This is a genomic window from Antarctobacter heliothermus, from assembly GCF_900188425.1.
Lineage (GTDB): Bacteria > Pseudomonadota > Alphaproteobacteria > Rhodobacterales > Rhodobacteraceae > Antarctobacter > Antarctobacter heliothermus.
The window spans coordinates 55,197-109,934 of sequence record NZ_FZON01000010.1; the positions used below are offsets into that span (position 1 = coordinate 55,197).

Below are 54,738 nucleotides of genomic sequence, written 5' to 3' on the forward strand. Positions count from 1 at the left end.
AACGACACCATCGTGCGCCTGTTGCCGACCGTTCAGGCGATCGATACCACCAACAGCATTGCCAACTGATGCGGAGGGAAGGCTGATTGTTTCGTTCGGTTCTCGTCGTTTGTGTCGGCAATATCTGCCGTTCGCCCGTGGGTGAACGCCTTCTGTCGGCGCGACTGCGCAACTGCGGATCTTCGATTTCGGTGTCTTCCGCAGGGATTGGAGCTTTGGTCGGGCACTGTGCCGATGAAACCGCCGCCGCAGTTGCGGCCGAGCATGGCGTCGATCTCGACGGGCATGTCGCGCAGCAATTCAGCCGCGAACTCGGGCTCGATCACGACCTGATCCTGACCATGGAGCCCGGGCATCGGCGCGAGATCATTAAGGTGGCACCCGACCTGTCAGGACGCGTCATGCTTTTCGACCATTGGCAGGGCGGCAAGGGCATTGCAGATCCCTATCGACGCTCGCGGCAGTTCCATGAGGAAGTCTTTTCCCTGATCGACACGGCGGGTTCGGCCTGGGCGGCAAAGCTGGCGCCTGCGGCAAAGGGATGAAGCGATGGATGGCAAACCTGTTCACGATGTATCGCTTCGCAGCGCGGACGACCCGAACAGGGGGCGGACGAACATGACACAACCTGCGGTGCTCGACGACGACGAGGTCGACCTCGGCCAGCTTGTCGTGACCCTCTGGAAGGGCAAAGTCCTGATCGCGCTGACAACGGCGATCGGGATAGCTGCTGGTGCCTTCATAATCGCCAACACCAATCCGACCTTTCAGGCCGATGCGCTGTTGCAGCTTGAGGAAAAGACCGGCTCTCTGGCGCTGCCGAGCAGCCTGAACGCGATGGTGGGCAACGACGACCCGCGCAGCGTGACCGAGATAGAGATTTTGCGCTCTCGCATGGTTCTCGGGCAAGCCGTCGCGGACCAGAACCTGGACTGGCGCGTTTCGCCGGACATGGCCCCTGTCATAGGCACAATGCTGTCGCGCTATCGCTTTTCGGTCATTGACACTGTGATCCCGGATCACTTTATCCGTCCCGGAGAGCGCATCGCTCTCGATCACCTGGTCGTTCCACCCGCATGGTTGAACCGCGAAATCGAACTGGTTGTCCTGAGCGATCAGTCCTATAGGCTGGCTTTGCCTGACGGGCTCCAGATTGACGGGGCGGTGGGCCAGCAGGCCACGCTCGCTGAAACCGGGTTTTCGCTGACGCTTGCGTCAATCGACGCACCGCCTGGACGCCGTTTCACAATCCAGCAAGTTGACGAGATTCGAGCGATCACTTCGCTCAGAGAACGTCTCGGCATCAGCGAACGTGGGCGAGCGTCCGGTATACTTGAAGTTCGTCTTTCCGGCGAAGATCGTCTTGGAAACGCACGGGCACTGAACGCGGTCATCCAAGCCTATCTGCGCCAGAATATTTCCCGCAGTGCTGCCGAGGCCGAAAGCAGCCTCACCTTTATCCGCGAGCAGTTGCCGCAAGCCGAACGCAACCTGCGCGAGGCCGAGGCCGAGCTGAATGCCTTTCGCCAGCAGCAGGTCTCTGTTGACCTTTCGCTGGAGACCCAGACGATTCTGGGGCAGGTCACCCGGATCGAGGGGGAACTGGCCGAATTGCAGCGGAGCGAGGATGAATTGCGCCAGCGCTATACTCCCGCCCATCCAACCTACAGGGCATTGCTGGATGACCGGCAGCGACTCGAAGCTCGGCTGGCCGAGTTGCGCGAGCAGGTCGGCGCCCTTCCCGAGACACAGCGCCAGATCCTGAACTTGACGCGGGGCGTGGAACTGGCGCAGGGGATCTACACCGAATTGCTGACCCGCGCGCAGGAAGTCGAGGTTCTGCGCGCCAGCACCATCGGCAATGTCCGCATCGTCGATGCCGCAGCGGCCGGGCCGATGCCAATCGCGCCCCGCAAGGCGTTGATCTTGGCGCTGGCGATGGTGCTCGGGGGGATGGTCGGGATCGCGCTGGTGCTGATCCGCAACTGGATGCGCAAGGGCGTGCAGGACGGCTCTGAACTGGAAAAGCTGGGCCTGCCCGTTTTCGCCACCATAAATTACAACAAGGCCGCCGACACTGATGGCAAGCGCCAGGGCAAGCTGCCGATCCTCGCCCTCGAACAGACGGCGGACCTGACAATCGAGGCGCTGCGCTCGCTGCGCACCAGCCTGCATTTCGGCATGCTGGACGCGCGCACGCCGACACTCTGCGTCACCTCGGCACACCCCGAGGCCGGGAAGTCGTTCCTTGCGTTGAACCTTGCTGTCGTCGCCGCGCAGTCCGGGCAGCGCGTCTGCCTGATCGACGCCGACCTGCGGCGTGGACAACTGCGCAGATTTTTTGACGTCCCCCGCAACCACCCCGGGCTGGCCGAGGTCCTTGCCGGCGATTTGCTCGCCGATCAGGCCGTGATCCAGGGGCCGGTCGAGAATCTGTGCTTCCTGCCGACCGGCCGCTATCCGCCCAATCCGTCGGAGATGCTCATGCGGGAAGAGTTCTCACGCCTTGTCGACTGGTGCGGGCAGAATTTCGATCTGGCCATTTTCGACACGCCCCCCGCGCTCGCTGTGACCGACCCTGTTATCGTGGCGCGCAACACCGGAGCCACGATCTTCGTCGCGCGACATGACGTTACGCATCTGGGTGAGGTCGAGGCGACGATCAAGACCTTCTCGGCGGCTGGCCTGCGCCTATCCGGCGCGGTCTTGAACGGGTTCGACCCAAGAAAGGCGCGCGGGCGGTATGGGTATGGGTATCGTTATGATTACAAGCAGAGAAAGCAATAGGTTGTCATGCATTTGTGCGAAAAAACGCGCCTGCCGCGCGGTTGTTTGAAGTCGGCGTCCGACCTTGCATAGCTTTGGTCCGCTTCCGCCACTCAGTCAGGCCCTGAAAGACATCGACCGGGTTTTCGGCCTGACCCGTGTTCTAAAAAAGAGTTCTGAAACAACAATCGACGGCTACTATGCCGCCTCGGCACGTGGATATCACTGGGTCCATTCAAGGGACGGCTGCATGCACGTGGCGCTCAGCGCCGGGCCCGAGTTCCGAGAAGTGGATTATCTCACGCAGGTTGCCTTCGTCGCGGATCTTATCCACGAAACCGGTGCGAGACGGGTTCTTGAACTTGGCTGCGGGCTGGGCTTCAACATTCTCGAACTGGCGCGTCTGTGTCCGCAGGTCGAGATTGTGGGGACTGATTTGCTTGAACGGCACGTTCGCAAGGCTTCGGCGCGGTTACGGCGACACGCCAATGTTTCGGTCCTTGTGGGCAGTCACGACCGGCTTCCCGCCGAAATCGGTACGTTCGACATCATCTTCGCGGTCGAAACCTTGTGCTATGCGTCCGACAGGCCAGCCGTCGCAGCCTCCATCGCGCAGGTGCTCGCGCCAGGTGGCTTGCTGGTGATCTTCGACGCCGAGCGTGCGTCCAATTTCTCGTCGCTCTCCCGCGACACGCAGCTGGCCGCGATGCTCTACGAGGCCGTGACAGTGGTCGAGGACGGCTTCGGAGCCGCCGATGCGTGGGCGGACGCCTATAAGTCGGCCAGGCTGATGACCCAGCGGATCGAGGACATGTCACATGCGACAATCCCCGGATTGCGCAGGCTCTACCGCTATGGGGCTCGTTATTTTTCGGACCCGGCAGTCCGTGCGACCACTGCACTCCTGCCTTGGGCATTGAAAACCAATGCCGTCGGTGCCTTGCTCGGCGCCTATCTTATGGAGGGGGATTTCGAGGGTGGAGACGGCAGCACAAGTCCAGCGCTTCGTTATCGTCTGCGCGTCTGTAGCAAACAGCGATCCCGCTGAGGCGCTTGCCGGATGGCGTTCACCGCTGCCTGTGCATGTATCAGAATCGAAACGAGTCGCGCCATCGGGCAGGCAGGGAATCCTCGCAACAGACACTCTCTTGTTCTGGTTGCATGGATTTAGCGAATTGACGAATAGGCTCACCGCTGCTCCCAAGGCCGTACCTTCGGAATCGCCGCCGTTACCTCGACCTCTCGCAACATCCCGCCCGCGATCAGCCCATCCCGCACCCAGTCCAGCGCGGCCCACCAGTCGTCATAGGCTTGGCGGGCGGATTCGATCTGCTGTGATGTCGGGGTGAATGTGACGGGGCAGGCGCGGACCTCGACGATGCGCCATTTGCCTTTGATTTGCGCACGGGCGGTGCCCACTACGACACTTACAGCGCGATCACCATGCCGATTCCGCTTGATGTCTGCCGGCACGCAGCGTGGCACGGCCCCTGGCATCCAGTCTGGCGTCAGCCCGGCGCGGGCCAGTTCGGCGACCCGGATCGCCATGCGCTTGCCGCCCAAGGTGTCGGGCATGCCCGCGACGGTCGCGGCGATGACCTCGGCGTCCGCGTGCACATAGCCACCCATCTTGTATTGGCCGCCGTCGATCTTGCACCCAAGTATGGCGCGCTGCAGCAGGACGTATTCGAGCCCAAAGCCGAAGCCTTCCTCGGCTACGCCCTTCGGTAGGGGCAGTTCCAACTGAGCCTTCTCGACCCCGAAGGCCCATTCCAGCGCCGCCTGCACGCCCAGCGCGCGTTTGATGCGGGTGCCGCCCGGGGCGATCTTTCTTTGCATCGTCATTCGGGCCAACCTTCAAACAGCATCAACTGGGCCGGGGATTGGGCCTCGCCCGATGGCCGCCAGATCCACGGGCCCGAGGCCGTGGGCAGCTGCGAGAGTGCGCCACGCATGTGCTGCTGCCAGTGGATGAACTCCGTTGCCGAGCAGGCGCAGAGCGCGTGCCCGATAGGCCAGCCCATCAGCCATCCGACAAAGAGCGGGTTCAGCCGCCGCCGTGCCCGGGCTTTCAGGGTCCGCCGCGAGACGACCCGCCCATGCGAGGCAATCATCGAAGCCCACAGCGGGCGCGAGATCGGGGCATGCATCGAGGGCCGCACGCCAGGCGTGGTGGTCGCTGGGGCCGGGCGGGTGAAGCCCTGCTCCGCCCGGTAATGCAGGATATCCATCCGGGACTTGCCATCGGTGCGGGTGATGCTGGCCTCGCTCGACCCCTTCCAGTTCTGTGCGGCCGGGGTCGGCCATTGTGCCGCCTGCGCGGGCAAGGGCGGGGTGCCGCCCGAGCCATAACTCTGGCCCGGCCCACCCTTCGCGCCATCGGTGGCTTTCGGCGTCGACCAGTTCCTGATGCCCAGCGCCAGCGCTTCCGCCTTCCGGGTGAAATCGCTGTTGCCAGCCGGGTTGTAGCTGGACGTGCCGGGATGTAGGCTCATCGGTGTGGGCCAGGATGAAGATCCGCAGCCGCTGGTGCGGCGCGCCAATTTCTGCCGCGCTGAACAGGCCCGCCGCAGGCGTGTAGCCCATGTCCCAAAGCTCTCGCAGCACGGTCTCAAGGCCGAGGGTGACGTGACCGGGCACGTTCTCGAGGAAGACCCACTCGGGCGCGCACTCTCGGATAACCCGGGCGACCTCTGGCCAGAGGTGGCGCGGGTCGTCTGCCCCGCCGCGTTTGCCCGCGGCGCTGAAGGGCTGGCAGGGATATCCTGCGAGGACGATGTCGAAGGCTCCGAGGAATGGCCTGGCGTCGAATGAACGCAGGTCGTCCCAGATTGGCGCAAGTGCAAAATACCCGGCGCGCTGGGCGGCGATGAGGACAGCGCGGGGCCAGTCCTCCCATTCGACGAAGACGCGGGTGTGATAGCCGGGCTCGGCGAGCATGAGGCCCAGATCAAGGCCTCCGCCGCCTGCGCAGAGGGACAATCCGTGCCGGGGACGAAGCACCATGCCATTCACAGCACCCCTCGCTGGCGCAACCGGTCTGTGGTCACCAGTCCCCGCGCCAGCATCGCCCCGCACATGGCGTTGCTGATCATGCTCGGGGGCAGAAACTTGTCCGAGTTGACGATGTCCGCATAGAATTTTGCCAGTTCATCCGGGTTAAGCACCGGCTTGACTTGGGGCTTGCGGCTGCGCTTGGCGTTGCGACCAATGCCACTTGCGGCAGCTTGCGCATCGCGCTGGGCCGCGCGTTCCATGAGCCGATCGAGCGCCTTGGGGCCATCGGGCGGATTGGGATGATCGGCCCGGCTCTCGGTCGCCACCTCGATGATACGATCTTCGGTCAGCCCGAGATCATCGATCCAGCGCTGGACGTGCAGCTTGGCGGGCCAGCCCTGCCACCAGGCGGGCAGCTTGGCGTTGGCAGCGAAGCCAAGTGCTGTGAGCAGCTCTGCAAAATAATCATCCGAAACTTTCGCGCGTGCGTCCTCTTCCTCCTTTACAGGTTTACTTAAGGGTTCTCTTACAAGGTTAGTCTCCGGATTCCGGAGATGGCTTTGGGCAAAATCCGGAGATGGGATTGGCGAAAACCCGGAGATGGCCCCATGTCCGGAATCCGGAGTTGGGTTGTCGTCATGTTCTTTCTCCGTTCCCGAAATCCCGTCTCCGGTTTCCGGAGTTGGCTCTTGTGGGAATCCTTCCTCGAACCCCAGGATGTAGCGGGTGGCCTGACGCTTGTGGGTGCGGGGGGCATGCACGCGGACGCGGTGGATCAGACGCAATTCCTCGAGTTTGGCCAGATGCGCGTTCAGCGCCGAGATCGACATTTCTGCATCGTCGGCCAGCCGCGCCTGTGTCGGGAAGCAGCCGAAATCCGGGTTGTGCCGGTCGCAGAGGAACCAGAGCACGATCTTGGTGGCGGGTTTCAGCCCGCGTTGCTGGATGGCCCAGACTGTTGCCTTGTGGCTCATGGCGCGACCCTCCGCACCGTAAGCTGCGCGCGGCTGGTGAAGCCGTTGTCCGCCAGCGCGCCCAGCGCGTCGTCGAGTGAGCGCACCAGCGCCCAGCCAAACCCCTGCGCAAGGACCGCGTCGCGAAACGCCTCCTGATCTGGGCTCAGCCGCCCCTTGAGCGACTTCAGCTCCAGGAACAGAACGCGGCTGTCGCAAAGTATCACTAGGTCCGCAAAGCCCGGATGAACGCCCATGCCCACCAGGATAGCCTGGCGCTTTGCACCGCGCGGGCCCGGCTCGGTCACCTCATTTGCGCAATGGTGGATGATGGCAGTTTTTGGCAGCGCGAACTTCAGCGCGGTGACCACGCTTCGCTGCAGATCGGACTCGGGGGTGCTGCGGCGCTTCATTGGTGCACCTCGGGATCGGGCCGGTGACGCCCAGCGCGGCCGGGCGATTTGGCGTCAATGACCACGAGCAGGATCCGCGCGTCTTCGCGCTCCGTCGGCGTCTCGCCGTGCTGGACCAGCACATTGCAGGCCAGCCGCAGCAGGTGGTCGGAATGGTTCACAACATCGGCCACGACGATGCGCGCCTCGCGTAAACGTTCGTCGATCCAGTCCTTGCGCACTTGGTTGCATTGAGTGGAGTGGGGACGGTGGCGGAACAGGTTCATTTCCGTCCCCGGTTCGTTTGCACAGCGCGCGCCGCGGCCGCGGCATGGCCTTGCTCCTGCGCCAGCAGCCACGCTCGCACAGTCTCCCGACGGTAGAGCACCTTGCGCCCAACCCGCGTCCGGGCAGGGCCAATGCGCCGCGCGTCCCAGCGTCCAAGTGTTTCCGTGGTCAGGTTAAGCTCTGCTGCCAGTTCGGTGCGGGTCATCCAGTCCGACAGTATTGGCCTGACGTTGTCGTCATCCAATCTGTCGGCTAATTCGAGGTCAGACATCTGCATCTCCTTGCGAAACCCGGGGTTTGTCCCCAGGCCTGCGAAGAAAGCAGACGCAACCCACCGGAATTTAGGAATAAACCGGAATAAATAGCCGGATGAATATTCCGGGTGACTTAACTCAATGAGTTATGCGATTTCCGAGGTGGGCCAGCCGTGGCTGGGCACGGCGCACGAAAGGGAATCGCTCAGGAGCATCGACCACATTCCGACACATATGCTTACCAACAATGGATCGAGCTCGCGTTTTGGCCGCCTGCACTGTGTTGAATTGCAGCTCGAGTGATTGGCACATGGATCGAGGCTTAGCCAAGCACATTGATCGCGCGATGCGATAGTTCGCAGTGATTTATTCTACCCAAGGACGATTGTGTGCGTCCGATCTGGAGGTTGTACCTCGAGCCATCACGCACTGCACAAGAGTTACTAACCGCAGCGTGGAGCAAAGCGGTTCGATCAAATTCGGGATTGGGCCGGTATCGCATGGCGCGAACCGGCGCGCAGATCCCGCGATGCTTTGACTTGCCGAGCGCATCGGCGTCGCGGAACACGAGGAAACTGATATGCCAAAAATATCGAAGGCATTTTTCTATCTGACCGAACTACCGTCTCGCTGGGGGCGCAGCCTCTCCGAGATAGGAGGCTGGGCGCTTGCTGGCCGTTTGAACCTGATGGTGCCTATCTCGCCGGTGAAATACGGCGATCAGACGCTCACTGGGATCGTTCACGTCCCCGCTGAGGATGTCGCGCGATTGTTTCAACCAGATAATCCAGCTCACTATGCATGCGCAGTCTTGCGCTTCATACCGGGAGACGCGCTTGCGCCGATTCACGTGACGGAGCCCTCAGGTGGCATCGAGCTCCGACTGGGCGATTTGCTGCTCGATGCTGAAGAGATCAGTGAATTTGAGCAGGTCAACGATCTGCTGAGCATCGGAAGGCGCAAGGCACAGATCAAGGCTGGCCAGGGCCGTCCGGCTGTTTACGAATGGGAGGACATGCTGGTGGATGTGGTGATCGATCTTGTAGCGAAAGGGTTGCCACCAAGGCAGGAAGATTTCGTCCAGCTGATCCTCGATTGGTTCACCGAAAACAGCGCGGACGGCAAGGTCCCGGACGTCAGCACGGCGCGGAAACGCTGTGCACGGATCTGGTGGCGCCTACAGGATCGGCTCTGATTAATCCCACAGAGGGCTGCGGTCATGCAGTCCTCGACTCTTCATCGCGGGAATGCACAAGTTTTGGCCCGGCACCAATGATGCTGGCGACGGCGTTGACGCCTTCCCTCAACGGCGAATCCATCAGATGGGCATAGCGCTGGGTCGTGGTCATCTGGGTATGCCCCAGAAGCCGACCAATCATTTCTAGCGAGGCGCCGCCGCTCACCAAGAGCGACGCAAAGGTATGACGCAGATCATGGATGCGCACCCCTTCGATTTCGGCTTCCTTCTGCATCTTGAGCCAGAACCGGCGGATTTCCTTTACCGGTTGGCCCGGCGTGTCGCCCGAAAACAGCCAGGGACAACCTTTGGGGACTATCAGCCGCTGTTGCCGAACGAGCTGCGCGACCTCGGCGGAAATCGGGATGCGGTGTATTTTGCGCTGCTTTGTCGTTGCGGCGGGCTTGGACCAGCTGCCAAATTCCAGATTGAAATCCTCGAACCGTGCCGTGCGCACCTCACCCACACGTGCGCCGGTGAGCATGCACATGCGAATCACTGCCGCACCACGCTGGTCTTGTGCGCGCTCCAGTGCTTCTGCGAGACGCTTGATCTCTTTAAGGCTGAGGAACCGCTCACGGCTATTTTCTGGCCGCTCGTAGAATTTCTGTGCCGGGTTGTCGCTGCGCATTTCCCACTCAATCGCAAGATTGAACATCTTGCGCAGCACCTGCCCGAGTCGATTGGCGCGAATGGGCGTCGATTTTACACCTTGCAGCTTGCGCGCTCGATTGTTCGGCTTCTTCTTGTGCGGGCGCGCCCGACCCTTGGCGACTTCGTTGAGCAGCAGCGCGACATCCTGTTTCGTAACTTCCGTCACGAGCTTCGTTCCCCAGGCGGGCTCCACCATCTTGCGCATCATCGACGTGTGGTCGGCCTGCGAGCGTGGTGCCAGACGTGGCAGATGTTCCACAATATAGCGATCAATCAAGTCGCACACCGTGGGCGACGTCCGCTGCAGATCACGCGCGGTATGGGGGTCGATCCCTGCATCAACCTGTCGTCTCAGTTCTTTCGCCCGATCGCGCGCGGCAACGACTGTCCACTCTGGCCACGGGCCGATGCGATAGCGCCGCTGCCGCCCGTTGATCCGGTAGTCCATCGTGAAGGCGCGGCTGCCCGAACGATAAATACGGATCGCGAAGCCTGCTATTTCATTGTCGAAAATCAGATAGTCGCGCCCGGGCTTTGGTGTCGCATCCCGAACGGTTTTCTCATTCAATTTCAATCGACTGCTCATGCGAGCTCCTGTCTTGGACCTGACATAAGGCGTAGAATCGCGCCTCAATCAAGTTCAAGCACGGCGGCTGCTCCGGAATTCAGGAACATACCGGAATAAATGTGGCAAGGATTATTCCGGATGGAGTGTCATCGACCCGGCCTGCTTGGGCGCAGCCTGAAACGTTGCACAGTTCCTCCCCAAGGCCGTAGAGGGCGAGGATGTCGTTAGGGCGAGAAGCGGAAGAGGGTAGCGTCCGAGGACGTGGTGTAATTTCATCGGCGCGGCCGGTGTAGAGTGAGGTGGCCATCGAGGTGTATGATTGAGGTGGAGTTTCGACGCTTCAACCACGAACCACACGGAGACCCCGATGACCAAGACCAACATGGACCTGTCCGAGCTCATGGCCAAGCACGATCAGGGCGATTTACTGCGCAGCATTGCTGAGGCAGTCCTACAACTGATGATGGAGGCCGATGTCGATGGCTTGATCGGTGCCGGACGGCACGAGCGTGCTGAGCAACGCACGACTTGGCGGAACGGTCATCGCGACCGGTCCCTCGAAACCCGGCTCGGGACTTTGAACCTGAAGGTGCCCAAGCTGCGGCAGGGCAGCTACTTTCCGGGCTTTCTCGAAGCCCGCAAGACCTCTGAGCAGGCCCTTGTGGCCGTGATACAGGAGGCGTGGATCAGCGGCGTCTCGACCCGCAAGGTCGACGATCTGGTGCAGGCGATGGGGCTGAGCGGCATTTCCAAGAGCACCGTCTCGAAGCTGTGCAAAGACATTGATGAACGGGTCGGCGAGTTTCTGAACCGACCGCTCAAGGGCGACTGGCCCTATGTCTGGCTTGATGCCACCTATCTCAAGCAGCGCCAGGGAGGCCGCATAGTATCAGTCGCGGCCATAATAGCCGTAGCCGCCAACACAGAAGGCCGCAGGGAGATCATCGGACTGGGGATCGGCCCCTCGGAGGCAGAGACGTTCTGGACGGGCTTTCTGAGGTCGCTCAAGGCTCGTGGTCTCGACGGAGTAAAGCTTGTGATCAGCGACGCGCATACTGGCTTGAAAGGGGCGATCTCACGGGTCTTCGAGGCAACATGGCAGCGGTGCCGCGTTCACTGGATGCGCAACGCCCTGGCCCATGTCTCGAAGGGCCAGCACACGGTCGTGGCCGCCGCGATCCGCCAGGCTTTCGAGCAGCCGGACCGCATTCACGCCGCAGAAACCTGGCATCGCGTGGCGGATCAGGTGCGCTCCCGCTGGCCCAAGCTCGCCGATCTCATGGACGCCAGCGAGCATGATGTGCTGGCCTACATGTCCTTCCCGCGCCAGCACCGCACCAAGTTGCACAGCACCAACCCGATCGAGCGCCTCAACAAGGAGGTCAAACGCCGCGCTGATGTGGTTGGGATCTTCCCGAACGAAGCGTCGATCATGCGCCTGATCGGAGCGGTCCTCTTCGAGCAGAATGACGAATGGCAGACCTCCAGCCGCTACATGATGGTCGAGGCATTCGCCCAGATCGACAAGGAGGAGATCGACCCACTTCTCAGCATAACCACGAAAGCCGCCTGATCATGCCCTCAGGCCATCTCGCAATTTACACCACCTTGACGGACGTGACCGCGAAGAGCGCGGTGTGTGACAGACAGTTTGCCACTTGTCCCAATCCGATTATCGTGATCATCATCGGTCGAGTTTACGTCAGCAATACGTCAACCAACGTATCACATGCCATTACCTGCCGGTGCCGCCTTAACACCGCGAAACACGATGAATGTCGTGAGCCGGATCGGCGTAATTTCAAAGGCTTGTGGCTAAGTGCTTGAAAATAAAATAGTAATTGGAAACAAGGGGTTGTGGCTCATAACCTGAAGGTCGTAGGTTCAAATCCTACCCCCGCAACCAAACTTTCTACAAGATACCAAACACTTGGGCCGCCCTCTGGGCGGCTTTTGTGTTTTTGGTCACTCATAATGTCCGAATTGGGCGCTCACTGTGCTCCCGCTGACCGAACCATTCGTTCCAATCCTGCGCGGCCTACAAGATCGACCCGGCCGCGCGACTGCTCGATCCAGCCGCGTCGATGGAATTCTGCCAGGGTGCGCGAAATCACCTCTCGTGCCGTGCCTAGCTCGGTGGCTAGAAAGGAATGTGTCGCATGAACCACGCCGGTGTCATCCGCGAGGTCCAATAGCCGGGAGGCCAATCGGACGTCCATTTTCTGGAACACGATGTCGTCGACCAAGGTAAAGAGATCGGTTATCCGGCGGGAGTAGGCGGTAAAGACGAACTCCCGAAACACCTTGGAGCGGGCAACCAGGTTGTCGAAGGTTGCGCGGGGTATGACCACTGCGGTCACATCCGTTTCGGCAATCCCGTCTGCCGAGTATTCCTCGAAGGCGAGCATGCAGGCCGTCGTCAATACGCAGCTTTCGCCGGCATGAACGCGATAGAGAAAGACCTCGCGCCCGGTTTCTGACCGTTGCTGAACCCGGACGGAGCCATCCAGCAGCAGCAGCAAGTTGTCTGCGGACTGACCGGGCGCAAAGACCTGCGTGCCGGCCGGAACACTTGCGATCTGGCTACCTCTCGCCAATTCCGCCCGAATGTCCGCAGGGAGCCGTTTCAGGCCCTCGAAACGGTCGATCCAGCTTTCGTCCTTGACCATCTTGTCCACTCCAATCACCCCGCGGTTCCCGACGCGGCAAATGCCCGCCGCGCCGGAAAAGATCAGGTCACAGGGACCTGGTCGAGAAATACCAGTCCTTGGTTTTATAGCCTTCGCCCATGCGCGTCTCGGCTTCAACCGTGGTTTGAGGGGTGGGCACGATCACGTCCTCTCCGGGGTGCCAGTTTTCCGGTGTTGCCACCTTGTACATCTCGGAGGTCTGGAGCGCCTGCACCAGCCGCAGGAATTCATCGACCGAACGGCCGTTGGTCATCGGATAGTAGACCATGGCCCGCAGCACGCCATCGGGGTCGATCACAAAGGTTGCGCGCACTGCCTGGGTGTCCGATGCACCGGGTTGCACCATGCCGTAGGCCTGCGCCACCTTCATGTCGAGGTCGGCGATGATCGGGAAATTGATGTCGACGCCGAAATTCTCCTTGATCGAACGGACCCAGGCGATGTGGGCATAGTGGCTGTCGATCGACAGGCCCAAGAGGTTTGTGTCCAGTTTGGCGAAGTCGTCTGCGCGATTGGCAAATGCGGTGAATTCGGTCGTGCAGACCGGGGTGAAATCTGCCGGGTGCGAGAATAGGATCAGCCATTTGCCGCGATAGTCGGCCAGCGACTTGGTGCCGTGGGTTGTCAGCGCGGTGAAATCCGGCGCGGGTTCATTCAGGCGGGGCAGGGCGATGGCAGGGGTCTGGATTGGGTCGTGGGCGCTCATCTCAAGTCTCCTTGTTTGTGATGAGATAGAGATGCGTCTTTGGTCCTTATAATTGAAATTGATTGATTGATCTTTTGTCATTCAGTAGATCAATCACGAGATGACCACAGTCCGCCAGCTTCGCTTTCTTGCCGCCCTTGCAGACACGCAAAATTTCTCGCGTGCGGCTGAGGCTTGTCATGTCACGCAGCCGACCTTGTCGAGCGGGCTCAAGGAGTTGGAGGCACGGCTGGGCGTGCAGGTGGCCGAACGCAGCAAGCATTCAGTCCTGATGACCCCGGTGGGCATCGAATTGGCAGAGCGCGCGCGCGACATCCTTGCCCGAGTGCAGGATTTCGAGGACCGGGCCGCGCGTGAGGCCACTGCCGGTGCAACGCAGTTGCGTTTGGGCAGCATCCCGACGGTCGGCCCCTTCCTGATGCCGCGGGCCATGCCGCTGCTGCGCGCGGCCTTTCCCGAAATGGCGCTTTATCTGCGCGAGGAACTGACGGATTCGTTGATTGCCGGACTGGTCAGCGGACGGCTGGACCTGATCCTGATCGCCCGACCCTACGATCTGCCACCTCAGGTGGTGTCGGAAGAACTGTTCAGTGACGGCTACCGGCTGGCGACCCCCATGACCCACCCGCTGGCCAATCAGGAGACGGTGTCGGGGGAGGATCTCGCCGAACGGCCTTTGCTGCTACTGGAGCGCGGGCATTGCCTGCAACGCCATGCATTGTCGAGTTTTCCCGCTGTTCGGCTGGATGAAGATCAGAGCTTTGCCGCGACCTCGCTGCCGACGTTGATTGCGATGGTGGAAGAGGGACTTGGGATCACGCTGCTGCCGCAACTTGCGCTCGATGCGGGCGCCACGCGGGGACATCAGGTGCAATTGACAGATCTTCCGCAGGCCTGTCCACGGCAGGTGGGTCTGGCTTGGCGTCGGTCGTCGGCGCAGGCGGGTCTCTTTCGTGCGGTCGCAAGGGAGTTGCGCCGGGCGCGACAGGGACTGGAAGACGCTGCCACGGTGTGACCGCGCGGCGATGTGCTCAGGTGCAACGGGCGGTCGTCGTCTCCAGTTGGGGCACACGCGGCGTCTTTGTCAGGGTTGAGCCCGCCCTTTGCCGGGGACAACCAATCTGCGCAGCACACGGCGCACGAAGGGCGCGACCATCAGGACAGTCGGAAAGGCGAGAGCCCATGACGACAGCCAGGCGGACAGCCAGCTCCAGATGAATCCCGGAACAAGCCCGGTCGCCAGGACCGTCGAAAGACCCGAGATCAAGAAGGACATGAAACACGACAACAGCAAGCCAAAGGCGATGTGCTCAAACCGTGGCGGAATGAAGGGGCGCATGGGGGACTCTTGGACTATGGGGCAGGCCGCGCCAGTGGGCGGGGCCTGTCGTTATGAATGGGTTGATCGGAAAACGCTCCACCCGGGCTGACAGCGGGGCGCTTTTGGTCTGCATTGGCTTTGGCTCGTGCCCGCGTCAGACGTCGGTTTCGTCGCCGAACGAAATCAGCTTGGCGCTGTAGGTTTTCTCTCCCAGACGTTCGATCAGGTCGAGTTGCAGTTCCAGCCAGCCCTTGTGGCCTTCTTCGTCCAGCACGATCTTTTCGAATAGAGTACGGGTGCCGATGTCGCCCAGCTCGGCCGCGTGCATGGCCGCCTTGGAATAGTAGGCAATGGCCTCTTCCTCATCCGCGAGGTCGCCCTTGAACATGGCGGGCAGCGTCTCGGCTGCGGCGGGTGTCTTGTCAAAGCCCAGCTCTGGTTTGGCCTTGAGGAACATCAGCCGTTCCATGAACAGGTCGGAATGGCCCAGTTCCTCGGTCATTTCCTCGCGCATCTGGGCGGCCAGTTTTGTCAGGCCCCAGTCCTCAAGCGTATGCGCATGAAGCTGGTACTGATGCGCTGCGGTCATTTCCATTTTCACGGCACGTTGCAGGTATTCGATGAGCTTTTCGTTGGACATGGTCGGTCTCCTATTGCGTTGGCCATCAGGCTTTGGGGAGGGCGGCGGTCAGTCATGCTCGCCTTTGGTCCGGCCACTGCCGATCAGCGCCTCTGCGGTGTAGACAAGGATCGCCATGCCCACGGCCCCGGCCGCAGCCACGCCCATCAGGACGATGATATCCACCGGTCCGCCCATGTCAGACAGGTGCGAATGGGTCATTGCCATCACGAACCAGACCGCCGCGACGGCGCCGACAGGCATGGACAGTTGCGCCAGCAAGAACTTCTTCCAGCTCACCGATCGGTCGCGGATCAGGACAAAGAGATAGCCTAGCGTCACGATCCCTGCGACGGCGACCATGACCCAAAACAGGCCACGGCCGAAAATCTCCTCAAAGACGGCAAGCAGGGTGCCAAAAGTCATGTCTTTCATGTCGGGTCCTCCTCAGGCGTCGCCGCGCAGCATGGCGTTGTAGGTGGCCTTCAGCGCCACTTCCTTCATCAGCCAGCTGATCCAGAGTTCCTCCAGCGGCGCGATGATGCCGGGGAAGGAGGGAACAAGATTGTTGTGGTAGTCAAATTCGACCAGCATGGCGCGGCCGATCCGGGTGATCATCGGGCAAGAGGTATAGCCATCGTAGCTGGCGGTGCCTTCCTTGCCCTGAATGCCGGCGATGATGTGATCCTCGACCACCGGCACCTGCCATTTCACGCTTGCCGCTGTCTTGCCCTTGGGCACGCCCGCCACGTCGCCCAGGGCGAAAATCTCCGGGTGGCGCAGGTGGCGCAGGGTTTGCATGTCGGCCTCGACCCAGCCCTGATCTGTCCACTTGTCAGCCCAGCTGAGGCCAGAGGCGCGGATGAAATCGGGCGCGCGCTGGGGCGGGATGACGTGCAGGTAGTCGTAGTCGACGTCCTCGGTGCCGGTTTCGGTGGCAAACGTGGCGCGCTTCTTGCCTGCATCCACCGCAGTGAGGGTGCGTTTCATCATCGTGTCGACGCCGCGATCCTCAAACAGCATCCGCACCTTTTCGGCTACGATGGGCACGCCGAAAAGCGACGCCTGCGGCGCAGCGTAGACCATGTTCATCTTGCCCGCGTTGCCCGCACGGCGGGCAATGTCGTCAATCAGAAAGGTATGTTTCAGCGGCGCGCCAGCGCATTTCATCTCTGTCGCGGGGCGGGTGAAAATCCCGGTGCCGCCGTCTTCGGTGAACTTTTGCGCCGCTTTCCATGTGCGTGCGGCGTGGTCCGGCCCCCCGTAGAGCGCGCCAATGCCGTTTTCGCCGATCATGTCGGTCGAAAAGCCGTCGATGGCCGCATAATCAAGAACCAATCCGGGGGCGAGAACCAGCCAGTCATAGGTGACGGTCTGGCCGTTCTCTGTCTCCAGCGTCTTGGCATCGGCGTTCACCGACGCGACCTTTTCAGCGACCCATTCAATGTCCCGTGGCAGCCAATGGCTTTCGTCCGAGGTGACATAGCTGGCTGGTTTCAAGCCAGTTGCCACAAGTGTCAGGCCGGGCTGATACAGATGCGTCGTGCGTGGGTCGATGATGGTGATCCGCGCGCCCTTGAGCCGTCGTGTCAGCCGGTTGGCCAGCGCGGTGCCTGCAGCGCCCGCGCCGACGATGACGATATGGGCCGAGGTTGCCACCTGTGCCCGCGCCGGTCCGGCGGCGGTCAGCGGCACCGAGGCCGCAGCGCCACCAAGGGCGGCGAGGCTCAGGAATTCTCTGCGTTTCATCTGTCTTTCCCTCCTGATCCAAAGACACGCGCGGAATGCCCGGCGCGAGTCGGTATACGGCTGTCTACACCCGCGACCGTCGGAGGCTTGGTGACTTGGTCACACAGGCATCGTGCAAATAAAAAGGCCGGTGTTGCCACCGGCCTTTTTCCCGTCAGCCGTCGATGGCGCCGGGCTGTTCCTCGTCCTCGCCGGCCAGCACCCTGTCGCGCTGCAGCTCTAGCCACATGGCGTTCATGACGGCAAAGATCGCGGCGAGCGGAAGGCCTAGAAGCCAGGCAAAATACCACATGTCGTGTTCCTTTTCAGTAGCTGTGGCCAGAGCCGGTGATGTCCTCTTCGGTCACCTTGCCCCAGAGCACTTTGTAGACCCACGCCGTGTACAGCAGGATCAGCGGCATAAAGATTGCCGTGACCACCAGCATGATGAACAACGTCAGGTGCGATGATGAACTGTCCCAGACGGTCAGGGACGAGGTCGGTGAGATCGACGAGGGCAAGATAAAGGGGAACATCGTCAACCCAACGCTGGAGATCGCGCCGAAGATGCCCAGCTTTGACCACAGCAGGGTGGACAGCTCTTTGCCCGACCGCAGGCCCAAGACGGCCAGCACCATGCCTAACAGGCCCAGCAGCGGCGCGATGGCGATCCACGGCCGTGCCGCATAGGCGGCAAGCCATGACCCGGTGCGCGCGACCTCAGAGTAGAGGGGATTGGACGGGCCGTCGGTGACCACGTCACCGACAATCGCGTAACCCTTGATGCCCACGGCCAGCCACAGACCGGCCAACAGATAGCCAGCGATGGTGACCACCCCGGTCACGGTGCCGTAGCGCCGCGCGCGGTCGGCCACCGGTCCCTCGGTCTTGAGCGACAGCCAGGCCGCGCCATGTGTGACCAGCATGGCCAGCGACACGATCCCGGTGAGCAAGGCAAAGGGGTTCAGCAGGCCGAAGAACTTGCCGTAAAAGCTGCCCTCATAGCGCGAGAACAGTTCCGGCGTCAGTTCAAACGGAACGCCTTGCAGCACGTTGCCCACGGCCACGCCAAAGATAAGTGCCGGAACCGCGCCACCTACAAAGAGCGCCCAATCCCAACTGCTGCGCCAGCGGGGGTCTTCGCGCTTGGACCGGTATTTGAAGGCCACGGGGCGCAGGATCAGCGCGGCGAGAACGGTGAACATCGCAAGGTAAAACCCGCTGAACGACACCGCGTAGAGCGGCGGCCAAGCGGCAAAGATCGCGCCGCCCCCAAGGATGAACCAGACTTGGTTGCCTTCCCAGACCGGGCCGACGGTGTTGATGGTCAGGCGCCGCTCGACGTCGGTCTTGCCGACAAAGGGCAGCAGCGCGCCCACCCCCATGTCGAACCCGTCCGTCAGGGCAAATCCGATCAGCAGGACGCCCAGTAGCAGCCACCAGATGACCCGCAGCACGTCGTAGGAGAGAAGTTCATAAAGGATCATGTCATTTACTCCGCAGGGGTGGCCGGGATCTGGCCGTCATGGGTACGCAGGCGATGTTCGTGCCGCGCCTCCCAGCTTTCGGTTTCTTCGACATCCTCGGTGGGGCCGCGACGGATGTATTTCAGCATCAAGCCCATCTCGACGACGAACAGCACGGTGTAGAAGATCATGAACCCCGCCAGCGTCAGCAGCAGATCCTGCACGCTGAGATGGCTGACCGACAGCGCGGTGGGCAGCACGCCGTCCACCGTCCAGGGCTGGCGGCCGTATTCCGCGACGAACCAGCCCAGCTCTGCCGCGATCCACGGCGCGGGGATGATCAACACCGCAATGCGCAGCGCCCAGCGTGGATAGTTTTGTTGCCGGAAGGAGGAACACCAGAAGAAATAGGCCATGACAGCGATAAAGCCAAAGCCAAGGCCGACCATCACACGAAAGGCCCAGAACAACGGCAACACGCCGGGGATGGTATCCTCGGCCGTTGTGGCGATCTGTTCGGGCGTGGCGTCGCGGGGATCATCCATGTAGCGCATGAGCAGTAAGGCAAAGCCGAGGTTTTCGGAATGCGCCTCAAAGGTCTCGCGCACATCGGCCGGGGTGGCGTCACGCTCTTCGCGGATCGTCATCAGGGCGTCGTAGGCCTTGATCCCGCTTTCGATCCGCTCCTCGGCTTCGATCACCAGGTCATTGATGCCGGGGATCTCCTGCGTCAGGGAGCGCGTGCCGATCAGACCCATGACCCAGGGCACCTCGACCGCATAGTGGGTCTCACGCGCCTCCACATCTGGGATCCCGACAAGGGTAAACGGCGCAGGGGCGTCATGCGTTTCCCACATGCCTTCTATCGCGGCGAGTTTCATCTTCTGGGTGTGGCTGGCGGAATAGCCGCTCTCATCCCCCAGCACGACGACTGACAGGGCCGCGGCAAGTCCAAAAGAGGCAGCCACGGCGATGGATCGCCGGGCCAGCGCCGTGTGTCGTCCCTTGAGCAGATACCAGGCAGAAACGCCCAGAACAAAGACCGAGGCGGTGACATACCCGGCGGACACCGTATGGACGAATTTTGCCTGCGCCACTTCGTTGAACAACACGTCAAAGAAAGAGGTCATCTCCATCCGCATCGTGTCCGGGTTGAACCGGGCCCCTACGGGGTTCTGCATCCAGCCGTTGGCGATGAGAATCCAGAGGGCCGAGAAGTTCGACCCGATGGCGACCAGCCAGGCGACGATCAGGTGCCCCACCTTCGACAGTTTGTCCCAACCGAAAAAGAACAGGCCGACAAAAGTCGCTTCGAGGAAGAAGGCCATCAACCCCTCGATCGCCAGAGGCGCGCCGAAGATGTCGCCGACATAGTGGCTGTAATAGCTCCAGTTCATGCCGAACTGAAATTCCATGGTGATGCCTGTGGCGACGCCAAGGGCAAAGTTGATCCCGAACAGGGTGCCCCAGAATTTTGTCATCTGCCGCCAGATCGGTCGGCCCGTCATGACATAAACGGTCTCCATGATCGCAACGAGGATCGACAGACCCAGCGTCAGCGGCACGAAGAGAAAATGATACATCGCTGTCATCGCGAATTGCAGGCGAGACAGCTCGACAATATCGAGCTCCATTTCGAATTCTCCTTTGTCCGCCGGGGCGCACGACTCGGGTGCCCCCCATATAAAGCTCAATTACCGAAATATGTTTTGCAAGGACGGTGACTTCGTCACCAAGCGGACTCAGAGCATGGCAGCCCTGTCAAAAACGGGATGGTCCGCGCCCCGATGCAGCGCGGCAAGAATGGCGGCCTCTGGCAGGAACCGGCGGACTCCGTTCAGAACGGCGTTGGCCGTTTCGGCATCCAGCCCCTCTGTCGGCTCATCCAGGAGCAGGATTTGCGGCCTGCGCAATAGGGCCCGTGCAATGGCAAGGCGACGGGCCTGCCCCCCGGACAGGCCAGAGCCACCCTCACCCAGCATCGCGTCCAGGCCGCCCCTTTGACGAACATGCTCTGCGAGCGAGACAGCGTCGAGAACTTCCCAGAGGTCTGCTTCGTCTGCGGGACCGGCAAGCGTCAGGTTGTCGCGCAGGGTTCCCGCGATCAGCGCGGACCGCTGCGGCAGCATGGCAAGACGGTGTCGCAGGTCGGTCTCATCCATGTCGGCGGGCGCGACGCCGTAGATCAGCACACCTTCCGCGGGCTCCAACCCCGCTATTTGCAAAAGCAGCGTGGTCTTGCCAGAGCCGGAGGGGCCGGTCAGCGCTACCGCCTCACCCGGACCAAGGGTGAACGCGGCTTTGGGTGTTGCGACCGTCAGCAACGGGGTGCCGGGCAGGGTCTGGGGCGCGCGCGCGGATTTCGCCGCGTCCTCTGATGTGACCATCACCCGCGCTGCCGCATCTGCCATCCGACCAAGCTCGACGATGCCGCGTCGCAAAGGCAAAAGCGTCTCGGCGAGGGCGAGAGCGACGAAAAAGCCGATCGCGGCTTGCGCCGGGTCGATGACCCCCGACGACAGCAGCATTCCCCCGGCGACCAGCGCGCCCGCAGCCGCCAGCGCAACGGTCACGGCAAGGGCCAGCCCCGCGTGGCGTTCGACGCGGTCGAGCCGCGCCGTTGCCGCACGGGCCTGCGTGTCGATCCCTGTCAGCCGGTTCTCTGCGTCGCCCAGCCCGCCGGACAGGATCAGCGCCTCGCGGTCGCGGATCATGTCGATCACCCCGCGACTCAGGATTTGCGCCTGCGTTTCGGCCTCTGCCGCCGGGGCCATCGCCCTGCGGCCCAGCCAAGTGAGGACAGCAATTGCCGCCACGAGGTATGTGCCCAGGATGACAGCGGCGACCGCCCAGCCGATCAGCCAGACCAGCGCCACAAAAACCGCAACATGGGCCAAGGCCCCGGCCAGCACCGGCAGCACAAAGCGCAGCACCAGACCGTCCAGCGCATCCACGTCCGACACAATGCGGGTCAGGACACCTTCGCCACGCAGCCGCGCCAACGCCCGACCGCCCATCCGCGCGTGGGCACGCAGCAGGCTCACCCGCAGGGCGGCCAACGCCCGCAGCGTGGCATCGTGGGTCAGCAGCCGTTCGCCATAGCGCGCCGCCGTGCGGCCAAGGGCCAGAAAGCGGACGCCGGCAGAGGGCCGGAACACATCAAAGGCGATGCCGATTCCGGCCAGTCCGGCGATCCCGGTTGCGGTGATGAACCAACCCGACAGGCCCAGTAGCGCCGCCCCCATCAAAAGGACCACCACCGACAGGGCCGCACCCTGGGCCATCGCCCGTGGTGCGGCGCCCACAAGCAGGCGCAGGGCGTGCAGAAGCGGCCTCATGCGCCCACCTCCACACGTCGGCCCATCGCCTTGGCAAGCCGTGGGTCATGGGTGGCCACGATCACCGTATGCCCGTCGGCGTTCAGCCGCAGCAGGGCGGCGATGACGCGATCTGCGGTCACATCGTCCAGGTCCGCAGTAGGCTCATCTGCAAGGATCAGGTCGCCCCCGGCGAGGATGGCGCGCGCCACCATCAGGCGCCGCGCCTCACCGCCCGAGATGCCGCCGCCGGTCTCGCCCAGACGTGTCTTCAGGCCGTCCGGCAGGGGCGCAACAATGCCCGTGGCCTCTGCCATGTCCAGCGCGGGCCCGGGATCGGCCCCTTGGGGCGAGAGCCAGTCGCACAGCGCGATGTCAGGGAAATGCACCCGCTGCGGGATCATCGCGATCCGTGCCCGCCACGCGTCTGCCGTGTCCGCGCCAAGTGGCTGACCGCAGACCTCTATTCGCCCAGAGGCCAGCGGCACCAGCCCCGCGATCGCCGCCAATGCGGTTGATTTTCCCGCGCCGCTGGGTCCGGTCAGGGCCAGTGTCTCTCCGGCGTCCAGAGACAGATCGGGCAGGCGTATCTGTCGTCCCGGCAGCGACGCGACAGCCCCGGTGCTGCGCAGGTGGAACACCCCGTCAAGCGGCGCGGCGCGTTCCCCGTGGCCGACCAGCTCTGCCCGCTCCGCCCTGTCCAGTGCATCCAGTTCCTCGACCACCGCATAGCCTGCCGCTCTGTCATGCCAGGCGGTGGCAAGGTCGCGCAGCGGCTGAAAGAACTCTGGCGCGATCAGCAGAAGAAAGATCCCTTCGCCGACCGTCAACGGCGTGCCCCACGACCCAAAGGTGACTTCGCCCAGCAGCGTGAAGCCGACAAAGACCGCCACCATCGCCACGCCAAGCGCCGCGAACAGCTCCAGCACGGTGGACGACAGGAAAGCGATGCGCAGAACGGCCATGGTGCGCTCGCGCAGCCCCTCGGCCCGCGTCTCGAAATCCTTGGCCGCCCTGTCCGTCGCGCCCAGCAACCGGATGTCGGTCATCGCCGAGAGCTGATCCAGCAACATGTTGTTCATGGCCCCGATTTCGACCATCTGCTTGCGCGAGGCGTCCTCTGCCGCCATGCCGACCAGCGCCATGAAGACCGGGATCAGCGGGCCTGCCACCAGCAGGGTCAGGCCGACGACCCAGGAGAGCGAAAAGGACAACAGCAGGAACAGGACCGGCAGCACCGAGACGCGAACCATCGCGACGTGATACCGGGTGATCCACGGTTGCAACACTGGCACCTTCTGCACCGTGAGCGCGGCGATCGAGGCAGAGCCCGTCCCGGCCGGACGCCGCGCCTCACGCCGCAGAATCGCCGCACGCTCCCGCGCAACGGTCTTGTCAGCCGCCCGGAAAAGGAACGCGCCCGAGCGATGATCGAGAATAGCCCGCAGCCCGCCAAGGGCGGCAAAGAGCGCAGCTGCCAGAATCGTGCCACCAAGGTCCTGTGTCCCGGCGACCCACCCGGAAATCGTCCATGCGATCACGGCAGCCTGCACCGGCCACAGCATCCCGGCCAGAACCGCCAGCCATCCCGCGCGGTTCAGATCCCGCGAAACAGGCGCAATAATCCGGTCTTTTGCGCGCTGCTTCGGACTGTTTTTATCCTGTGTTCCGGGTCTTGTCATCGTCTCTCACGGCGCGGGTTTGCCAGCATTCGATAAATGCACAGGCCCCCTAGCACGGCACGCCGACGGCTGCGACAGGCCAGTCTGTCGCGAAAGCGCCCCGCGACGCAGAACCGGTGGCTTTGGCCAACCACGTCCCTGCCTCGCGTCGATGAGCGGGAAAAGCCTTGTCGCCTTGGAAGGAAAGGTGGCTTAAACGAATATCAAGAGCGATACGAGAACGCGACAGGCGCTGCGGTCTTACCGTGTGGGGGCTATTGGATATGCTCAAATCACTCTTTTAACTCAAGTGGTGGAGCTTGGAATGACGAACACATGCAGGGTCGCGGTCATCAAGGGTGACGGAATCGGCAAGGATGTCGCAGACGCGGCGCTGGAGGTGGCGCTTGCCGCGACCTCACGCGTTGAGGGGTGCGCCCTCACCTTTGAAGAGACCCTGGCCGGGGCGGGCTACTACGCTGAAACCGGGCAGGACATCGAACCGGGCGGCGAAGTGCGGGTCGGAGAGGCGGATGCCATCTTTCTGGGGGCCATCGGACTGCCCGCCATACGCCACGCTGACGGAACAGAAATCAGCCCGCATCTGAGGCTGCGGGACCGCTATGGCCTGTATGCCGGTGTGCGCCCGGTCAAGGCCTATCCCAACGCGCCGCAACGGCTGGCGGATCCGCGGGCGGCGGGCATCGACATGGTGATCCTGCGCGAGTCCACCGAAGGATTGTTCTATTCCGCCGCTGTCCACAATCGCAGCCAGATCATCGGAGACACAGAGGTGCGCGACACGCTGCGCATCACCCGCACAACGACGGAGAAACTGCATCGGTTCGGGTTTCGCCTTGCCGAGAAACGCAAGGAACGTGGCAAAAGCGGGCGGTTGACCTGTGTCGACAAGGCCAATGTCTTTGCCTCCATGGCGTTTTTCCGCAAGATCTTTGACGAAATCGCGCCCGAGTTTCCGGGGGTACAGGCGGATTATGCCTACGTCGATGCACAGGCGCTGAATCTGATCCGCAACCCGTGGGACTATGATGTCATGGTCATGGAAAACATGTTCGGCGATATCCTGTCCGATCTGGCGGGTGGTCTGGTCGGCGGGATGGGGATGGCCTCATGCGCTGAGATCGGCGATGAGACGGGTCTGTTTCAGCCCGCTCATGGCAGCGCGCCGGACATCATGGGGCAGGACAAGGCAAACCCGTTGGCGGCGATCCTCTCGGCGGCCCTGATGCTGGAATACCTGGCGGAAAAGACGGGAAATGCGCGGTTCGACGAGGCGGCGCTGTTGATAGATGGGGCCGTTCAGGCCGGGTTTGAGGCCAATGCCCTGCGCCCGATGGAATTTGGCGGTGACATGGGGACACGGGCCGTCACGACAGAGATCCTGTCACGGGTGACGGCCCGCGTTTCGGTCTAGCGACCGGCCTCAGAACAGGGCGAAATCCCCGACCATCAGGTTGCGCGCCATCCACGGCGTCTGGGTCAGCAGATCGGCCGGGGCCGCGCCCTGTTGCGCCTGTTGCACGCGGTCGGACACCAACTGTTTGGTGCCCCGGAACAGCTCGCTCAACTCGACCGCGCCGTTGCCGTTCAGATCGCGCGCCGGGTCGTGCAGCACCTCTGCCAAGGCCTGCGCGAAAAAGCCCTGCGCGGTTTCCGGGTCTTCGAGTGAAAATTCGCGCCCCTTGGCGGCGGCAAAGACCACCAGCCCCGAGGGGATCTGGTCCAGCGCGCCGCCAACCACCTGATCGTTGGTCGAAAACAGCCCGTCGCCCGCCAGCCCGCTGTGACAGGCGTCGATGAACAGGGCAATGCGCAGGTTGGCATCGCGCAATCGGGCAGAAAGCGCGTCAAAGGGCAGGGCTGTACCGCCTATGTCGTCCACATCGACACCTGAGGCGGCAAGGTAGTACCGCCCGTCGTGGGACAACCCGTGACCGGCAAAATACAGCGCCACGGTGTCGCCGGGACGGGCGGTTTGCACCAGCGTCTCCAGTTCTGAAAGGATGCGGTCCGGGGTGGCCTCTGCGTCCAGAAGCACGGTCTGAGAGGCGATCTGCACGCCGTCGTCAGCGCGGTCCGCCAGCGCCGATGCAAACAGGCGCGCATCGCCCACCGCCGCCGTCAGGTTCAGTGACGCATCGCCGTAGTCATCCACACCGATCGCAAAGACATGCAGCCGGCGCGCGGCGGCGGGCTGCGGGATCTCGACGCTGTAGGGCGCACTAGCCACACCGTTCACATCCGTCGCCACAAGGCTGAGCCAGCGCGTCCCCGGCAACAGGTCAACGGTTTCGCGCCAGTCGGCAGTCAGCCCGTCAGCCGCGAAATCCTGTGTCCGCAACCCATCCTGAAACACCGTCAACGCCCGGAGCGCCACAGGCGCCTGTGCCGTGACGTCCAGCGCGGCCTGACCGTCTGTCACCGCGACGGAGGCGCGCAGGACTGGCGGCGGCGTGATCTCGATGGGGGCTGGCTGATAGATGTCCAACAGCACCTGTTGCGCCAGCCCCGGCACCTTCAGATAGCCCTCGAACTGTTGCGCGGTGTATTCGCCGAAATGGCCCGGAAAGGTGTAGGACACAAAATACGCGCCCTCGGATGTGGCGTCATAGCGGCCATCTGCGGTCCAGACGATGACCTCATCATCCGCATACAGCCCCGAAAGCACGGTCTGCGCATCCGACAAACGGTTGACGAAGAAGCTGCCGTCCTCCTGAAGGGTGACAAGGTGGCGTCCATCCTGGGTCAGCAGAACATTGTCGAACAGATCGCCACGCGGCAGGTTGAACTGTTTGCCCACCAACTGCCCGGTGGTCAGGTCTACAATGGCGTAGGCGCTGGCCAGGCGGGACAGCAGGATCAGCGTGTCACCAAAGACCTGAACGTCGAACCCGCAGGCGTCAATTGAACTGGTGCATAGATTGGCGATGTTCGATCCCGGGTTGTCCAGATCCAGGTCGTAGACCGTCCCCCAATTGGTTTCGCGGCTGGACACGCCGCCTTTCAGCGCGCTGGAAAACAGGTAGGTCGTGGGATAGTTGAACGCGGCGGAGCCCTCGGCGCACTGGAGGGTTGTCAGCCGATGGGTTTCACCGCCAGAGGTCCAACGCCAGAGGACGTCAAACTCGCCCAGCAATTTGCCTTCACCCTGAACGCTACAGGAACTGGCGTATTGGCGTCGTTCAAAGCGTTGGACATCAACCCCGGTTGCCGCGCTGATCCCCTGCCACTGGGCGGCAAAGACCGCAGTGATCTGGGTGTCATGCGCATCATAGGCCTGCTTGCGGGCCTCATTGGTCGAAAACTGTTGGCTGCTGTCGAACTGCGGAAGCATGGCCTCGATGTCCGTACGGTCGACTACGGCGCCAGCAACAACAGGCAGGCCAAATTCCTGCAGGCGTTTGGCGATACGCGTGGATGTCGGGCCTGAGATGTCTGCCGTGATGGACCGCCAGGCAATTGCGCCGCTGACGTTTGAGTTCATCGCGCCGCCGTCGCCTTGGGCGACCTGCGTCAATTGCCGGTTCGGACGGAGAAAGGGGTCTAGGCTATCAGCGACCGTGTCGTTGTTCTTGAGGTTGTCGGACCGCGAAAAGCCAGTGGGAAACGGCACAGACACGGCGATCTGATCCGAAAAGACCAGCCCGTTGCCCAGCGCCACGCCGGCCACGGCCTGTTGCCGGTCGATGTCGCGCAGCGCATTGCGGCGGTTTGCATCCCCGACCCGGGTGCCGCTGGTGATCTCTGGCCGAAACAGCGAAACCAGTTCGCCGTCGCTCAGCCGGTGGGCGTTCAGTTCGTTGTAGGCTTCGCTGATGAAAACGTTGTTTTCAAGGTCCAGATTGTAGGTGTTCTGGTTTGCCCCGCAGATCCGGCAGCCATTGTCTGTCACCCGGACGGTTCGGCCTGCGGCAAAGTTGTGGAGCTGCGACAAGCCGTTGCCCGACAGCAACTGCAAGACAAAGCTGTCGTCATGTGACCAGATCAGCGCGCCCCATTGGGCGTTCCAGACATAGCCATCGTTTGCGGGCACAACGCGGGTGCCATCCACCGCGTCAAATATTCCGGCCTCATCGGCGCCGGGCAGGACAACGTAGCGCCCGGCGGGCGAGAAATGCGGTTTTCCGACGTTTTCCAGAATTTCCGCGCCGGTTGCCGCGTCGCTGAGGCGAAAGCGCCCGTCGAACAGGTGCAGGTGGCGCGATCCATCGCGGTTGACCAGCACTTGTTCCGGCAAGTCCTCAGTCACGGGATCCTTGACCACGATTTCTGGCCGGGCCGCCGTCGTCACGTTGACCACATGTGCGCCTTGGCCGTCCGGGCCGATCCGCTCGGCGCAACCGCTGTGGCCGACCACGGACCAGCGCAGGGTCAACGGGCCGGACAACAGCGGTTCCACCTCGATCTGCCCATTCTTGGGCATGCCGCGTCCAAAGTACGGGATCACGGCGCGGGTGTGTGTCTGATCCCATGAAATGCCGTAAGGCGCGCGGGCGTCCGGCAGCAACGCGTACATGCCGTCCCCGGACAGCCGCACCGGCCGGTCAAAGGACACCATCAGAAAGATGGGTTCACGTTCCGGAAAGCCGGGTCTGCCCCAGTCGAGCGTGAACTGCCCGCCGACGTTTACGGCATCCACGCCAACCGTGACGCGCGTATCCGCCGCCAGCCGGTCGGTGACCGCATCGCGGGCCTCACAGCTGAGGTCGGACCGCAGGTCATAGTTGTCGGCGAACACCGCAGTAGGGGCGAGGGTCAGCGCGGCAAGGCCCAGCGCCAGCCGGGTAAACAGGGGGCGGGTCATGGCATGGCCTTTTCAGCTGTCCAGAAGAATGATCTGAACCCGGCGGTTCACGTCGCTGTCCGGGTTTGTCGGGTCTTTGAGTTCCTGCTCTCCCCGTCCGGCAGAGATGAACCTGTCGGCGGCAAGGCCCGACAGGCTTTGCAACCGCGCCCGCACGCTGTTGGCGCGGCGCTCTGACAGGTCAAGGTTATAGGCGTCCGACCCGCGCCCGTCGGTGTGGCCCAGAATGACAAACCGTTTGGTGGAAAAACGCGGGTCGGTGATCGCCGTGGCCAGCGCCTGCATGTCCGGCACCGAGGTGGCGCTGGGCGTGGCGCTGTTGGAATCGAAAAAGATCTCGATGTCGATACTGACAAGGGGCGTGGCTTTTCCCACGGGCGTGTCCTCTGTCCGGTCCTTGACCAGCAGTCGGGGCTTTAGCCCATTGACCTGTGCCGGTGGCGCGCCATCAACCAGACCCTGCACGGACCTGCGATCAATGCTGCGCGCCGTCAGTTGGACCCGCGGGCCGCAGCGGTCGGCCACCCCGGCCAGACAATCTCCCAGCGCCTTGGCGCGTTCATCCGGGTCTGGCTCCAGATGGAACCCCTTGAGTTCGACGGATTGCGCCGCCAGTGGGCCGGACAGACAGATCAGAACACCCAGAATTTGGGACAGGAATTTTGGCTGCAAAATAGATACCTCCGGGTCGCGATTCTTGCCAATGCGTGCACAAAGGAGTCCAGAGTGGCCACGCAGGAGCGATTCTTGCAAGTCCGGTATACCCGTCAGGATTTGAGCCGCGTTCCCCGGCGGAACAGCCACCATGCGGCAAGGATCGCAGCCGAGGTCGCCGCCAAGGCGACAGCAAATCCCACGCCCGGGGCCGTGTCCGACACACCGATCACGCCCCACCGCGCCCCGTCGATCAGGTAAAAGACCGGGTTCAGGTGCGTGACTTGGTACAGCCCGCTGGGCAAAGCCTCGACCGAATAAAAGGTGCCAGACAGGAACGCGAGCGGAGTGATGATGAAATTGGTGATCGCCGCCATCTGGTCGAATTTCTGCGAATAGATCGCTGCGATCAGACCCAGCGCCGACATGAAGGCAGAGCCAAGAACCACAAAGACCAACGTCACCAGTGGGGCCGCCGGAACAATGCCCAGCACCAGCCAGAACATGGCCAGCAAGGCAACCGCAACGATCACGCCGCGCGCCGTGCCCCCCACGACAAAGCCCAGCACCACCTCCGCCGCTGACAGCGGCGGCATCAGCGTGTCGACGATATTGCCCTGCACCTTTGAGATCATCAATGAACTGGAGGTGTTGGCAAAGGCGTTCTGGATCACCGTCATCATCAGGATGCCCGGCGCAATGAATGTGGTAAAGGCAACGCCCATCACATCTCCGCGCTGTGGTCCGATGGCGATGGTAAAGATCATCAAGAACAGCCCGGCCGTGACCAGCGGCGCCAAAAGGGTCTGGGTCCAGACATTGGTGAACCGCAGGATCTCACGCTTGCACAGGGTTGCGAAACCCAGCCAGTTGACGCGGCCGAAACGCCGGGTGCCGGGTTCATAGCTCAATGTCTCGGGCATGGTCTCTCCAATTCTGTTCGCCGTCTTGTAACTCGTGCATCGATGATTAGAATAGGGCCAACCAAGAAAACATCAGGCGGCCCCTTCGTGGCCGCTTTTTTCGCTGAGGTAACCTGATGTCGTGGACCGATGAACGCGTAGAACTGCTCAAGAAGATGTGGTCCGAGGGCCAGTCGGCCAGCCAGATCGCCAAGGAACTGGGTGGGGTGACGCGCAACGCGGTGATCGGCAAGGTGCACCGTCTGGGCCTGTCGAACCGCGCAGGGGCCGCGCCCGCCGCGCAGGCCGAGGCCAAGCCGGCAGAGCCAAAGCCGCAGCCCAAGGCCAAGGCCCCGTCCAAACCGGCCCCGGCGAACAAGCCCGATCCGGCCCCCGAGGCCAAGCCGCAGCCTGCCGCCGTGGCCACCACGCCAGCAATCAGCCCGGCCCGCAAGGCGATCATCCCGGCCGGCCAGCCGTTGCCGCCGCAGCCGTCGACCAACGAGATCAGCCCAGAGGCGCTGGCCAAGGTCAGCGAGATCGAGAAAAAGGCCAAGAGGCTGACCCTGATGGAGCTGACCGAGCGGACCTGCAAATGGCCCGTCGGCGATCCGGCCACGGATGATTTCTGGTTCTGTGGTCTGCCTGTTCAGCAGGGCAAACCCTATTGCGAGGCCCATGTGGGCGTCGCGTTCCAGCCGATGAGCGCGCGGCGCGATCGTCGCCGGTGAAATTGGGTTGTCCACGCGTGGACAGCCGCACGCCTGTATAAAATCAATGGGTTACAGAGGCGGTTTTACCTGCCGTTAAGATTCGACCCCCGGCGCGTCCTGCAATCGTAGGGCGCGTTTTGCGTCATTCAGGCAGGGGCCGCGCCAGCCGTAAAGCCCGGACACCTCCTCGATCATCCAGACGCCATCACCCAGCGCGCCTTCGTCTTCGGGGGCGGCTGCGATCCAGACCGGCAGCACATAGCGATAGTGTCCGCTGCCATCGGCCTGCATCTCGACCCGCGCGGTGCCTGCCGCGCTCTCAATCCGTTCGATCATTCGCCAGTCCATCACCTGCTATCTTCCCCAGACGCCGCTGCCGCGCTATGAGGCGCCATGTCACAGAATCCCCCAGATCTTCGCCCCGACCTTGCCCGCGCCCGCGTGACAGAGTCCGCCCGTCCCGGTCAGCCGACCATCGGCATGGTCAGCCTAGGCTGCCCCAAGGCCCTGGTCGACAGCGAACGCATCCTGACCCGGCTGCGCGCCGAGGGCTATGGCATCTCGTCCGATTATGCTGGTGCCGATGCGGTGATCGTCAACACCTGCGGATTTCTCGACAGCGCCAAGGCCGAAAGCCTTGACGCGATTGGCGAGGCGCTGACCGAAAACGGCCGCGTGATCGTGACTGGCTGTCTGGGGGCAGAGCCTGACTACATCACCGGCGCACATCCCAAGGTGCTGGCCGTCACGGGCCCGCACCAATACGAACAGGTGCTGGACGCGGTCCATGCCGCCGTGCCGCCGGACCCTGACCCGTTTATCGACCTTCTGCCTGCCAGCGGTGTCAGCCTGACGCCGCGCCATTACAGTTACCTCAAGATTTCCGAGGGCTGCAATCACGCCTGCAAATTCTGCGTGATCCCCGACATGCGCGGCAAGCTGGCCAGCCGCCCGCACCGGGCCGTGCTGCGCGAGGCGGAAAAGCTGGTCGAGGCGGGGGTGCAGGAACTGCTGGTCATCAGCCAGGACACCTCGGCCTATGGCACCGACTGGAAAGACCGCGCGACCAAGTTCCCACTGCTGGATCTGGCGCGCGATCTGGGGGAGTTGGGCGCATGGGTGCGGATGCATTATGTCTATCCGTATCCCTATGTGCGTGAGCTGATCCCGCTGATGGCGGATGGCAAGGTGCTGCCCTATCTGGACATTCCGTTCCAGCACGCCCACCCGGACACGCTGCGCCGCATGGCGCGGCCTGCGGCGGCCTCGCGGACATTGGATGAGATCGCCGCGTGGCGCGCGATTTGTCCCGACATCACGCTGCGGTCGACATTCATCGTTGGCTATCCCGGCGAGACCGAGGCGGAATTCCAGACCCTGCTGGACTGGATGGACGAGGCGCAACTGGACCGGGTGGGCTGTTTTCAATACGAAAACGTCGCCGGGGCGCGGGCCAATGTCCTGCCGGATCATGTGCCGGAAGAGGTCAAGGCAGAGCGCTGGGCGCGGTTCATGGAAAAGGCGCAAGCGATTTCCGAGGCCAAGCTGGCGGCAAAACTGGGCCAGGTCATGGATGTGATAGTCGATGACGTGGACGAGGATGGCGTGGCCACCTGCCGCACCAAGGCGGATGCACCCGAGATCGACGGCAACCTTTTCATCGACGAGGGCGCGGCGGATCTGAAGCCCGGCCAGATTGTCACCGTCGAGGTGGATGAAAGCGGCGAATACGACCTGTGGGGGCGGCTGGTCTGACCCCGAGAGGGGGCGTGAGGGGGCGTCATGCCAAAGGCATGCTTTCAGCTTGGCCCCCAGTGGGGCCGTGGGTGGGGGCGCTGCCCCCGTCTCCCTTCGGTCGACTCCCCCGGGATATTTTTGGCCAGAAGAAGCCGGGGTGTCGGTCTGCCTCTAGCCGGGTGGCATCGCCTCTTCGGCCATGTCGACAAGGGTCTGCATGAGCGGAGCGGGCAATTGGGTCGGCAGGCTGAGTTTCTGCATCACCTTGCCCGAAGCCATTTGGCGGATGTCGAGCGGTGTCAGTTCATTGTAGCGCTTTTTCCAATGGCGCAGCAGCAGCGTGTCGTAAGACGTGATCTTGGGGTATTGGCGCCAAGCGTCGAACAGGTCTGGACGACTTAGTTCAGGCCGATACGCCGCAGAAGCCGCGACATCCTGCCATCCGTCGCCTCGGCCACTGACGCCTGCCAGAGCGACTCCTGTCTCGCGGCATCGACAGCGCAGATGTCGCCCACGTCCCGCAGCCTTTGAAAAGCGGCTTCGGCGTCTTCCTGCGGCATCGACGCCGGGCCGAGATCGGGAAACGCAACGCCCAAAATGTCCCTGGTCCAGTCCAGATCCGTAACGCGCGCCTCTGTCACGGCGCGCACTTGGTCGAACAGTCTGGGCCGCGCGGCACCGGGAACCTTGGCATCGGTGGCAACGACAATCTTACGGAACGCTTTGAGGTTGTCACGGAAGCGGGCCGGCACGGGGCGGGTGCCGCGAAAGATCTGCTGCAGGAGCGCCATCGCTTCGGCGGAGACGGAGGAGTTCTCTTCCGCCGGACCACGGGTCAAGGCACCGGCATCGATCTCTGGCAAGGCCTGCGCCATGAAGTCCGTGACCACGTCGCCGTTCAAAAGCGCCTCGCGGGAAAACAATCGTGCGGTGATCGGGCCGGGCCCGTCCGAGACGAATGGGCCCAGCGCGTCGCGAATCCGCGACGCCGAGATTCTGCGAAATTCCGGTCGCTTTTTCACGTCCTGCTGGACGTTCGACAGAAAGAACGGCGATGGACTGCGCAGATATGCGATGACCTGGGTCTCGTCGGCGATCTGCGCGCAGGTTTCGCGCAGTCGGGCCATCGCTTCGGGCGGAAAGGGGCGGAACTGATTTTCACAACTCAGCACGACCGTCTGAGGGCGCTCATTCGCGATCCGGCTGCGTAGATCATTCCAGAGCTGTGCCGCTTGGGCGTGAGCCGCTTCGGGGGTTGGGGCAAGGCTGGACATTTGCACCGGGTCATCGGGCAGGCTGCCGGTCAGGAAAGGAAACAGAAGCTGGTGATTGTCGTGCCGGCCGGGATCGGGAAACAAAACCTGGCGATCTGCCAGAAGCGGCCCAGAGGCGCGCAAGGCGCGCTGGATAGAGGTCGATCCGGTTTTCCCGTGTCCGATATGAAGAACCAGCCGGACGGCTTTCATTGGTCTGCCCTCTTGGTGGCCGTGATCAATGCGCGGTTTCGTCCTCTAGGTTCAGCTTCATGTCGATCAGGACCTTCTGGATGGCCACGGTTTCCTTGAGCAGGCGCTTGGCCTCATTGGCGGAAATCACGCCGTCTTCGATCGACTGGTTGTATTCGCCCATCAGGATGGCGAAGCGCTGGGCCAGCACGATGACATCCGAATTGACGTTGCCGGACGGTTTGGAATTGCGGCGGCTGTCGTCGAATTGCAGCTGAATGCCCTTCAGCTCTGCCAGCGCGGCCGTGACATGCGGGTAGGAGGCGGCCTCTTCGAGGGCGGCGACCGCGTCGACGGGCATGAACCGGTCGGCGTGTTCGGGATAGTCGGAGTAATAGCGGCCAAGCGTCGCCTTGGACTTGCCGGTGAGTTCGCACGCGGCCTCGATGCCCACGTCCTTGACGAGCGCCTCGATGTGTTTCTTCAGATACCGTCCAACAACAGACATATGACGACCCCCTTTCCCCGGAGACCCGTTCCGGGGATCACCCAAAGGCTATTCCCACTATTTTCCCGCTTCTGCAATGTCATGCGCAAATCTGGCAAGGGTCAAGGCACCTCAGGCGGCAATCAAACGGAAATGTTCCGCTGTGCCTGCGAAGACGCGTCTTTTGCGTATCTTGCCAAATTTCGGTCCCTCGGGCATCACCGGGCCATGGCCAAGCTGCACTTTCAATACTCGACCATGAACGCGGGCAAATCGACGCTGCTGTTGCAGGCGGCGCACAATTACAACGAACGCGGCATGGACACCTACCTGTTGACGGCAGCGATCGACAGCCGCGCGGGTGATGGTGTGATCGGGTCACGCATCGGGTTGTCGCGCCCGGCAGAGACGTTTGGCCCGCAGATGGATCTGTTTTCGCGCATTTCGGCGCGGCTGGATGCCGGTCCGGTGGCCTGCATCTTTATCGACGAGGCACAGTTTCTGACGCGTGAACAGGTCTGGCAACTGGCGCGGGTGGTCGATGATCTCGGGGTGCCGGTCATGGCCTACGGCCTACGGGTCGATTTCCGCGGAGAGCTGTTCCCCGGCTCAGCCGCGCTGTTGGCGCTGGCGGATGAAATGCGTGAGGTGCGCACGATCTGCCATTGCGGGCGCAAGGCGACGATGGTGATCCGGCAGGGCGCGGACGGCGCGGTGCTGACTGATGGGGAACAGGTCCAGATCGGCGGCAATGAGACCTATGTGAGCCTGTGCCGCAGGCATTGGCGTGAGGTCACGGGCGACCGGAACGGCTAGCCTACTCCCATTCCATCTGCTCATAGACGGTTTGCGCATTGCGCCGGGCGAGCGCGTCGAACTGGTCCAGATAGGCAAAACCGGACTGGTCCACTTCGACCGCGTCAATGATATCGCCGCCATCGTCAATGTGGCTGCGCATCTTGTCCCGCAGGTTCGTCAGGTAGTCACGGGTGTCCTTTTGCGCGGTTGCCAGATCGGTGGCGGGGCCGTGGCCGGGGATCAGGTGCGTGGGGGCCAGCGCCTCTATCCGGGCGAAGGCATCCAGCCAATGGGCGCTGTCGGAGAACGCCATCACGCCCAGCACGCGGCCCACATAGACCACGTCGCCGGTAAAGACCGTGCCGCTGTCCGGCAGCCAGACAAGGCTGTCGCCGGGGGTATGGGCGGGGCCGACGTGCATGATCTCTATCCGGGTGCCGCCAAGGGTCAGCTCATGCCTGTCGGCAAAAATGATATCTGGGGTGGTGGGCTTTGTCCCGGCCAGCCCTTCGGGGCCGATCAACGCGTTCAGAGCGGTCATTTGCAGCGACGCCCGGTTCAGGTGATCCGCATGGGCGGCGGCAGAGGTCATGACGCTTGCGCCCTGCGTCTGCCAATAGCCGTTGCCCAGCCAGCGGTGATCCTGCCCGCCGGTGTTGATCACATAGGCAACCGGGCTGTCGGTCAGGGTTTGCACCACGGCATGCAGCGCCTTGGCTCCGTTCCAGCTGCCGCCGGGATCGACCAGCACGGCGCCCTCAGCCGTGTCGATCAGGCCAAAGGTGGCGTTGTTGCCAAGGTTGTCCGGGTCGCGCTGCGTTGCGGGGCCTTCGATGGCCCAGATGCCGGGGGCGACCTGTTGGGGTGTCAGTGTCTCGGCGGCCAGCGTCAGCGGCCAGAGCAAGAGCAGGGCGGTCAGTCTGATCATCGGTCTTCTCCGGCATTGGGGTCGCGGCAGCCTAAGGCGCGGGCTGTGTTGTTGTGAAGGCAGACGGATGCGGCGCATCGTCCGGGTCGAATTTTGCGATCCGGCAAGACTGCGGTAGCCTGCCAGCGCGCAACGGGAGATCCGCGATGGCACTGGAGCTGAAGGACGAAGCCACCACCCACACGCGGCTGCGCGAGATCCTGCCGCACTGGACAGGCAATGCCAGCCGCAAGGATCTGGATCATATCAACGCGGTGGGGCGTGCCTATATCGCGCGCTGCCCCTATGTGCTGGTTTCGACCGTGGGGGCGGACGGGCGGCATGACATTTCGCCCAAGGGCGATGCGCCGGGCTTTGTCGAGGTCGTGGGCGACCATACGTTGATCATCCCGGACCGGCTGGGCAATCACCGGCTGGACAGCTTTGAAAACCTTCTGACCAACCCCGGTGTGGGGCTGATCTTTCTGATCCCCGGCAACAAGGAGACGCTGCGCGTGTCTGGCACCGGGCGCATCGCGGCGGACGCGGATCTGCGCGCGCGCCATGCGATTAACGGCAGGTCGCCGGATCTGGTTTTGGTGGTCACGGTCGAGCAGGCCTTTATGCATTGTTCGAAATCCTCGGTGCGGTCGCGCCTTTGGGTGCCGGATCTTTGGCCGGATACAGATGATGTGCCGCTAATGTCGGAATGGGTAAAAGCGGCTGTGGACACCGAACAGACGCTGGACGAGGTGCAGGCGATCCACGACAAGGACGCGGCGACCCGGCTGTATTGAACGCAGGCCATCCTGGTGCTTGCAGCCTGCCCACGATCCACTACGGTGCCCTCATGATCCGCCAGCTTTTGCCCGTCAGCGCCCTATTGTTCGGTTCCGCCCTGTTGCTGTTTGCGGGCGGTATTCACGGGCTGATCCTGCCCCTGCGCGGCGCGCAAGAGGGGTTTGGTGCCACGTCTCTGGGTCTGTTGGGCACCGGCTGGGCGGTGGGCTATGTGGCGGGCTGTTACTTTGTGCCGCGCATCGTGGGGTCGGTCGGCCACATCCGCGCGTTTGGCGTGATGTGCGCCTTTGCCGCCGTGTCGATCCTGTTGCAGGCGTTGTTGGTGTCGGCAGAGTTCTGGATTCCGGTGCGCGCGGTGTCGGGGTTCTGCTTTGCCGGGGCTGCTATGATTGTCGAAAGCTGGCTGTCGGACCGGGCCAGTCCGCAGACGCGCGGCACGATCTTTGGCATCTACACCATGGTGAACCTTGCGGCGATGACCGCCGGTCAGATGGTGATTGCGTTGGGCAGCGTGGCCGGGTTCATGTTCTTTGCGGTCGGAGCGATTGTCTACATTCTGGCGCTGGTGCCGACGGCGCTGTCGACAACCCACACGCCCGCGCCGCTGACCTCGGTGAACCTGAACCTGTCGCTGCTCTGGCGCAACTCTCCGGTGGCGGTGGTGGCGGTCTTTCTGGTCGGGATTTCCAACGCGTCGTTTGGCACGCTGGCGGCGGTCTACGCGGGCGGCGTCGGGCTGCCGTTGACGACCATCGCGCTGTTCGCCTCTATCCCGATCCTGGCCGGGGCGGCGTCACAGGTGCCGATCGGCTATCTCAGCGACCGGATGGACCGGCGCAAGGTGCTGGTGGGGGCGTCGGCGCTGGCCTTGGTGGCGGATCTGGGGTTCATCATTCTGGCACCCCAAGACCGGATGACAAACCTGATCCTTGTCGCCGCCTTTGGCGCGGCGATCTTTGCGATGTATCCGATCATTGTGGCCCATGCGAATGACCACGCGCCCGAAGGCACCTCTATTCAGGTGTCAGGTGGGTTGCTGATGGTTTTTGGCCTTGGGTCTATCGCGGGACCGCTTGCGGCGGGTCTGATGATGTCCGTGGCAGGGTCGCAGGGGTTGTTCATGACCACCATCACGGCGCATGTGGTGGTGATCCTTTACACGCTGTGGCGGATCTTGCAGCGCGCAGCCGTGCCCGAGAACGAAAAGGGCGCGTTCCAGATGTCGGCCCCCGCCCGTGGCATCACGCCCGAAACAGCGGCCCTCGCCGGAGGCGAGGAGGAGGCTGAAGAGTTGGAAGAGGCGATGGATGCCGAAGACGCCGCAGAAAAAGCGGAGGTTCAGGCCCGTTCGAGCAGCACCGACCCCACCGAATAACCCGCGCCAAAAGAACAGATCACGCCTCTAGCGCCCTTGGGCATGTCGTCCGAGTGTTTTGAAAAGGCGATGATCGACCCGGCAGAGGACGTATTGGCATAGTCCTGCAGGATGTTGGGCTGTTCGCCGTCTTCTGGCACGCGGCCCAGCACCTTTTTGCCAATAAAATCGTTCATCGTCTTGTTGGCCTGATGCAGCCAGAGGCGTTTCAGATCATCCGCCTGCCACCCCTCTTCGTCGAGGTGGCCAAGGATGTGGGCCGACACCATGGGCAGCACCTCTTTGAACACCTTGCGCCCGTTCTGCATGAACTGCATGTCGCGGCGATCTTCCATCTGGTCGTGGGTGCGGCGCAGAAAGCCGTTGTTGTTGCGGATGTTGTTGGAAAACTGCGTGGCGCAGCGGGTGGAGTGGATTTTCCAGTGGTCGCCTTGCGCCTCTTCGGCGGCCTCTACCAGCACGGCGGTGCAGACATCGCCAAAGATGAAGTGACAGTCACGGTCGCGCCATTCCAGGTGGGCGGAGCAAATCTCGGGGCAGACGACCAGCGCGCGTTTCACGCTGCCTGCGCGGATCATGTCGGCGGCGGCCTGAATGCCGAAAGTGGCCGACGAACACGCGACGTTCATGTCAAAGGCAAAGCCGCCAGCGCCCAACAGTTGCTGGATCTCGATGGCGACAGCGGGGTAGGCGCGTTCGTGGTTCGAGGCGGCGCAGATCACCAGATCGACCTCGGCGCCCGCGCGCCCGGCCATATCCAGCGCCTTGGTGCAGGCGTCGACCGCCATTTCGGCCATGTGACCGGGGGCGTCATCGGGACGGGCCGCCAGATGGGGAAACATGCGCGCCGGGTCCAGAACGCCGTCCTTGTCCAGCACATAGCGGCTTTCGATGCCGGAGGCGGAAAAGATGAAATCGGCGCTGGAGTGGGTCATGGTCTCTGCCTCACCGGCGGCAATCGCCCCGGCGTTTTCGGCATTCCAGCGATCGGCGTAGGCATTGAACGCCTCGACCAGTTCGTCGTTCGAGATGCTCAAGGAAGGGGTAAAGACCCCGTGTCCTGTGATCGCTGGCATGGTCATGGCGCGTCCTCCTGCAAGGGACGGAACCCCAAGCGCGGCCCAAGGTCAAGGGAACCTGTTCCCGTGTTCTGCGTTCCCTAACGAAAGGAGGTACACAAAATGGACCGTCTATCCTGGTACATCAGTATGCTTGTCTTCACCGTGTTTTCAGGCGTGCTACTGGTCACTTTCCTTGCGCTGGATTGGTATAGCTGGAAGGCAATCGCCCTGGCTGTCGGCGTTGGCTTGATCGCGGCGCGGCCCATTGGCCGTCTGATCTCTCGCAAGATCAAACGTGAGGACAAGCTGTTCAACCCGCCGCGCGTTCACCCGCCGCTGGTGCCGGACCCCAGCGCGCCAGAGGTTTGAGTGACATCTGCGCCTTCGGCCGCGCCAAGTGATGGCGCGGCCGAAGCGTGGGGGCCGTCAGTGCATCCGCGTGCCGTTGGGCGCGGCCTGATCCGGGCCAATCAACACGATAGCGTCATTGTCGTCCGACACGCCCAGCACCAGCACCTCGGACCGCATTGGGCCGATCTGGCGGGGGGGAAAGTTCACCACCGCCATGACCTGTTTGCCGACCAGCGTTTCGGGGTCGTAATGCACGGTGATCTGGGCCGAGCTTTTCTTTTCGCCAATCTCGGGCCCGAAATCGATCCACAGCTTGATCGCCGGTTTGCGCGCCTCGGGAAAGGGTTCGGCGCGCAGGACCGTGCCAAGGCGAATGTCGACCTTGAGAAAATCGTCAAAACTGATCTCAGCCATTGGCCAGTTCCCGCGATCTGTTGGCGGCGGCGGCCACGGTGGCGCGGATCAGCGGCGGCAGGCCATTGTCCTCATTCATCAGCACCTCTAGCCCCGCCTGCGTGGTGCCATTGGGAGAGGTCACGTTGCGGCGCAGTTGCGCGGGATCTTCGCCCGACTCCTGTGCCAATGCGCCCGCACCGGCCACGGTGGCGCGGGCCAGCGCCATGGCAAGATCGGGGGCCAGCCCCTCTGCCTCACCCGCCGCCGCAAGGCATTCGATCATGTGAAAGACATAGGCCGGGCCAGAGCCGCTGACGCCGGTCACGGCATCCATCTGGCCCTCACTGTCAAGTTTGACGACCTCTCCGACGGCGGACAGCAGCTCTTCGGCCTGTGCCAGATGGGCCTGGGTCGCCTTTGCGTTGCCGACAATGGCGGTGATCCCCTTGCCGACGGCGGCGGGGGTGTTGGGCATGGCGCGGACGATGGGGACAGTGCCCAGATGTGCCTCATAGGTGGCCATCGGGATGCCCGCCGCGACCGAGATGAACAGCGTGTCACCCGTGGGAAGCGCCTTGAGCGCGGGCAGGGCGTCGCCCATGACCTGCGGTTTGACGGCAATCAGGACGACGGCGGGGCTGTCGCCGAAACCCTCATTGATATGAACGCCTTGCGCCTTGAGCCAGTCAGAGGGGTGGGGGTCCTGCACCCGGACGGATGTCGGGGGCAGCCCGCGTGCCAGCCATCCAGCCAGCATGGCCGATCCCATCTTGCCGCAGCCCAGCAGTGCCAATCCGCGTTGCGCCAAATCCGTGTCGTGCATCGTGATCCCCTTTGTTTTCCCCGGCGGACACTAGGCGCGCCGGGGAAAGGGGACAAGATCAGTCGGTCATGATCGAAACCGGCGCCGTCCCCTCATTCAACCAAGCCTCCAACGGGGTCATCGGGTCAAGGCTGGCGGCGTTGATGCCGTCCGGGCCGGGGAGAATGCCGCAATGGTCGACACCCGGAACCATGAACAGCGCGACGTTCTCTTTCAGCACGTCCTCACCGCCTGCCTCTGCGGATGCCTTTTCGTACCAGTCGACGGTTTTGTAGGGCGTCACGATGGCGTCGGCCCAGCCGTGCCAGACAATCATCTTGCCCCCCGCCGCGCGGAACGCGCTCAGGTCCGGGCTATCGCCGTTGTAAACCTCGGACATCGTAGCCAGCCGCGCCGGATCAGCCTCAAAGTCGAAATCCAGCGGCGTCCATTCCGGACCGGGGTCCACCGGGAAGGCCATGTAGCGGCCAAAGTTGACCGCAAAGGCCGGGACGAGGTTGCCGCCGCCCTTGCCGTTTCCGGTCAGCCAGAGCCACCAGAACGGTTCGGACCCTTCGGGAATGCCACCGGGGTACAGCTGCTCTCCGGCGGCATTGCGCGGGCCTTCGCGCCATTTCATCAGCGTGTCCATCTGTTGATTGGTCAGGCCCAACGCGCTGTAATCCACGTCGCAGGCGCGCGGGTCGGCAATCGCGCCATCCTCAACCCCGTCCACGGCATCGCACTGTTCATAGACCGCATCGCCGATCAGCTGGGCCTCTTCAGAGCCAAGGATCTGGCTGCCGTCGTCGGCGGTGTTGGCCTGCACGACCCACGCCATCTTGGTGGCCACAAGTCCGGGATAGTCCATCGCGGGCGCGCCGGAGATGATGCCGTCGAACATCTCGGGGTAGCGCTGGGCGGCGACATGGGCCATGCGCCCGCCGGTCGAACAGCCCTGAAAGACTGCCTGATCGGAGGCGTTACCGTAAAACGCCTCGATCATGATCTGCGCCACGCGGTTGGTCTCGCCAATCGAGCGCCAGCCCCAGTCGCGTTCCGCGTGCGGGTTGTTGTGCGCCCACCCGGCATCCACGACGCTGAGCGCGTGATGCCCACTGTCAGAGGTGGCGGTGGCGTACCCGCGTTCCAGACCGGGGCGCATGGCGTTGACCCAGCCGCCACTGGCATCGGCGCGGCCAAGGATACCGCAGAACCCGCCGCAGCCCGCCTGATAGAATTTGCCGTTCCAGCCGTCCAAGGGCAGGCGCACCTCGATCGAGATCGCCGGCAGGGCGGTGGCGCGCACCTCGCAATAGGCGGGCAGGCCCTCGGCCTCGACCACGCGGGCGGTGGTGACATGTCCGGCGGCAAAGACCGTGTCGCGCAGCGCGGTGCAGGCGGCGGCGTCCTGCTGGGCCAAGAGCGGGCTGGCCCCGGCCAATAGAAAGGCCAGCGCCGAAAGGCGGGTTCTCATGTGTCTACTCCCTTGGGTTTCTCCTGTTGAGAGAATTGCCGGGGTCAGAACACAACTCAAGGAAAATACCGTAAAAAGAAAAAGGGCGCCGCCGTCGCGCCGCCCTTTGGTCGTTCCTGGGGGAAGTGGTGAAGATAATATGCGTTCAGGCGCGACCGTAGGCCTCTGCGATGGCGATTTGCAGCGACTCCTTGGGGGTCTTGTCGGTCCAGACCATCAGCTGAAAAGCCGGGTAATAGCGTTCCGAGCTCATTACAGCCGCCGTGATCAGCGTGTCGATCTGTTCTGCGCTGGCGATGTTGCCGCCGGTCAAAACCAGACCGTATTTGTAGACCATCAGCTTTTGCTCGGCCCAATAGCTGAATGCTCCGGCCCAGCACTGGTCGTTGACCCGGTTCAGCCCTTCGTACAGCGCCGGAAGCCGCGCCTCTGGCGGCTCCATTTCAAAGGTGCAGATCATGCGCAGCGTTTCGTCGTAGGCCGACCATGCCAGGGTGATCGAGTAGGTGCGCCACTGACCTTCGACCGCCATGGCGATCTGATCCTCGGCGATACGGTCAAAGTCCCAATCGTTGAACTCGGCGATATGCTCGACAAGGTCGATCGGATGGATGTCTTCGGTGATGTACTGCTCGGACAGGGCCATGTGGACACCTCTCTGGTTGTCGCGTCTGGGCGGCGGGTTCGCCTCTAACGCTTGCTGCCTGCTCTAGGGTCTGCGGGCTTTCCCCGAGCCCTTACCAGATATGGTGCCTGTGTAGGCGGGGGTGTGTAAAGCGATAAATTGGTGACAGACGCATTAAGTTGTGGATGACTCCGATTCGGCATCACGATCTGGGTAAAGACTGTGCTTCGTGTCTAAGGGCGCGTTCAAACAGTTGCCTGCTGCGCGAGGCGGCGGTTTCGGGGCGCGTCATCAGCCCGACCGGACCGGCGGTCAGGGTCAGGTCCAGTGGCAGCGCCATCAGGGCGCCGTCCTCGACCTCGGGGGCAACAACCCCTTCGGAAATGAACCACAGCGCATCCGAAACCCGCAGAAAGCGCCGCCCGAACGCCCCGGACACACAGTCGATCCGGTCGGAAAACGGGCCAAGCCCCTGTGCAACACACCAGCGATCCACCAAGGGGCGGATGGCCGCGCCCTCGGGCGGGTAAAGGACGGGCCAGTCGAGCAAATCCTGCGGCGCAAGACCGGCGCGGCCCGCCAGCGGATGACCGGCGCGGGCGACGCAAACCACGCGCTCTTGATAGAGTTGCGTAAACGAGACGCCCGCCATGGTTTCCGGCGCGCCCATCCGCCCCAGCACCAGATCCAGCGCGCCGGTCAGCAACTCGCGGGTGAGTGCCCCATGGGTGCCGTCGCGCAAAACCAGCCGCGTGGTGGGAGACAGGGCTCGGAACCGGGACACAACGCGGGGCATCAGCCGTACCGCCACGCTGGGCAGCGCGCCGACGCGTAGCACCTCGGCCCCGCCCTCGCGCAGTTCCGACACGCCAGAGACCCCGCGTTGCAGCGCGGCAAGGCTTTGTCCCGCGAATTCCAGAAATACCTCACCCTCTGGCGTCAGGCGCACGCCGCCGCGATCCCGCGTCATCAGCGCCGCGCCAAGCGTCTCTTCCAATTCTTTGAGAGTCTTGGACAAGGCGGGCTGCGTCAGGTGCAGTTCGGCGCAGGCGGCCTTGAGACTGCCTTGGCGCGCGATGGCGGTGACGACCTCCAGATGGCGCAGTTTTATCCGGCGATTGAGCATGACAGTTTCCGTTTTCGATAAGTATCTATCGTAACATGTCATTTTACATGTCTGTCAGGTTCATTCTAGTCTTGCTTCAAAGGGGAGGACATCATGCGAACCCAAGTCTGCATCATCGGCGGCGGCCCGTCGGGCCTGTTGCTCAGCCAGTTGCTGCACAAGAACGGCATCGACAGCGTCGTGCTGGAGCGCAAGACCAAGGACTATGTCCTTGGCCGCATCCGCGCGGGCATCCTGGAAACCGGGATGGTCGACCTGATGCGCGAGGCCGGTGCGGGTGAGCGGATGGACCGCGAGTGTTTTGTGCATGACGGCACCATCATCTCTTACGGCGACGAACAGTTTGGCATCAACTTCAAGGAGCTGACCGGCAGCCATGTGGTTGTCTACGGCCAGACAGAGGTGACGCGCGACCTGTACGAGGCGCGCGAAAAGGCGGACGGAAAGATCGTCTTCAATGTCGAGAACGTCCAGATCAGGGATGCCGACAGCGATGCCCCCTATGTGACCTACGAGGTGAATGGCGCAGAGGCGCGGATCGATTGCGATTTCGTCGCCGGGTGCGACGGGTTCCACGGGGTCAGCCGCCAGACCATCCCGCTGACGGTCCGCAAGGAATACGAAAAGCTGTATCCCTTTGGCTGGCTGGGCGTCCTGTCGGAAACGCCCCCGGTCCACGAGGAACTGATCTATGCCAGCTCTGAACGCGGCTTTGCGCTATGCTCGATGCGCAATGAGAAACTCAGCCGCTATTACATCCAGTGTTCGCTGTCCGACAGTCCCGAGGACTGGACCGACGATGCGTTCTGGGAAGAGCTGAAACGCCGGATACCGACTGAGGCGGCAGAGACCCTTGTCACCGGCCCGACCATCGAGAAAAGCATCGCGCCGCTCCGGTCGTTTGTGACAGAGCCGATGCGCTGGGGGCGGTTGTTCCTGTGCGGGGATGCGGCGCATATCGTGCCGCCGACAGGGGCCAAGGGCCTGAACACGGCCGCCAGCGACATTCACTATCTCTATAACGGGCTGGTGCAGTTCTATCGGTCCGGCGACAGCGTGGGCATCGACAGCTATTCCGAAAAGGCATTGGCGCGGATCTGGAAGGCCGAGCGGTTCAGCTGGTGGATGACCACGCTGCTGCACAGGTTCCCCGACCAGAACGCATTTGACCTCAAGATCCAGCTTGCCGACATCGAATTCCTGCGCTCCAATCGGGACGCGCAATCGGTGATGGCACAGAATTATATCGGGCTGCCCTACTGACAGAGGGGGGTTGCACAACGTCGCAGGCCCGACCGGAGGATACCATGACCAACCGATACGACACCGGAATGCAGGTGCGCCGCCGCATTCTTGGGGATGCCCATGTGGACCGCGCCGAGGCGGCGAAGACGCCGTTTGATCTGCCGTTTCAGACCATGATCACCGAAAGCGCCTGGGGCACTGTCTGGGCGTCAGAGGGGATCAGCGACCGGGAGCGGTCCATGCTGACGCTGGCGCTGCTGGCGGCCTTGGGCAATTTCGAAGAGATCCCGATGCACATCCGCGCCACCGCCCGCACCGGGGCCAGCAAGCAGGATGTGCTGGAGGCGTTCCAACACGTTGCGATCTATGCCGGTGTGCCGCGCGCGAATCACGCGCTGAAGCTGGCCAAGCAGACCTATGCCGAGATGGACGCCGAAACCGGCACGCCGTCCGGGACCACCTGAGGAGAGAGTGATATGCCCAGCCAAGGGGAATTCTATCAGCGGGACCGAGAGCGGCACCCGCCCGCCTATACCCGGGACTACAAGACGAGCGTTGCCCGCTCGCCGCAGTATTCGGCGATCAGCCTGCAAAACTCGGTCTCCGAGATCACCGGGCCGGTGTTTGGTCACAACGACATCGACCCGATGGACCGCGACCTGCTGCACAACTACGCCCAGCCGGGCGAAAGCGCGATTGGCGAGCGGATCATCCTGCATGGGCGGGTTCTGGATGAGAACGCGCGCCCGGTGCCGAATACGCTGGTCGAGATCTGGCAGGCCAACGCGGGCGGGCGCTATCGGCACAAGAAGGACACCTATCTGGCCCCCATCGACCCCAACTTTGGCGGTTGCGGGCGGACGATCACGGATGCGGACGGCTATTACTATTTCCGCACGGTCAAACCCGGTGCCTATCCTTGGCGCAACTGGGTGAACAGCTGGCGTCCGGCGCATATCCACGTTTCTGTCTTTGGCACCGGCTTTGCCCAGCGGCTGATCAGTCAGGTCTATTTCGAAGGGGATCCGCTGATTGCGAAATGCCCGATCGTCAAGACAATCCCCAATCAGGACGCGATCGACAGCCTTGTCGCGTTGCTGGACATGAACGCGACGATCCCGCTGGATTCCATCGCCTACAAATTCGATATCGTGCTGCGCGGTCGCCGCTCGACCCTGTTCGAAAACCGTCTGGAGGGGAATTGAGCCATGGCGCAATCGCTGAACTATCTCAAGGAAACGCCGTCACAGACTGCGGGCCCCTATGTCCACATCGGGCTTGCGCCGGGCGCGGCAGGTTTTGACATCTACACGCAGGAGCTTGGCTGGGACATCGCCGGACCAAACGCAAAAGGCGAACGGATCCGGGTTGAGGGGCTGGTGATCGACGGCACCGGGTCGCCGATCAAGGACGTGATGCTGGAGGCCTGGCAGGCCAATGCCGCAGGCGTCTATGCCCATCCCGAGGGCGGTGGCGACGTCGAAGAGGGCTTTCGCGGCTGGGGCCGGGTGATCACCGATTTCGCCACCGGCGAATGGGGATTTGACACGGTCAAACCGGGCCGCACACCGGGCCGCAACGTCGGGACCCAAGCGCCGCACATCAACCTGTGGATCGTGGCACGTGGCATCAACCTTGGCCTGAACACGCGGGTCTATTTCGAGGATGAGGCAGAGGCCAACGCCGCCGACCCGGTGCTGAACCTGATCGAATGGGAACGCCGCCGCGCCACCCTGATCGCCAAGCGGACCGAGCGGGACGGCACACCCGTCTACCGCTTTGAGATCCGCATTCAGGGTGAGGACGAAACCGTCTTCTTCGATATCTGACAGGTTGGAAATGCCGGGAGGGGTCTGCGTCTTCCCGGTTGTTTCTACCTGCCGTCAATCAGTAAACTGAGCGGCATCACGCCCACGCCGCCATCTAGGGAACACGCCCGTCATGACCAAACCCTGTATCATCTGTGTCGCCATAACCGGGTCAGTGCCTCGCAAGAAAGACAATCCCGCCGTGCCGGTGACCATCGAAGAGCAGGTCGAATCGACCCATGCGGCGTTTGAGGCCGGGGCCAGCATCTGCCACGCGCATGTCCGGATGGAGGATGAAACGCCGACATCCGACCCAGAGCGGTTTGCCCGTCTGGTCGAGGGGCTGAAGAAACACTGCCCCGGCATGATCATTCAGCTGTCGACCGGCGGTCGGTCAGGGGCGGGGCGCGACCGTGGCGGGATGCTGCCGCTGCGGCCTGACATGGCGTCGCTGTCGGTCGGATCGAACAACTTTCCAACCCGGGTCTATGAGAACGCGCCGGATCTGGTGGATTGGCTGGCGTCCGAGATGCGCACCTATGAGGTCAAGCCCGAGATCGAGGCCTTTGACCTCAGCCATATCTTCAAGGCGGCAGAGATGAACCGCGACGGGCGCATTCCGGGCAAGCTGTATGTGCAGTTTGTCATGGGCGTGAAAAACGCGATGCCCTGCGACCGCGAAGTGTTTGACTACTACATCAAGACGGTCAAACGCCTGACGCCTGAGGCCGAGTGGTGTGCCGCCGGGATCGGGCGGCATCAGGTCGAGGTGAACGAATGGGCCATCGCGGCGGGTGGTCACACGCGGACCGGGCTGGAGGACAACGTGCGCTGGGACAAGGACAGCCTTGCGCCGTCGAACGCGGCGCTGGTCGAGCGTGCGGTGGGTCTATGTGAGAAATATGAGCGCCCCGTCGCCACATGGCAGCAGGCGCGCGAGATCTTGGGGCTGCGCGCGGCCTGATGCGCCGCGCGCCCGCGCTCAGGACATGATTTCTGCCGCGAAACAGGATTGCTGCACCGCCGGGACCGTGCCGGGGGCGGTCACCTCAAAGGGCTGTTGCAGCACCACCTGACCATCCTGTTCCAGTTGGAACATCCACCGCCCCTCGACCATTTCGTAGTCATGTTCGAAGGTGAACAGGTTCAGCGACGTCTCACCGAAATTCATCGGTGTGGGCCAGCGTTCAACGGTCACGCCGTTGGGGCCCATGGGCGGGTGGGTGACGACAACCGTCACCTCCGGCACCGCAGACCCGGCCGTCAGGCTGGCGCGAATGCCAAAGCTGAGGCCCAGTTCCGCAGGCACCTGCAATGTCTGCACATCAATGGGCCGATCCTGATCGACAAGGTTCAGCAGGCCCGACAGCGTGTCGGGTGCGGGCCGCGTGCCTTGCAGCTGTACCTCACAGATGACGCCAAAACCCTCAAGCGTCACGGGCGGGGAAACAAAGGCACCGACATCTGCAAGGGCGGGTTGGCCCGCGATCAGGGTGGCGAATACGGCGGCAAGCGGATTGGTGGTCATGGCGGCATCTCCCGTCGGGGTGGACCGTGAAACTAACACGTCGACAGGTTAGGCGCAGAGGCGGGTTTTGCCTACCCGCCATGCCCCTTGAAATGAAAAAGCCCCCCGCCTAAGCGGAGGGCTTTTGCCAAACCCTGAGCGGGGATCAGCCGATGGCAACGGCCTTTACATCTTCGTCGATGTAGGGCGCGTATTGCTCAAAGTTGTCGGCAAACATCTGCACCAGCTTTTGCGCCTGCGCGTCATAGGCCGCCTTGTCTTCCCAGGTCTTGCGTGGGTCCAACAGCAATTCCGGCACGCCTTCGACATGCACCGGCACCTCAAAGCCAAAGTTCGGGTCCTTGCGGAACTCGGCGTCGGCCAGCTTGCCCTCAAGGGCGGCGTGCAGCAGCGCGCGGGTGGCCTTGATCGGCATGCGGCTGCCGGTGCCATAGGCACCGCCGGTCCAGCCGGTGTTCACCAGCCAGCAGGTGGCCCCGTGTTTGGCGATCTTGTCACGCAACAGGTTGCCATAGGCCTCCGGGCGGCGCGGCATGAAGGGGGCGCCGAAACAGGTGCTGAAGGTCGGCTCCGGCTCTGTCACGCCGCGTTCTGTGCCGGCAACCTTGGAGGTGAAGCCGGACAGAAAGTGGTACATCGCCTGCGCCGGGGTCAGCCGCGCGATCGGGGGCAAAACGCCGAAGGCATCGCAGGTCAGCATGATGATGTTCTTGGGGTGGCCGCCCAACGCGGTTTTCGACGCGTTGGAGATATAGTGCAGCGGATAGGCGCAGCGCATGTTCGCTGTCAGGCTGTCGTCCTCGAAATCCAGGTCGAAAGTTTCGGGGTCGAAGACCATGTTCTCGATCACGGTGCCGAATTTCTCGGTCGTGGCGTAGATTTCCGGCTCTGCCTCTGCGGACAGGTTGATAGTTTTGGCATAACAGCCGCCTTCAAAGTTGAAGGTGCCGCGATCCGACCAGCCATGTTCATCGTCACCGATCAACACGCGCGCGGGATCGGCCGACAGGGTGGTCTTGCCGGTGCCGGACAAGCCAAAGAAGATGGCGGTGTCGACCGGGTTGCCGGGGGCGTGGTTTGCCGAGCAGTGCATCGCCATGATGCCTTTGCCGGGCAGGATGTAGTTCAGCAGGGTAAAGACCGATTTCTTGTTTTCACCGGCGTATTCGGTGTTGCCGATCAGGATCAGCTTTTTGTCAAAGTTCAGCGCGATCACCGTTTCGGTGCTGCAACCGTGCTTTTCCGGGTCCGCCTTGAAGGTCGGGCAGTTGATGATGGTGAAATCGGCGGTAAAGCTGTCCAGATCTTCCTGGTCGGGACGGCGCAGCATGTGGCGCACGAACAGGCTGTGCCAGGCCAGTTCCGTGATCACGCGCACGTCGATGGCATTGGCCGGATCAGCCCCACCGACAAGATCCTGAACGTAATAGTCCTTGTCGATCATGTGGGTCAGCATGTCGGCGTGCAACCGGTCAAAGGCGTCTGGCGCCATTGGCTGGTTGTTTTCCCACCAGATCGAGTCCTCGACCGCAGGTGTGCGGACGACAAATTTGTCTTTGGGCGACCGACCCGTGTATTTGCCTGTGGTTACCAGAAAGGCCCCGCCTTTGCCCAGCGTGCCTTCACCTCGTTTGAGCGCGGCTTCGATCAGCGCGGGCTCCATGAGGTTGTAATAGACATTGCCGAGCCCTTCGATCCCCTGGTCTTCTAGCCGGAACTCTGGGTTCACCCGTCCAAATGTCATTTGCCTTGCTCCTGTCGCAGCGCTTTTCGAAAGTTGCTGTAGGGCGCTCCAAAACGCCTGTGCTCGTTCTCTTAACACGTCGCTTTTCGACATGAACAGGACGCAAGAGCGCAGTTTGCGCTACCAAGCCCGAGTTTAGCGATACCACGCCGAAGCTTTGCCCGGACCGTCACAATGCGACGGAAACGGGTGAGGCTTTTTAGCCATTCCTTTGCGAAATTCGCGTCCGATGAGGTGTGGATGGTTGCCTGATTCGCAGATTGGCATTGCTGTAAAGCGGAAATTCGCTGATACTGAGAAAAAAATACAGGCAACCAGAGCAGTAACAAGGACAGTGCAATGTCTAAAATCGCCCTTGTGGACGATGACAGGAATATCCTGACGTCCGTATCGATGACCCTTGAGGCAGAGGGGTTTGAGGTGGAAACCTTTAACGACGGTCAGTCGGCGCTTGACGCCTTCAACAAGAAAATGCCGGACATGGCCGTGTTCGACATCAAGATGCCGCGCATGGATGGCATGGACCTGCTGCAGCGCGTGCGGCAGAAATCCAAGATGCCGGTGATCTTTCTCACCTCCAAGGACGATGAGATCGATGAGGTGCTCGGCCTGCGTATGGGCGCCGATGATTATGTGAAAAAGCCGTTTTCTCAGCGCCTGCTGGTGGAACGCATCCGCGCGCTGCTGCGCCGCCAAGAGGCGGTTGCCGGTGATGTGGTCGGCGACACCGAAGAGACCAAGCTGATGACCCGCGGCAGCCTGAACATGGATCCGCTGCGGCACGCGGTGACCTGGAAAGGTCGGGACGTATCGCTGACGGTGACCGAATTCCTGCTGCTTCAGGCGCTCGCGCAGCGCCCCGGCTTTGTCAAATCGCGTGATCAGCTGATGGATGTGGCCTATGATGATCAGGTCTATGTCGATGATCGCACCATCGACAGCCACATCAAGCGGTTGCGCAAGAAGATGCGCACGGTCGATACAGAATTTTCAGCGATCGAAACGCTTTACGGTATCGGATACCGCTACAACGAAGAGTAGGGGATGGCCCTGGCCGAACAGCTCCCCATGCAGGACGATCGAAAGGGCGCGCGCCGCGATGCGGACGTCGTGCTGGGTGACGATTGGGTCGCCCCGGACAACATCGTCGAAAAAGAGCTGCGCGACAACCGCGCGCGGCGGGGCCTGTTCACGCTCAATCGTTCACCGCTGACGCGCAAGATCATCACGTTCAACCTGATTGCGTTGAACGTGCTGGTGGCCGGTATTCTGTGGCTGAATTCATCCCGCGACACGCTGGCGGTACAGCGTGTGAATGCCTTGCAGGCCGAGGTTGAACTGGTCGCCGATGTGTTCGAGGCGCAACTGCCGCTTGGCGCGCCGGTCAGCCTTGGCACCGGGGACGGGCTGGACGTGGCGCGCACGGTTGACGGGATCGACCTGCGCGATGGCGTCAAATTGATGGTGTTCGACAGCGCCAGCTTCCTGGTCGGCGAAACGCAAGGCGCAATGCCTCCCATCATTCCGCCCGCCGAAGAGGAAAAGCCGACGCTGATTTCGGATTTCCTCAACACCGTCTGGGATAGTGTCGCGGGAATGTTCACCTATTTTGAGGACACGCCCGATCTGGATCTTGAGGACCGTTTGCGCCGCGCGATCGAGGCGGGCGATCCCGGGCTGACGCGCGTGGAATCCGGCGGTGGCGATGGCCAGACGCTGTTTTTTGCCTTCAGTCCGATCCGGCAGGGCGATCAGTTGATCGGCACCATTGCGCTGGTCTCTCCAGCGGCCGAAATAGACGCCGCTGTCAGCGCCGAACGAGAGCGCGTGCTGCAGATGTTTGTCATCGCCACGCTGGTCTCGATTGGCCTCAGCCTTGTACTGGCCTCGACCATTGCCAACCCGATTTCCGATCTGGCGGATGCCGCAGAGATAGGACGTGATCGCAACCGCAAGGCACGCACTCCGGGCCGTATCCGCATCCCGGATCTGACCGCGCGCCCCGATGAGATCGGCCGCCTGTCCGGCGCGCTGCGCGGCATGGTCGGTGCGCTATATGACCGGATCGACGCCAACGAACAGTTTGCCGCCGACGTCGCGCATGAGATCAAGAACCCGCTGGCCAGCCTGCGCTCTGCCGTGGGCAGCCTGCGCATGGTCAAGAAAGAAGAACACCGGACCAAGTTGTTGGACGTGATCGAACACGATGTCCGCAGGCTTGACCGTCTGGTCAGCGATATTTCCAACGCGTCGCGGCTGGACAGCGAATTGGTCAAAGAAGAAGAGCAGGAGTTCAACCTGCTGGAAATGCTGGGCAATCTGGTAGAGTTTCTTGGTCAGGATGCACGTCAGAAGGGCATTGAGTTTATTTCCGACCTGCCCAAAAAGCCGGTCACGATCACCGGGCTGGAACCGCGCGTGGCACAGGTTTTTGTCAACTTGATCACCAATGCGATCAGCTTTTGCGAAGATGGCGATGCCATCCGCGTGTGGGCCCGGCGTCGCGACAACCGTGTGCTGGTGGTGGTTGAGGACACTGGCCCCGGCATCCCCGAAGACGCGCTGCAAAAGATCTTCAAACGCTTCTACACGTCGCGCCCCCAGCAGGACTTTGGCAACAACTCCGGCCTGGGTCTTGCCATCTCCAAGCAGATCATCGAGGCGCATGGCGGTGTGATCTGGGCTGAAAACATCCGCCCGACAGAGGCGGATGTCACGTCGGAACCGCTGGGCGCGCGATTCGTCGTCGGCTTGCCGGTCTGACCGCCGACCATGCGTGAGATTGTGCATGCCACCTCGGTTTCGGTGGCGGGCCGGGGGCTGTTGATACGCGGCGCCTCTGGACGCGGAAAATCCGGTCTTGCGCTTGAAATGATGGTACGCGGTGCGACACTGATTGCCGACGACAGGACCATTGTCACCCGAGAGGGGCCTGCGCTGGTCCTGTCCGTTCCACAGCCCCTGCGCGGAATGATCGAAGCACGCCGAATCGGCTTGTTGCAGGCCAGCTGTGTTGACCACGTCCCGCTGATCGCCGTGGTTGATCTGGATGTGGCCGAAACGCATCGCCTGCCGCCTATCCGCGCGACCCGTGTGCTGGGCGTCGAAGTGCCATTGCTTCACAATTCCGCGTCTGAGTATTTCGCTGCAGGACTTGTTCATTATCTAACAGCCGGAAGGCGAGACTAGAGATGGATCAAATGGAACCGGCCAGCGCCCGCATCGTATTTGTCACTGGCCCGTCTGGCGCCGGGCGGTCGAGTGCGATCAACGTGTTGGAGGATCTTGGGTTCGAAAGCATCGACAATATCCCGCTCAGCCTGATTCCCCGTCTTGTTGAGGGCGACAGCCCGCTGGCGCGCCCTCTGGCGCTGGGCATCGATGTGCGCAACCGGGATTTCAGCGCCGAAGGACTGCTGCAACTGCGCGACACGCTGGCAGAGCATCTGGGAGCGGCGGTGGATCTGTTGTACCTCGACTGTTCGAATGAGGTGTTGGTGCGGCGCTATTCCGAGACCCGTCGCCGCCACCCGCTGGCCCCGGACGAAACCCCGCAGGACGGGGTGTTTCGGGAAAAGGTTCTGTTGTCCGATGTCAGTGCGCGCGCCGATATCCTGATCGACACATCTGAACTGACGGTGCACGATTTGCGGGCGGAAATGGCAGGCTGGTTCGGCGAGATCACCAGTCAGGGCATGGCCGTGTCCGTCCAGAGCTTTTCCTACAAACGCGGGTTGCCGCAAGGGCTGGACGTGGTCATCGACTGCCGATTTTTGCGCAATCCCCATTGGGAAAAAGACCTGCGCGATTTTACCGGGCTAGACCCGGAAGTGGCCGGGTTTGTCGCCGCCGACCCGCGCTATGATGAGTTTCTTGACCGCGCGACAGGGCTGATCCTGCTCATGCTGCCCGCCTGCGTGGCCGAGGGCAAAGCGCATTTTGCCATCGGCTTTGGCTGTACCGGCGGTAAACACCGGTCCGTTGCGGTTACGGAAAACGTGGCTGCGGCCCTTGCACGGGAAGGCTGGCGAGTGTCAATTAGGCACCGCGAGCTGGAACGACGGGGTGCCGCGTCTGTTTCCGACCGCGAGACTGGCGTGAGTGGAGTGAAAACGGGGTGATCGGCATCGTAATCGTCGCGCATGGTGGTCTGGCACGCGAATATCTCGCGGCGGTGGAGCATGTTGTCGGCGAACAACCCGCCATGTTGGCCATCTCGATCGAGGCGGATGCCGACCGGGTTGCCAAGCAGGCCGAGATTCGGGCGGCCGCCGACGCGGTGGACAGCGGTGGCGGCGTGGTGATCGTAACGGA

At 62.5% G+C, this 54,738-nt stretch carries 57 protein-coding genes and 1 pseudogene (2 of these 58 running past the window's edge); 24 read left to right on the top strand and 34 right to left on the bottom strand.

The features are described from left to right. The 4 genes from CHB90_RS07400 to CHB90_RS07415 all read left to right on the top strand — a co-directional run. Positions 1-69: the final stretch of a polysaccharide biosynthesis/export family protein gene (locus tag CHB90_RS07400; RefSeq protein ID WP_089277226.1), read on the top strand. It extends 1,062 nt beyond the left edge of the window; only the last 69 of its 1,131 coding nucleotides appear in the window; the start codon falls outside the window, past its left edge; the stop codon is at positions 67-69. Positions 70-86: 17 nt separating this feature from the next. Next, the gene (locus CHB90_RS07405; protein ID WP_089277227.1) at positions 87-545 is read left to right on the top strand and encodes a low molecular weight protein-tyrosine-phosphatase; all 459 of its coding nucleotides are present in this window, start codon (positions 87-89) and stop codon (positions 543-545) included. Between the two features lie 73 nt (positions 546-618). Then, the gene (locus tag CHB90_RS07410) at positions 619-2,787 is read left to right on the top strand and encodes a polysaccharide biosynthesis tyrosine autokinase (RefSeq protein WP_089277284.1); all 2,169 of its coding nucleotides are present in this window, start codon (positions 619-621) and stop codon (positions 2,785-2,787) included. A 64-nt stretch (positions 2,788-2,851) separates the two neighbouring features. Beyond that, positions 2,852-3,814: a class I SAM-dependent methyltransferase gene (locus CHB90_RS07415; protein WP_141135815.1), complete on the top strand. Its 963-nt coding sequence runs from the start codon at positions 2,852-2,854 to the stop codon at positions 3,812-3,814. Between the two features lie 140 nt (positions 3,815-3,954). On the opposite strand, the gene CHB90_RS07420 is transcribed toward CHB90_RS07415, so the two are convergent. The 7 genes and pseudogenes from CHB90_RS07420 to CHB90_RS07445 all read right to left on the bottom strand — a co-directional run bounded on the left by CHB90_RS07420 (position 3,955) and on the right by CHB90_RS07445 (position 7,667). Then, the gene (locus CHB90_RS07420; RefSeq protein ID WP_089277229.1) at positions 3,955-4,611 is read right to left on the bottom strand and encodes a hypothetical protein; all 657 of its coding nucleotides are present in this window, start codon (positions 4,609-4,611) and stop codon (positions 3,955-3,957) included. Further along, a complete protein-coding gene (locus CHB90_RS26940; RefSeq protein WP_245823192.1) occupies positions 4,608-5,261 on the bottom strand; it encodes a DNA methyltransferase in 654 nt (217 codons plus the stop codon). The genes CHB90_RS07420 and CHB90_RS26940 overlap by 4 nt, the downstream gene beginning before the upstream one ends. 4 nt (positions 5,262-5,265) lie before the next feature. Next, positions 5,266-5,772: pseudogene (locus CHB90_RS26945) on the bottom strand (DNA cytosine methyltransferase); the annotation flags it as partial. 5 nt (positions 5,773-5,777) lie between these two features. Further along, entirely contained in the window at positions 5,778-6,737 is a 960-nt protein-coding gene (locus CHB90_RS07430) for a helix-turn-helix domain-containing protein (RefSeq protein ID WP_089277231.1), read from the bottom strand. Continuing rightward, complete coding sequence (locus CHB90_RS07435) at positions 6,734-7,129, bottom strand: VRR-NUC domain-containing protein (protein ID WP_089277232.1); 396 nt, start codon at positions 7,127-7,129, stop codon at positions 6,734-6,736. Before CHB90_RS07435 ends, CHB90_RS07430 begins: the two co-directional genes overlap by 4 nt. Beyond that, positions 7,126-7,395 (bottom strand): hypothetical protein, encoded by a 270-nt coding sequence (locus CHB90_RS07440; RefSeq protein ID WP_170941002.1) that lies wholly within the window; start codon positions 7,393-7,395, stop codon positions 7,126-7,128. Before CHB90_RS07440 ends, CHB90_RS07435 begins: the two co-directional genes overlap by 4 nt. Further along, complete coding sequence (locus CHB90_RS07445) at positions 7,392-7,667, bottom strand: MerR family transcriptional regulator (protein ID WP_089277286.1); 276 nt, start codon at positions 7,665-7,667, stop codon at positions 7,392-7,394. The genes CHB90_RS07440 and CHB90_RS07445 overlap by 4 nt, the downstream gene beginning before the upstream one ends. Positions 7,668-8,230: 563 nt before the next feature. Here CHB90_RS07445 and CHB90_RS07450 point away from each other — a divergent pair. Then, the gene (locus tag CHB90_RS07450) at positions 8,231-8,845 is read left to right on the top strand and encodes a hypothetical protein (protein WP_089277233.1); all 615 of its coding nucleotides are present in this window, start codon (positions 8,231-8,233) and stop codon (positions 8,843-8,845) included. A gap of 22 nt (positions 8,846-8,867) precedes the next feature. Here the strand turns inward: CHB90_RS07450 and CHB90_RS07455 are convergent, their stop codons facing one another. Further along, positions 8,868-10,127, bottom strand: a complete 1,260-nt coding sequence (locus CHB90_RS07455; RefSeq protein ID WP_089277234.1) for a tyrosine-type recombinase/integrase — start codon at positions 10,125-10,127, stop codon at positions 8,868-8,870. 349 nt (positions 10,128-10,476) lie between these two features. Here CHB90_RS07455 and CHB90_RS07460 point away from each other — a divergent pair, with 349 nt between their 5' ends. Further along, on the top strand, positions 10,477-11,682 hold the full coding sequence (locus CHB90_RS07460; protein ID WP_089277235.1) for an IS256 family transposase: 1,206 nt from the start codon (positions 10,477-10,479) through the stop codon (positions 11,680-11,682). A 418-nt stretch (positions 11,683-12,100) separates the two neighbouring features. On the opposite strand, the gene CHB90_RS07465 is transcribed toward CHB90_RS07460, so the two are convergent. Both CHB90_RS07465 and CHB90_RS07470 read right to left on the bottom strand, forming a co-directional pair. After that, positions 12,101-12,778, bottom strand: coding sequence for a Crp/Fnr family transcriptional regulator (locus CHB90_RS07465; protein WP_089277287.1), 678 nt, complete (start codon positions 12,776-12,778; stop codon positions 12,101-12,103). A 67-nt stretch (positions 12,779-12,845) separates the two neighbouring features. Further along, positions 12,846-13,505 carry a peroxiredoxin gene (locus CHB90_RS07470; protein ID WP_089277236.1) on the bottom strand — a complete coding sequence of 220 codons (660 nt, stop codon included), beginning with the start codon at positions 13,503-13,505 and terminating at the stop codon, positions 12,846-12,848. 100 nt (positions 13,506-13,605) lie between these two features. Here CHB90_RS07470 and CHB90_RS07475 point away from each other — a divergent pair, with 100 nt between their 5' ends. Further along, positions 13,606-14,520, top strand: a complete 915-nt coding sequence (locus CHB90_RS07475) for a hydrogen peroxide-inducible genes activator (protein ID WP_089277237.1) — start codon at positions 13,606-13,608, stop codon at positions 14,518-14,520. Between the two features lie 69 nt (positions 14,521-14,589). Here CHB90_RS07475 and CHB90_RS07480 read toward each other — a convergent pair whose 3' ends face one another. The 9 genes from CHB90_RS07480 to CHB90_RS07520 form a co-directional block, all read right to left on the bottom strand. Further along, entirely contained in the window at positions 14,590-14,844 is a 255-nt protein-coding gene (locus CHB90_RS07480) for a DUF2798 domain-containing protein (RefSeq protein ID WP_089277238.1), read from the bottom strand. A gap of 136 nt (positions 14,845-14,980) precedes the next feature. Then, on the bottom strand, positions 14,981-15,466 hold the full coding sequence (locus CHB90_RS07485; RefSeq protein ID WP_089277239.1) for a bacterioferritin: 486 nt from the start codon (positions 15,464-15,466) through the stop codon (positions 14,981-14,983). 48 nt (positions 15,467-15,514) lie between these two features. Beyond that, complete coding sequence (locus CHB90_RS07490; RefSeq protein WP_089277240.1) at positions 15,515-15,880, bottom strand: DUF5368 domain-containing protein; 366 nt, start codon at positions 15,878-15,880, stop codon at positions 15,515-15,517. A gap of 12 nt (positions 15,881-15,892) precedes the next feature. Next, entirely contained in the window at positions 15,893-17,194 is a 1,302-nt protein-coding gene (locus CHB90_RS07495; protein WP_089277241.1) for an NAD(P)/FAD-dependent oxidoreductase, read from the bottom strand. A gap of 154 nt (positions 17,195-17,348) precedes the next feature. After that, complete coding sequence (gene cydX, locus CHB90_RS07500) at positions 17,349-17,486, bottom strand: cytochrome bd-I oxidase subunit CydX (RefSeq protein ID WP_089277242.1); 138 nt, start codon at positions 17,484-17,486, stop codon at positions 17,349-17,351. A gap of 13 nt (positions 17,487-17,499) precedes the next feature. Further along, the gene (gene cydB / locus CHB90_RS07505; RefSeq protein WP_089277243.1) at positions 17,500-18,660 is read right to left on the bottom strand and encodes a cytochrome d ubiquinol oxidase subunit II; all 1,161 of its coding nucleotides are present in this window, start codon (positions 18,658-18,660) and stop codon (positions 17,500-17,502) included. A gap of 5 nt (positions 18,661-18,665) precedes the next feature. Then, positions 18,666-20,273 carry a cytochrome ubiquinol oxidase subunit I gene (locus CHB90_RS07510; protein ID WP_089277244.1) on the bottom strand — a complete coding sequence of 536 codons (1,608 nt, stop codon included), beginning with the start codon at positions 20,271-20,273 and terminating at the stop codon, positions 18,666-18,668. Positions 20,274-20,381: 108 nt separating this feature from the next. Then, complete coding sequence (locus CHB90_RS07515; RefSeq protein WP_089277245.1) at positions 20,382-21,977, bottom strand: amino acid ABC transporter ATP-binding/permease protein; 1,596 nt, start codon at positions 21,975-21,977, stop codon at positions 20,382-20,384. Then, entirely contained in the window at positions 21,974-23,638 is a 1,665-nt protein-coding gene (locus CHB90_RS07520) for an ABC transporter ATP-binding protein/permease (RefSeq protein WP_089277246.1), read from the bottom strand. Before CHB90_RS07520 ends, CHB90_RS07515 begins: the two co-directional genes overlap by 4 nt. A 304-nt stretch (positions 23,639-23,942) precedes the next feature. On the opposite strand from CHB90_RS07520, the gene CHB90_RS07525 reads away from it, so the two are divergent. Continuing rightward, positions 23,943-25,052 carry an isocitrate/isopropylmalate dehydrogenase family protein gene (locus CHB90_RS07525; protein WP_089277247.1) on the top strand — a complete coding sequence of 370 codons (1,110 nt, stop codon included), beginning with the start codon at positions 23,943-23,945 and terminating at the stop codon, positions 25,050-25,052. Positions 25,053-25,061: 9 nt separating this feature from the next. On the opposite strand, the gene CHB90_RS07530 is transcribed toward CHB90_RS07525, so the two are convergent. From CHB90_RS07530 to CHB90_RS07540, 3 genes are all read right to left on the bottom strand, one after another. Continuing rightward, entirely contained in the window at positions 25,062-28,442 is a 3,381-nt protein-coding gene (locus CHB90_RS07530; protein ID WP_089277248.1) for a caspase family protein, read from the bottom strand. Between the two features lie 12 nt (positions 28,443-28,454). Beyond that, on the bottom strand, positions 28,455-29,114 hold the full coding sequence (locus CHB90_RS07535; RefSeq protein ID WP_212591578.1) for an OmpA family protein: 660 nt from the start codon (positions 29,112-29,114) through the stop codon (positions 28,455-28,457). Positions 29,115-29,209: 95 nt separating this feature from the next. Beyond that, positions 29,210-30,019 carry an ABC transporter permease gene (locus CHB90_RS07540; RefSeq protein ID WP_089277250.1) on the bottom strand — a complete coding sequence of 270 codons (810 nt, stop codon included), beginning with the start codon at positions 30,017-30,019 and terminating at the stop codon, positions 29,210-29,212. Between the two features lie 116 nt (positions 30,020-30,135). Here CHB90_RS07540 and CHB90_RS07545 point away from each other — a divergent pair, with 116 nt between their 5' ends. Continuing rightward, positions 30,136-30,729, top strand: a complete 594-nt coding sequence (locus tag CHB90_RS07545) for a GcrA family cell cycle regulator (RefSeq protein ID WP_089277251.1) — start codon at positions 30,136-30,138, stop codon at positions 30,727-30,729. Positions 30,730-30,804: 75 nt separating this feature from the next. On the opposite strand, the gene CHB90_RS07550 is transcribed toward CHB90_RS07545, so the two are convergent. Next, the gene (locus tag CHB90_RS07550; protein WP_089277252.1) at positions 30,805-31,059 is read right to left on the bottom strand and encodes a hypothetical protein; all 255 of its coding nucleotides are present in this window, start codon (positions 31,057-31,059) and stop codon (positions 30,805-30,807) included. 45 nt (positions 31,060-31,104) lie between these two features. Here CHB90_RS07550 and rimO point away from each other — a divergent pair, with 45 nt between their 5' ends. Beyond that, positions 31,105-32,466 carry a 30S ribosomal protein S12 methylthiotransferase RimO gene (gene rimO, locus CHB90_RS07555; RefSeq protein ID WP_089277253.1) on the top strand — a complete coding sequence of 454 codons (1,362 nt, stop codon included), beginning with the start codon at positions 31,105-31,107 and terminating at the stop codon, positions 32,464-32,466. Positions 32,467-32,846: 380 nt separating this feature from the next. Here rimO and CHB90_RS07560 read toward each other — a convergent pair whose 3' ends face one another. Together CHB90_RS07560 and CHB90_RS07565 are read right to left on the bottom strand one after the other, a co-directional pair. Continuing rightward, a complete protein-coding gene (locus CHB90_RS07560; RefSeq protein WP_089277254.1) occupies positions 32,847-33,914 on the bottom strand; it encodes a hypothetical protein in 1,068 nt (355 codons plus the stop codon). Between the two features lie 25 nt (positions 33,915-33,939). Then, a complete protein-coding gene (locus CHB90_RS07565) occupies positions 33,940-34,401 on the bottom strand; it encodes a hypothetical protein (protein ID WP_089277255.1) in 462 nt (153 codons plus the stop codon). A 207-nt stretch (positions 34,402-34,608) separates the two neighbouring features. Here CHB90_RS07565 and CHB90_RS07570 point away from each other — a divergent pair, with 207 nt between their 5' ends. Continuing rightward, complete coding sequence (locus tag CHB90_RS07570; protein WP_089277288.1) at positions 34,609-35,196, top strand: thymidine kinase; 588 nt, start codon at positions 34,609-34,611, stop codon at positions 35,194-35,196. A gap of 1 nt (position 35,197) precedes the next feature. On the opposite strand, the gene CHB90_RS07575 is transcribed toward CHB90_RS07570, so the two are convergent. Beyond that, positions 35,198-36,106: an MBL fold metallo-hydrolase gene (locus CHB90_RS07575; RefSeq protein WP_170941003.1), complete on the bottom strand. Its 909-nt coding sequence runs from the start codon at positions 36,104-36,106 to the stop codon at positions 35,198-35,200. A 146-nt stretch (positions 36,107-36,252) separates the two neighbouring features. On the opposite strand from CHB90_RS07575, the gene CHB90_RS07580 reads away from it, so the two are divergent. After that, positions 36,253-36,882, top strand: a complete 630-nt coding sequence (locus CHB90_RS07580; RefSeq protein ID WP_089277257.1) for an MSMEG_1061 family FMN-dependent PPOX-type flavoprotein — start codon at positions 36,253-36,255, stop codon at positions 36,880-36,882. A 53-nt stretch (positions 36,883-36,935) separates the two neighbouring features. Beyond that, complete coding sequence (locus CHB90_RS07585; RefSeq protein ID WP_089277289.1) at positions 36,936-38,261, top strand: MFS transporter; 1,326 nt, start codon at positions 36,936-36,938, stop codon at positions 38,259-38,261. Here CHB90_RS07585 and CHB90_RS07590 read toward each other — a convergent pair. Beyond that, entirely contained in the window at positions 38,225-39,343 is a 1,119-nt protein-coding gene (locus CHB90_RS07590; protein WP_089277258.1) for a beta-ketoacyl-ACP synthase III, read from the bottom strand. The genes CHB90_RS07585 and CHB90_RS07590 overlap by 37 nt on opposite strands. Before the next feature lie 99 nt (positions 39,344-39,442). On the opposite strand from CHB90_RS07590, the gene CHB90_RS07595 reads away from it, so the two are divergent. Then, the gene (locus CHB90_RS07595) at positions 39,443-39,691 is read left to right on the top strand and encodes a hypothetical protein (RefSeq protein ID WP_089277259.1); all 249 of its coding nucleotides are present in this window, start codon (positions 39,443-39,445) and stop codon (positions 39,689-39,691) included. Positions 39,692-39,748: 57 nt separating this feature from the next. Here the strand turns inward: CHB90_RS07595 and CHB90_RS07600 are convergent, their stop codons facing one another. The 5 genes from CHB90_RS07600 to pcaQ form a co-directional block, all read right to left on the bottom strand. Then, on the bottom strand, positions 39,749-40,087 hold the full coding sequence (locus CHB90_RS07600; protein WP_089277260.1) for a tRNA-binding protein: 339 nt from the start codon (positions 40,085-40,087) through the stop codon (positions 39,749-39,751). Beyond that, on the bottom strand, positions 40,080-40,892 hold the full coding sequence (gene proC / locus CHB90_RS07605) for a pyrroline-5-carboxylate reductase (protein WP_089277261.1): 813 nt from the start codon (positions 40,890-40,892) through the stop codon (positions 40,080-40,082). Before proC ends, CHB90_RS07600 begins: the two co-directional genes overlap by 8 nt. Positions 40,893-40,950: 58 nt before the next feature. Then, positions 40,951-42,348 carry a tannase/feruloyl esterase family alpha/beta hydrolase gene (locus tag CHB90_RS07610; protein ID WP_089277262.1) on the bottom strand — a complete coding sequence of 466 codons (1,398 nt, stop codon included), beginning with the start codon at positions 42,346-42,348 and terminating at the stop codon, positions 40,951-40,953. A gap of 145 nt (positions 42,349-42,493) precedes the next feature. Continuing rightward, positions 42,494-42,994 carry a type III secretion system chaperone family protein gene (locus CHB90_RS07615; protein WP_089277263.1) on the bottom strand — a complete coding sequence of 167 codons (501 nt, stop codon included), beginning with the start codon at positions 42,992-42,994 and terminating at the stop codon, positions 42,494-42,496. A 181-nt stretch (positions 42,995-43,175) separates the two neighbouring features. After that, on the bottom strand, positions 43,176-44,099 hold the full coding sequence (gene pcaQ, locus CHB90_RS07620) for a pca operon transcription factor PcaQ (RefSeq protein WP_089277264.1): 924 nt from the start codon (positions 44,097-44,099) through the stop codon (positions 43,176-43,178). 93 nt (positions 44,100-44,192) lie between these two features. Here pcaQ and pobA point away from each other — a divergent pair, with 93 nt between their 5' ends. The 5 genes from pobA to CHB90_RS07645 all read left to right on the top strand — a co-directional run bounded on the left by pobA (position 44,193) and on the right by CHB90_RS07645 (position 48,116). Then, positions 44,193-45,362: a 4-hydroxybenzoate 3-monooxygenase gene (gene pobA / locus CHB90_RS07625; RefSeq protein WP_089277265.1), complete on the top strand. Its 1,170-nt coding sequence runs from the start codon at positions 44,193-44,195 to the stop codon at positions 45,360-45,362. A gap of 44 nt (positions 45,363-45,406) precedes the next feature. Further along, positions 45,407-45,808: a 4-carboxymuconolactone decarboxylase gene (gene pcaC / locus CHB90_RS07630; protein WP_089277266.1), complete on the top strand. Its 402-nt coding sequence runs from the start codon at positions 45,407-45,409 to the stop codon at positions 45,806-45,808. Between the two features lie 12 nt (positions 45,809-45,820). Continuing rightward, entirely contained in the window at positions 45,821-46,549 is a 729-nt protein-coding gene (gene pcaH / locus CHB90_RS07635; RefSeq protein WP_089277267.1) for a protocatechuate 3,4-dioxygenase subunit beta, read from the top strand. A 3-nt stretch (positions 46,550-46,552) separates the two neighbouring features. Further along, a complete protein-coding gene (pcaG, locus tag CHB90_RS07640) occupies positions 46,553-47,173 on the top strand; it encodes a protocatechuate 3,4-dioxygenase subunit alpha (protein WP_089277268.1) in 621 nt (206 codons plus the stop codon). Between the two features lie 112 nt (positions 47,174-47,285). Further along, the gene (locus tag CHB90_RS07645) at positions 47,286-48,116 is read left to right on the top strand and encodes a 3-oxoadipate:acetyl-CoA acetyltransferase (protein ID WP_089277269.1); all 831 of its coding nucleotides are present in this window, start codon (positions 47,286-47,288) and stop codon (positions 48,114-48,116) included. Positions 48,117-48,134: 18 nt separating this feature from the next. On the opposite strand, the gene CHB90_RS07650 is transcribed toward CHB90_RS07645, so the two are convergent. Then, a complete protein-coding gene (locus CHB90_RS07650; protein WP_089277270.1) occupies positions 48,135-48,680 on the bottom strand; it encodes a DUF3859 domain-containing protein in 546 nt (181 codons plus the stop codon). 145 nt (positions 48,681-48,825) lie between these two features. Then, positions 48,826-50,424, bottom strand: a complete 1,599-nt coding sequence (locus CHB90_RS07655; protein WP_089277271.1) for a phosphoenolpyruvate carboxykinase — start codon at positions 50,422-50,424, stop codon at positions 48,826-48,828. A gap of 339 nt (positions 50,425-50,763) precedes the next feature. Here CHB90_RS07655 and CHB90_RS07660 point away from each other — a divergent pair, with 339 nt between their 5' ends. The 5 genes in view from CHB90_RS07660 to CHB90_RS07680 are tightly spaced (at most 11 nt apart) and all read left to right on the top strand, a layout consistent with a single transcriptional unit that may run on beyond the window. Beyond that, positions 50,764-51,465 carry a response regulator transcription factor gene (locus CHB90_RS07660; RefSeq protein WP_089277272.1) on the top strand — a complete coding sequence of 234 codons (702 nt, stop codon included), beginning with the start codon at positions 50,764-50,766 and terminating at the stop codon, positions 51,463-51,465. Positions 51,466-51,468: 3 nt separating this feature from the next. Then, positions 51,469-53,187: a sensor histidine kinase gene (locus tag CHB90_RS07665; protein WP_089277273.1), complete on the top strand. Its 1,719-nt coding sequence runs from the start codon at positions 51,469-51,471 to the stop codon at positions 53,185-53,187. 9 nt (positions 53,188-53,196) lie between these two features. Beyond that, positions 53,197-53,613 carry an HPr kinase/phosphorylase gene (locus tag CHB90_RS07670; RefSeq protein WP_089277274.1) on the top strand — a complete coding sequence of 139 codons (417 nt, stop codon included), beginning with the start codon at positions 53,197-53,199 and terminating at the stop codon, positions 53,611-53,613. 11 nt (positions 53,614-53,624) lie between these two features. Next, positions 53,625-54,545 carry an RNase adapter RapZ gene (gene rapZ, locus CHB90_RS07675; RefSeq protein ID WP_245823193.1) on the top strand — a complete coding sequence of 307 codons (921 nt, stop codon included), beginning with the start codon at positions 53,625-53,627 and terminating at the stop codon, positions 54,543-54,545. Next, positions 54,542-54,738, top strand: partial view of a PTS sugar transporter subunit IIA gene (locus CHB90_RS07680; protein ID WP_089277276.1) — the beginning only. 202 nt of this gene lie beyond the right edge of the window; only the first 197 of its 399 coding nucleotides appear in the window; its start codon is at positions 54,542-54,544; its stop codon lies off the right edge, out of view. Before rapZ ends, CHB90_RS07680 begins: the two co-directional genes overlap by 4 nt.

Bases quoted from the DNA above. Each gene is read 5' to 3' on its own strand.
- CHB90_RS07410 (WP_089277284.1), top strand. From the start codon at position 619: ATGACACAACCTGCGGTGCTCGACGACGACGAGGTCGACCTCGGCCAG.
- CHB90_RS07420 (WP_089277229.1), bottom strand. From the start codon at position 4,611: ATGACGATGCAAAGAAAGATCGCCCCGGGCGGCACCCGCATCAAACGC.
- CHB90_RS26940 (WP_245823192.1), bottom strand. From the start codon at position 5,261: ATGAGCCTACATCCCGGCACGTCCAGCTACAACCCGGCTGGCAACAGC.
- CHB90_RS07430 (WP_089277231.1), bottom strand. From the start codon at position 6,737: ATGAGCCACAAGGCAACAGTCTGGGCCATCCAGCAACGCGGGCTGAAA.
- CHB90_RS07435 (WP_089277232.1), bottom strand. From the start codon at position 7,129: ATGAAGCGCCGCAGCACCCCCGAGTCCGATCTGCAGCGAAGCGTGGTC.
- CHB90_RS07440 (WP_170941002.1), bottom strand. From the start codon at position 7,395: ATGAACCTGTTCCGCCACCGTCCCCACTCCACTCAATGCAACCAAGTG.
- CHB90_RS07445 (WP_089277286.1), bottom strand. From the start codon at position 7,667: ATGTCTGACCTCGAATTAGCCGACAGATTGGATGACGACAACGTCAGG.
- CHB90_RS07450 (WP_089277233.1), top strand. From the start codon at position 8,231: ATGCCAAAAATATCGAAGGCATTTTTCTATCTGACCGAACTACCGTCT.
- CHB90_RS07455 (WP_089277234.1), bottom strand. From the start codon at position 10,127: ATGAGCAGTCGATTGAAATTGAATGAGAAAACCGTTCGGGATGCGACA.
- CHB90_RS07460 (WP_089277235.1), top strand. From the start codon at position 10,477: ATGACCAAGACCAACATGGACCTGTCCGAGCTCATGGCCAAGCACGAT.
- CHB90_RS07465 (WP_089277287.1), bottom strand. From the start codon at position 12,778: ATGGTCAAGGACGAAAGCTGGATCGACCGTTTCGAGGGCCTGAAACGG.
- CHB90_RS07470 (WP_089277236.1), bottom strand. From the start codon at position 13,505: ATGAGCGCCCACGACCCAATCCAGACCCCTGCCATCGCCCTGCCCCGC.
- CHB90_RS07475 (WP_089277237.1), top strand. From the start codon at position 13,606: ATGACCACAGTCCGCCAGCTTCGCTTTCTTGCCGCCCTTGCAGACACG.
- CHB90_RS07480 (WP_089277238.1), bottom strand. From the start codon at position 14,844: ATGCGCCCCTTCATTCCGCCACGGTTTGAGCACATCGCCTTTGGCTTG.
- CHB90_RS07485 (WP_089277239.1), bottom strand. From the start codon at position 15,466: ATGTCCAACGAAAAGCTCATCGAATACCTGCAACGTGCCGTGAAAATG.
- CHB90_RS07490 (WP_089277240.1), bottom strand. From the start codon at position 15,880: ATGAAAGACATGACTTTTGGCACCCTGCTTGCCGTCTTTGAGGAGATT.
- CHB90_RS07495 (WP_089277241.1), bottom strand. From the start codon at position 17,194: ATGAAACGCAGAGAATTCCTGAGCCTCGCCGCCCTTGGTGGCGCTGCG.
- cydX (WP_089277242.1), bottom strand. From the start codon at position 17,486: ATGTGGTATTTTGCCTGGCTTCTAGGCCTTCCGCTCGCCGCGATCTTT.
- cydB (WP_089277243.1), bottom strand. From the start codon at position 18,660: ATGATCCTTTATGAACTTCTCTCCTACGACGTGCTGCGGGTCATCTGG.
- CHB90_RS07510 (WP_089277244.1), bottom strand. From the start codon at position 20,273: ATGGAGCTCGATATTGTCGAGCTGTCTCGCCTGCAATTCGCGATGACA.
- CHB90_RS07515 (WP_089277245.1), bottom strand. From the start codon at position 21,977: ATGAGGCCGCTTCTGCACGCCCTGCGCCTGCTTGTGGGCGCCGCACCA.
- CHB90_RS07520 (WP_089277246.1), bottom strand. From the start codon at position 23,638: ATGACAAGACCCGGAACACAGGATAAAAACAGTCCGAAGCAGCGCGCA.
- CHB90_RS07525 (WP_089277247.1), top strand. From the start codon at position 23,943: ATGACGAACACATGCAGGGTCGCGGTCATCAAGGGTGACGGAATCGGC.
- CHB90_RS07530 (WP_089277248.1), bottom strand. From the start codon at position 28,442: ATGACCCGCCCCCTGTTTACCCGGCTGGCGCTGGGCCTTGCCGCGCTG.
- CHB90_RS07540 (WP_089277250.1), bottom strand. From the start codon at position 30,019: ATGCCCGAGACATTGAGCTATGAACCCGGCACCCGGCGTTTCGGCCGC.
- CHB90_RS07545 (WP_089277251.1), top strand. From the start codon at position 30,136: ATGTCGTGGACCGATGAACGCGTAGAACTGCTCAAGAAGATGTGGTCC.
- CHB90_RS07550 (WP_089277252.1), bottom strand. From the start codon at position 31,059: ATGGACTGGCGAATGATCGAACGGATTGAGAGCGCGGCAGGCACCGCG.
- rimO (WP_089277253.1), top strand. From the start codon at position 31,105: ATGTCACAGAATCCCCCAGATCTTCGCCCCGACCTTGCCCGCGCCCGC.
- CHB90_RS07560 (WP_089277254.1), bottom strand. From the start codon at position 33,914: ATGAAAGCCGTCCGGCTGGTTCTTCATATCGGACACGGGAAAACCGGA.
- CHB90_RS07565 (WP_089277255.1), bottom strand. From the start codon at position 34,401: ATGTCTGTTGTTGGACGGTATCTGAAGAAACACATCGAGGCGCTCGTC.
- CHB90_RS07570 (WP_089277288.1), top strand. From the start codon at position 34,609: ATGGCCAAGCTGCACTTTCAATACTCGACCATGAACGCGGGCAAATCG.
- CHB90_RS07575 (WP_170941003.1), bottom strand. From the start codon at position 36,106: ATGATCAGACTGACCGCCCTGCTCTTGCTCTGGCCGCTGACGCTGGCC.
- CHB90_RS07580 (WP_089277257.1), top strand. From the start codon at position 36,253: ATGGCACTGGAGCTGAAGGACGAAGCCACCACCCACACGCGGCTGCGC.
- CHB90_RS07585 (WP_089277289.1), top strand. From the start codon at position 36,936: ATGATCCGCCAGCTTTTGCCCGTCAGCGCCCTATTGTTCGGTTCCGCC.
- CHB90_RS07590 (WP_089277258.1), bottom strand. From the start codon at position 39,343: ATGACCATGCCAGCGATCACAGGACACGGGGTCTTTACCCCTTCCTTG.
- CHB90_RS07595 (WP_089277259.1), top strand. From the start codon at position 39,443: ATGGACCGTCTATCCTGGTACATCAGTATGCTTGTCTTCACCGTGTTT.
- CHB90_RS07600 (WP_089277260.1), bottom strand. From the start codon at position 40,087: ATGGCTGAGATCAGTTTTGACGATTTTCTCAAGGTCGACATTCGCCTT.
- proC (WP_089277261.1), bottom strand. From the start codon at position 40,892: ATGCACGACACGGATTTGGCGCAACGCGGATTGGCACTGCTGGGCTGC.
- CHB90_RS07610 (WP_089277262.1), bottom strand. From the start codon at position 42,348: ATGAGAACCCGCCTTTCGGCGCTGGCCTTTCTATTGGCCGGGGCCAGC.
- CHB90_RS07615 (WP_089277263.1), bottom strand. From the start codon at position 42,994: ATGGCCCTGTCCGAGCAGTACATCACCGAAGACATCCATCCGATCGAC.
- pcaQ (WP_089277264.1), bottom strand. From the start codon at position 44,099: ATGCTCAATCGCCGGATAAAACTGCGCCATCTGGAGGTCGTCACCGCC.
- pobA (WP_089277265.1), top strand. From the start codon at position 44,193: ATGCGAACCCAAGTCTGCATCATCGGCGGCGGCCCGTCGGGCCTGTTG.
- pcaC (WP_089277266.1), top strand. From the start codon at position 45,407: ATGACCAACCGATACGACACCGGAATGCAGGTGCGCCGCCGCATTCTT.
- pcaH (WP_089277267.1), top strand. From the start codon at position 45,821: ATGCCCAGCCAAGGGGAATTCTATCAGCGGGACCGAGAGCGGCACCCG.
- pcaG (WP_089277268.1), top strand. From the start codon at position 46,553: ATGGCGCAATCGCTGAACTATCTCAAGGAAACGCCGTCACAGACTGCG.
- CHB90_RS07645 (WP_089277269.1), top strand. From the start codon at position 47,286: ATGACCAAACCCTGTATCATCTGTGTCGCCATAACCGGGTCAGTGCCT.
- CHB90_RS07650 (WP_089277270.1), bottom strand. From the start codon at position 48,680: ATGACCACCAATCCGCTTGCCGCCGTATTCGCCACCCTGATCGCGGGC.
- CHB90_RS07655 (WP_089277271.1), bottom strand. From the start codon at position 50,424: ATGACATTTGGACGGGTGAACCCAGAGTTCCGGCTAGAAGACCAGGGG.
- CHB90_RS07660 (WP_089277272.1), top strand. From the start codon at position 50,764: ATGTCTAAAATCGCCCTTGTGGACGATGACAGGAATATCCTGACGTCC.
- CHB90_RS07665 (WP_089277273.1), top strand. From the start codon at position 51,469: ATGGCCCTGGCCGAACAGCTCCCCATGCAGGACGATCGAAAGGGCGCG.
- CHB90_RS07670 (WP_089277274.1), top strand. From the start codon at position 53,197: ATGCGTGAGATTGTGCATGCCACCTCGGTTTCGGTGGCGGGCCGGGGG.
- rapZ (WP_245823193.1), top strand. From the start codon at position 53,625: ATGGAACCGGCCAGCGCCCGCATCGTATTTGTCACTGGCCCGTCTGGC.